General features: G+C 36.1%; 46 protein-coding genes (1 of these 46 cut by a window edge). 33 read left to right on the top strand and 13 right to left on the bottom strand.

Features of this window, described 5'->3' with window-relative positions; genetic code table 11:
- The 3 genes in view from JR347_RS07395 to JR347_RS07385 are tightly spaced (at most 31 nt apart) and all read left to right on the top strand, a layout consistent with a single transcriptional unit that may run on beyond the window.
- Positions 1 to 1,534, top strand: the 3' portion of a protein-coding gene (locus JR347_RS07395) for an OmpA family protein (protein ID WP_205723411.1). It extends 482 nt beyond the left edge of the window; the window shows 1,534 of its 2,016 coding nt (coding positions 483-2,016); the start codon falls outside the window, past its left edge; it ends in the stop codon at positions 1,532 to 1,534.
- Positions 1,531 to 3,714 (top strand): hypothetical protein, encoded by a 2,184-nt coding sequence (locus JR347_RS07390; protein ID WP_205723410.1) that lies wholly within the window; start codon positions 1,531 to 1,533, stop codon positions 3,712 to 3,714. Before JR347_RS07395 ends, JR347_RS07390 begins: the two co-directional genes overlap by 4 nt.
- A 31-nt stretch (positions 3,715 to 3,745) precedes the next feature.
- Complete coding sequence (locus JR347_RS07385; RefSeq protein ID WP_205723409.1) at positions 3,746 to 4,150, top strand: DUF2141 domain-containing protein; 405 nt, start codon at positions 3,746 to 3,748, stop codon at positions 4,148 to 4,150.
- A gap of 104 nt (positions 4,151 to 4,254) precedes the next feature.
- Here the strand turns inward: JR347_RS07385 and JR347_RS07380 are convergent, their stop codons facing one another.
- Genes JR347_RS07380 through JR347_RS07365 form a run of 4 tightly spaced genes read right to left on the bottom strand, consistent with a single transcriptional unit; the run spans position 4,255 to position 6,697 of the window.
- Positions 4,255 to 4,686, bottom strand: coding sequence for a c-type cytochrome (locus JR347_RS07380; RefSeq protein WP_205723408.1), 432 nt, complete (start codon positions 4,684 to 4,686; stop codon positions 4,255 to 4,257).
- On the bottom strand, positions 4,676 to 5,290 hold the full coding sequence (locus tag JR347_RS07375; protein ID WP_205723407.1) for an SCO family protein: 615 nt from the start codon (positions 5,288 to 5,290) through the stop codon (positions 4,676 to 4,678). The genes JR347_RS07380 and JR347_RS07375 overlap by 11 nt, the downstream gene beginning before the upstream one ends.
- On the bottom strand, positions 5,287 to 5,826 hold the full coding sequence (locus JR347_RS07370; RefSeq protein ID WP_205723406.1) for a CopD family protein: 540 nt from the start codon (positions 5,824 to 5,826) through the stop codon (positions 5,287 to 5,289). Before JR347_RS07370 ends, JR347_RS07375 begins: the two co-directional genes overlap by 4 nt.
- A 49-nt stretch (positions 5,827 to 5,875) precedes the next feature.
- Positions 5,876 to 6,697, bottom strand: coding sequence for an MOSC domain-containing protein (locus JR347_RS07365; protein WP_205723405.1), 822 nt, complete (start codon positions 6,695 to 6,697; stop codon positions 5,876 to 5,878).
- A gap of 71 nt (positions 6,698 to 6,768) precedes the next feature.
- Between JR347_RS07365 and JR347_RS07360 the strand changes: the two genes are divergently transcribed.
- The 7 genes from JR347_RS07360 (at position 6,769) to JR347_RS07330 (ending at position 16,985) form a co-directional block, all read left to right on the top strand.
- Positions 6,769 to 7,449: a Crp/Fnr family transcriptional regulator gene (locus JR347_RS07360; protein ID WP_205723404.1), complete on the top strand. Its 681-nt coding sequence runs from the start codon at positions 6,769 to 6,771 to the stop codon at positions 7,447 to 7,449.
- A 90-nt stretch (positions 7,450 to 7,539) separates the two neighbouring features.
- Entirely contained in the window at positions 7,540 to 9,714 is a 2,175-nt protein-coding gene (locus JR347_RS07355) for a B12-binding domain-containing radical SAM protein (RefSeq protein ID WP_205723863.1), read from the top strand.
- 2 nt (positions 9,715 to 9,716) lie between these two features.
- The gene (locus JR347_RS07350) at positions 9,717 to 10,322 is read left to right on the top strand and encodes an alpha-ketoglutarate-dependent dioxygenase AlkB family protein (protein WP_205723403.1); all 606 of its coding nucleotides are present in this window, start codon (positions 9,717 to 9,719) and stop codon (positions 10,320 to 10,322) included.
- The gene (locus JR347_RS07345) at positions 10,323 to 10,898 is read left to right on the top strand and encodes a HutD/Ves family protein (RefSeq protein WP_205723402.1); all 576 of its coding nucleotides are present in this window, start codon (positions 10,323 to 10,325) and stop codon (positions 10,896 to 10,898) included. It begins immediately after the preceding gene.
- 101 nt (positions 10,899 to 10,999) lie between these two features.
- Positions 11,000 to 11,677: a hypothetical protein gene (locus tag JR347_RS07340; RefSeq protein WP_205723401.1), complete on the top strand. Its 678-nt coding sequence runs from the start codon at positions 11,000 to 11,002 to the stop codon at positions 11,675 to 11,677.
- Between the two features lie 52 nt (positions 11,678 to 11,729).
- Positions 11,730 to 12,266: a GNAT family N-acetyltransferase gene (locus JR347_RS07335; RefSeq protein WP_205723400.1), complete on the top strand. Its 537-nt coding sequence runs from the start codon at positions 11,730 to 11,732 to the stop codon at positions 12,264 to 12,266.
- 108 nt (positions 12,267 to 12,374) lie between these two features.
- Entirely contained in the window at positions 12,375 to 16,985 is a 4,611-nt protein-coding gene (locus JR347_RS07330; protein ID WP_205723399.1) for a T9SS type A sorting domain-containing protein, read from the top strand.
- A gap of 120 nt (positions 16,986 to 17,105) precedes the next feature.
- Here JR347_RS07330 and JR347_RS18470 read toward each other — a convergent pair whose 3' ends face one another.
- Positions 17,106 to 17,207, bottom strand: coding sequence for a hypothetical protein (locus JR347_RS18470; RefSeq protein WP_205723398.1), 102 nt, complete (start codon positions 17,205 to 17,207; stop codon positions 17,106 to 17,108).
- Positions 17,208 to 17,270: 63 nt separating this feature from the next.
- On the opposite strand from JR347_RS18470, the gene JR347_RS07320 reads away from it, so the two are divergent.
- The 5 genes from JR347_RS07320 (at position 17,271) to JR347_RS07300 (ending at position 24,213) form a co-directional block, all read left to right on the top strand.
- Positions 17,271 to 17,825: an RNA polymerase sigma-70 factor gene (locus JR347_RS07320; protein WP_205723397.1), complete on the top strand. Its 555-nt coding sequence runs from the start codon at positions 17,271 to 17,273 to the stop codon at positions 17,823 to 17,825.
- 65 nt (positions 17,826 to 17,890) lie between these two features.
- Entirely contained in the window at positions 17,891 to 18,850 is a 960-nt protein-coding gene (locus JR347_RS07315; protein WP_205723396.1) for a FecR family protein, read from the top strand.
- The gene (locus JR347_RS07310; RefSeq protein ID WP_205723395.1) at positions 18,834 to 20,195 is read left to right on the top strand and encodes a carboxypeptidase-like regulatory domain-containing protein; all 1,362 of its coding nucleotides are present in this window, start codon (positions 18,834 to 18,836) and stop codon (positions 20,193 to 20,195) included. The genes JR347_RS07315 and JR347_RS07310 overlap by 17 nt, the downstream gene beginning before the upstream one ends.
- Positions 20,188 to 22,191: a TonB-dependent receptor gene (locus JR347_RS07305; RefSeq protein ID WP_205723394.1), complete on the top strand. Its 2,004-nt coding sequence runs from the start codon at positions 20,188 to 20,190 to the stop codon at positions 22,189 to 22,191. The genes JR347_RS07310 and JR347_RS07305 overlap by 8 nt, the downstream gene beginning before the upstream one ends.
- A 12-nt stretch (positions 22,192 to 22,203) precedes the next feature.
- The gene (locus JR347_RS07300) at positions 22,204 to 24,213 is read left to right on the top strand and encodes a TonB-dependent receptor plug domain-containing protein (protein ID WP_205723393.1); all 2,010 of its coding nucleotides are present in this window, start codon (positions 22,204 to 22,206) and stop codon (positions 24,211 to 24,213) included.
- Positions 24,214 to 24,220: 7 nt separating this feature from the next.
- On the opposite strand, the gene JR347_RS07295 is transcribed toward JR347_RS07300, so the two are convergent.
- Positions 24,221 to 24,913 carry a tellurite resistance TerB family protein gene (locus tag JR347_RS07295; RefSeq protein ID WP_205723392.1) on the bottom strand — a complete coding sequence of 231 codons (693 nt, stop codon included), beginning with the start codon at positions 24,911 to 24,913 and terminating at the stop codon, positions 24,221 to 24,223.
- A 168-nt stretch (positions 24,914 to 25,081) separates the two neighbouring features.
- On the opposite strand from JR347_RS07295, the gene JR347_RS07290 reads away from it, so the two are divergent.
- Together JR347_RS07290 and JR347_RS07285 are read left to right on the top strand one after the other, a co-directional pair.
- A complete protein-coding gene (locus JR347_RS07290) occupies positions 25,082 to 25,585 on the top strand; it encodes an RNA polymerase sigma factor (RefSeq protein WP_205723391.1) in 504 nt (167 codons plus the stop codon).
- Positions 25,575 to 26,138, top strand: coding sequence for a hypothetical protein (locus JR347_RS07285; RefSeq protein ID WP_205723390.1), 564 nt, complete (start codon positions 25,575 to 25,577; stop codon positions 26,136 to 26,138). Before JR347_RS07290 ends, JR347_RS07285 begins: the two co-directional genes overlap by 11 nt.
- Before the next feature lie 3 nt (positions 26,139 to 26,141).
- Here JR347_RS07285 and JR347_RS07280 read toward each other — a convergent pair whose 3' ends face one another.
- Both JR347_RS07280 and JR347_RS07275 read right to left on the bottom strand, forming a co-directional pair.
- The gene (locus JR347_RS07280) at positions 26,142 to 27,764 is read right to left on the bottom strand and encodes a metallopeptidase TldD-related protein (RefSeq protein ID WP_205723389.1); all 1,623 of its coding nucleotides are present in this window, start codon (positions 27,762 to 27,764) and stop codon (positions 26,142 to 26,144) included.
- Between the two features lie 11 nt (positions 27,765 to 27,775).
- Positions 27,776 to 29,446 carry a TldD/PmbA family protein gene (locus tag JR347_RS07275; RefSeq protein WP_205723388.1) on the bottom strand — a complete coding sequence of 557 codons (1,671 nt, stop codon included), beginning with the start codon at positions 29,444 to 29,446 and terminating at the stop codon, positions 27,776 to 27,778.
- Positions 29,447 to 29,525: 79 nt separating this feature from the next.
- Between JR347_RS07275 and JR347_RS07270 the strand changes: the two genes are divergently transcribed.
- Positions 29,526 to 31,421, top strand: a complete 1,896-nt coding sequence (locus tag JR347_RS07270; RefSeq protein ID WP_205723387.1) for a rhomboid family intramembrane serine protease — start codon at positions 29,526 to 29,528, stop codon at positions 31,419 to 31,421.
- Positions 31,422 to 31,424: 3 nt separating this feature from the next.
- Here the strand turns inward: JR347_RS07270 and JR347_RS07265 are convergent, their stop codons facing one another.
- Both JR347_RS07265 and JR347_RS07260 read right to left on the bottom strand, forming a co-directional pair.
- The gene (locus JR347_RS07265; protein ID WP_205723386.1) at positions 31,425 to 32,492 is read right to left on the bottom strand and encodes a 3-oxoacyl-ACP synthase III family protein; all 1,068 of its coding nucleotides are present in this window, start codon (positions 32,490 to 32,492) and stop codon (positions 31,425 to 31,427) included.
- A gap of 97 nt (positions 32,493 to 32,589) precedes the next feature.
- Positions 32,590 to 34,950: an ABC transporter permease gene (locus JR347_RS07260; protein WP_205723385.1), complete on the bottom strand. Its 2,361-nt coding sequence runs from the start codon at positions 34,948 to 34,950 to the stop codon at positions 32,590 to 32,592.
- 319 nt (positions 34,951 to 35,269) lie between these two features.
- Here JR347_RS07260 and gltB point away from each other — a divergent pair, with 319 nt between their 5' ends.
- The 6 genes from gltB (at position 35,270) to JR347_RS07230 (ending at position 45,243) form a co-directional block, all read left to right on the top strand.
- Positions 35,270 to 39,763: a glutamate synthase large subunit gene (gene gltB, locus JR347_RS07255; protein ID WP_205723384.1), complete on the top strand. Its 4,494-nt coding sequence runs from the start codon at positions 35,270 to 35,272 to the stop codon at positions 39,761 to 39,763.
- Positions 39,763 to 41,232 carry a glutamate synthase subunit beta gene (locus JR347_RS07250; RefSeq protein ID WP_205723383.1) on the top strand — a complete coding sequence of 490 codons (1,470 nt, stop codon included), beginning with the start codon at positions 39,763 to 39,765 and terminating at the stop codon, positions 41,230 to 41,232. Before gltB ends, JR347_RS07250 begins: the two co-directional genes overlap by 1 nt.
- Complete coding sequence (locus JR347_RS07245; protein WP_205723382.1) at positions 41,225 to 41,698, top strand: YdeI/OmpD-associated family protein; 474 nt, start codon at positions 41,225 to 41,227, stop codon at positions 41,696 to 41,698. The genes JR347_RS07250 and JR347_RS07245 overlap by 8 nt, the downstream gene beginning before the upstream one ends.
- Positions 41,699 to 41,814: 116 nt before the next feature.
- Positions 41,815 to 42,750, top strand: coding sequence for an ion transporter (locus JR347_RS07240; RefSeq protein ID WP_205723381.1), 936 nt, complete (start codon positions 41,815 to 41,817; stop codon positions 42,748 to 42,750).
- On the top strand, positions 42,743 to 44,314 hold the full coding sequence (locus tag JR347_RS07235) for a hypothetical protein (RefSeq protein WP_205723380.1): 1,572 nt from the start codon (positions 42,743 to 42,745) through the stop codon (positions 44,312 to 44,314). Before JR347_RS07240 ends, JR347_RS07235 begins: the two co-directional genes overlap by 8 nt.
- 14 nt (positions 44,315 to 44,328) lie before the next feature.
- Positions 44,329 to 45,243 (top strand): hypothetical protein, encoded by a 915-nt coding sequence (locus JR347_RS07230; RefSeq protein ID WP_205723379.1) that lies wholly within the window; start codon positions 44,329 to 44,331, stop codon positions 45,241 to 45,243.
- 91 nt (positions 45,244 to 45,334) lie between these two features.
- Here JR347_RS07230 and JR347_RS07225 read toward each other — a convergent pair whose 3' ends face one another.
- The gene (locus JR347_RS07225) at positions 45,335 to 46,183 is read right to left on the bottom strand and encodes a hypothetical protein (protein WP_205723378.1); all 849 of its coding nucleotides are present in this window, start codon (positions 46,181 to 46,183) and stop codon (positions 45,335 to 45,337) included.
- 297 nt (positions 46,184 to 46,480) lie between these two features.
- On the opposite strand from JR347_RS07225, the gene JR347_RS07220 reads away from it, so the two are divergent.
- Together JR347_RS07220 and JR347_RS07215 are read left to right on the top strand one after the other, a co-directional pair.
- Complete coding sequence (locus tag JR347_RS07220; protein WP_205723377.1) at positions 46,481 to 47,773, top strand: ammonium transporter; 1,293 nt, start codon at positions 46,481 to 46,483, stop codon at positions 47,771 to 47,773.
- A gap of 181 nt (positions 47,774 to 47,954) precedes the next feature.
- On the top strand, positions 47,955 to 50,459 hold the full coding sequence (locus tag JR347_RS07215) for a T9SS type A sorting domain-containing protein (protein ID WP_205723376.1): 2,505 nt from the start codon (positions 47,955 to 47,957) through the stop codon (positions 50,457 to 50,459).
- 48 nt (positions 50,460 to 50,507) lie between these two features.
- Here JR347_RS07215 and JR347_RS07210 read toward each other — a convergent pair whose 3' ends face one another.
- Positions 50,508 to 50,810 (bottom strand): phosphoribosylpyrophosphate synthetase, encoded by a 303-nt coding sequence (locus JR347_RS07210; RefSeq protein WP_205723375.1) that lies wholly within the window; start codon positions 50,808 to 50,810, stop codon positions 50,508 to 50,510.
- A 139-nt stretch (positions 50,811 to 50,949) separates the two neighbouring features.
- On the opposite strand from JR347_RS07210, the gene JR347_RS07205 reads away from it, so the two are divergent.
- The 7 genes from JR347_RS07205 (at position 50,950) to JR347_RS07175 (ending at position 55,664) form a co-directional block, all read left to right on the top strand.
- The gene (locus tag JR347_RS07205) at positions 50,950 to 51,390 is read left to right on the top strand and encodes a nuclear transport factor 2 family protein (RefSeq protein ID WP_205723374.1); all 441 of its coding nucleotides are present in this window, start codon (positions 50,950 to 50,952) and stop codon (positions 51,388 to 51,390) included.
- 3 nt (positions 51,391 to 51,393) lie between these two features.
- The gene (locus JR347_RS07200; RefSeq protein ID WP_205723373.1) at positions 51,394 to 52,119 is read left to right on the top strand and encodes a DUF6090 family protein; all 726 of its coding nucleotides are present in this window, start codon (positions 51,394 to 51,396) and stop codon (positions 52,117 to 52,119) included.
- The gene (locus JR347_RS07195; RefSeq protein WP_205723372.1) at positions 52,116 to 52,823 is read left to right on the top strand and encodes a hypothetical protein; all 708 of its coding nucleotides are present in this window, start codon (positions 52,116 to 52,118) and stop codon (positions 52,821 to 52,823) included. Before JR347_RS07200 ends, JR347_RS07195 begins: the two co-directional genes overlap by 4 nt.
- A complete protein-coding gene (locus JR347_RS07190) occupies positions 52,820 to 53,554 on the top strand; it encodes a hypothetical protein (protein WP_205723371.1) in 735 nt (244 codons plus the stop codon). The genes JR347_RS07195 and JR347_RS07190 overlap by 4 nt, the downstream gene beginning before the upstream one ends.
- A gap of 35 nt (positions 53,555 to 53,589) precedes the next feature.
- Positions 53,590 to 54,339: a DUF6090 family protein gene (locus tag JR347_RS07185; protein WP_205723370.1), complete on the top strand. Its 750-nt coding sequence runs from the start codon at positions 53,590 to 53,592 to the stop codon at positions 54,337 to 54,339.
- Between the two features lie 100 nt (positions 54,340 to 54,439).
- Positions 54,440 to 55,189, top strand: a complete 750-nt coding sequence (locus JR347_RS07180; RefSeq protein WP_205723369.1) for a DUF6090 family protein — start codon at positions 54,440 to 54,442, stop codon at positions 55,187 to 55,189.
- Positions 55,190 to 55,259: 70 nt separating this feature from the next.
- The gene (locus JR347_RS07175; RefSeq protein WP_205723368.1) at positions 55,260 to 55,664 is read left to right on the top strand and encodes an endonuclease domain-containing protein; all 405 of its coding nucleotides are present in this window, start codon (positions 55,260 to 55,262) and stop codon (positions 55,662 to 55,664) included.
- A gap of 132 nt (positions 55,665 to 55,796) precedes the next feature.
- On the opposite strand, the gene JR347_RS07170 is transcribed toward JR347_RS07175, so the two are convergent.
- Positions 55,797 to 57,554, bottom strand: a complete 1,758-nt coding sequence (locus JR347_RS07170; RefSeq protein ID WP_205723367.1) for an MASE1 domain-containing protein — start codon at positions 57,552 to 57,554, stop codon at positions 55,797 to 55,799.
- Between the last annotated feature and the right edge of the window lie 117 nt (positions 57,555 to 57,671).

Here is a 57,671-nt window from a genome sequence, read left to right as displayed (position 1 = left end):
GCAAAACATGGAAGGTCCGCAATCTCGAGACCTAAAGAGATATGAAGGCTTTTGTTCTTCAATTTGGAGAGCAGAACGGAATGCAAACGGAGAGTGGGGTACACCTAGAAAATTACCTTACCCAATCAATCTGGATTGTGAAAAAGCACCTAGAATTATGGCTGATGGTAAAACCCTTATCTTTTCATCTAACAGGCCGGGTGGGCAAGGAGATTATGATATGTACCAATCAACTTTTACTCCATTAGGAGAGTGGTCTAGACCGGTGCCATTAACTTATGCCAATTCTGCTGCGAGCGATCAGCTACCAACCATAGCCGCCCAAGGAGATTTGATGTATTTTGTATATAACAATCAGGATATTTATTCAGTGGTCATCCCACCAGACTTACGCCAGTTTGTGAATAACATTATTCAAGGGAAAATTACGGATGCTGACACTGATCAGGGCATAGCAGCTAAAATTATTGTTAGGGATGCGTTAACGTCCAGTATCATTTCCGAAATAGATAATAACCCTGAAGACGGTGCTTATACTGTAGTATTAGCAGCAGGAAAGTACTACAACATCGAGGTGGTAAAAGAAGGTTATTCGAGTTTCATTCAATCTTTTGACTTGAGAAAGGTCACCACTTACCAAGAGAGTGAAGTAAATATTGAGTTATTTCAAAATGCTTTTTTAGATGTGGCTGTTAGTGATGCTGAATTATTTGAAGGGTTGGTGGCTGATGTGCAGGTAAAAAGAGACGGTGCCTCCACCTTCTTTAAAACGGTAAAAACAAGGTTGCCAAATGGCACAACACAAATAGCCTTGCCAATTGGTTCTAACTATGAGTTTTACGTATCCGCACCTAATTTTAAAAGTGAGCTTTTCACGCTTGACTTATCCAACCTGGTGCTTTACCGAAACTTTGAAAAAGAGATCCCACTTGTACCTGAGAAAAAAGAGGTAATGATCAATGTGGCAGACCTTGTGAACAACTCCAGAGTAAAATCAAAAATTATTCTTAGAAATAAAGATAGAGATGAGCGGATTGAAGTAGATGGAAACAACATGGTTTCGCTTCGTGTGGGTGATAGATATGAAATTGAAGCCACCAGTGATCAGGGATATGCCTTTAACTCAACCACATTGGAAGTTGGTAAAAACTCTCAGGGTGTAGACCTGAAACTTTTGAAGCTAGAGCAAAATGCTAAGTTAGAATTGAAGGATATTTTGTTTGAGTCAAACTCTGCAACCCTATCAGACATCTCATATATTGAGTTGGAGCGTGTAATCAAACTGATGAATGAAAACCCAACATTGAGGGTTGAAGTTGCTGCTCATACAGATGACGTAGGTTCCGATTCTTATAACAAAATCTTATCTAACAAGCGTGCCAATAGCGTTGTCACCTTTTTGGAGGAAAACAAGATTGCCGAAAATCGTTTTGAGTATAATGGGTATGGCGAATCTCAACCAAAAGTAGCCAATGACTCTGATGAGAACCGAGCTAAAAACAGACGTGTTGAATTAATAGTAATAGGAATATGAAAAAACTACTCATCTTTTCAGCAGTGCTATTGGTGGCATTCCCATTACTTGGCCAACGATACAAAGACGTACATCCATTATTGGCCAAAGCTTCTGATGAAGAAGCACTATCTATCTTAAAGTCTTATATCATTGAAGATCTGGATCATCCTAATGCTAATTTTAGATTAGCTCTTATTTATGAGAAAAGGTATTTGGAAAGTGACCCGATCACAGAATATGAGCGGGCAATGGCCAACGCTAATGAAGCCAAACTGCGATTTACAAAAGCTGCAGCGGTAGTGGATGATCGGGAGGTAAGTAAAAACGAGGGGTATTATGTTGAATTTGCCACCGGATTTGATAGTAAAGGCCGCCCAATAGTTAGTTATAATACAATTAATCAAAAGATTAGAAATGCATATGATTCAGCGAAACTGTTTACTGAAAAAATGCCCCAGATTTATGAATACTTTACACGGAGTGTAGATTACCATGATCGAGCCATTAAATTGTTTAATGAGATTAATGGACAATTTAATAGCAGAGATAAGTTATTACTGCTGCATAACACCAATCTTCAATTCAAACTGGAAGATTTGATTTCAGATTACGACAGTAGTATTGTGAATCTTGATAAATATTTAGCGGCAGGTAAAGGGTATGATCCTGACCATTTTAATCAATCATATAAGATAAAAGAAATAGATACCTACCGATTGCAAGGTTTGCTTACCAGCCCCAATTTCCTAACGAAGAATATCGAAATATGGAATTACAAAAAATGGGCACAGGAGGTAATTAAGGAAGTTGAAACAGAAGTTCAAACCCTAAGAACACAGCTAAATGCAGCTGAATTAGAGCTGTCAAACAAATTAAAGCCAATGAGCCCTTTGGTGAGCATCCCTGATTACACACCGTATCAATTAGATAATAAACTCATTTTTGAATTAGTTAAATACGATGCTCAGTCATTACCATTGGCATTGCTAAAATACAAACAACATAAGCAGGATTTAATTTATCAATTAGGCCAGGTGAATGATAGAGATACAACAGGTTCCGATCAGGTTTATTTGGTAAACCTTGGCGAATTGATTTATAAATCAAAAGATGCCGATAGTTTAATACAAATAGTGGAATCACGCGTAAATGAAGAGAACTATGAAAAATACGAGAGTTTCTTTCATACTCATTACAAAGGGTTACCGGGCATTAACCAATTTGTTACTGATGAGAAGAAATTAGTTACAGATTCTAAAAATACAGGGGTGAATGAAATGCTATCAACGCTTAATTCATTGTCTGAAAATAATGTAAAGAATGCATCAATATCTTATAAAAGAAGCAATATATCACTCACCCCACAAAAGCTTATTAGCCTTGATTCACTTAACAGTGAGCCATTGACAATTGCCATTGCCGAAAATGCCGATGGCAGCAAATACTTATCGGGTGTTCAAAAACAAAAAGATAATTCAGTATTGGCGTTTTTGTTAAAAACTGATGCGAACAATCGAATTAAATGGTACAAAGAATACGATATGAGCGAAGTTGGCGGAGGCATTAACGAAGTTGGAGGCATGGCGATTACCCCTGAAGGTTGTGCGATAATGATTCGTACAAAAGGTGTAAGTGGAATGTCTAACACGCTGTATTATGTTAATGAAAATGGTGAAGAAATATTTAAAAAGCCGCTCGATTTACCGCTGTACCCTCGAGAAATCAAATACATTGAAGCTACTAATGCTTTTGTAATGGTTTATAAAGGAGCGACCATTAAACAATCAATTAATACCAAAGAAGCAGCACAATTGATTAGCGTGAACATTTTAGGAGATGTACTTTGGTCTCAAACGTTCGAGTATGCAGGAACCATCGTTGATTTGCTAACGCTGGATAAAGGTTTTATGCTCGTTGGTAACTACTCTGAAATTACTGACGAAGAAGGCAAGAATTACCGTACTAGAATTGCAAGTGGACAAACCATCGCTTTTGCAGCTCGTTTTGGTAATAATGGTAAAATGATCTCCGTTCAACCTGTTGAATCAACAGGTAATTACTTCATTAATGATGTGATTAAAGTGAATGATAAGATTATCAACTTACTGGGAAAATCGGGTACTATTGAAACACCTGAAAGCAAAAACGTTCATATAATAGTGAATTACGGGCCTGACATACTGCACTCTGACATTTAAGCTGTATATGTATATCTATCTCCTTATTTCTATGATTTCGCTATCGTTTCTTCAACCCGCTGTAACGGAACAGGCAAGCTTATCCATAACGATTAACAAGGTTGAATCACAAAAGGGAAACTTAATTGTAGCGCTATTCAACAATGAAGAAAGGTTCTTGGAGGAGGACTTTTTAAATCAACAGATTTCAGTAGCCGGCAAAAATGAGTTTACAGTAACTTTCAATAATATTCCTAAAGGCAAGTATGCGGTAAGTATCATTCACGATGAAAATGAAAATGGTGTTTTAGATACGAACTTTGTGGGCATACCTACTGAAAGCTTTGGTTTTTCAAATAACAAAATGGGCCGTTTCGGACCGCCTTCATTTGAAGATTGTGGAATTGAACTAAACGATCATCAGGAAATAGTTATCGACCTGAGGAAGATGTTGTGATTTCACTCAAACCCCTTTAGTAATTTTCTTTTTGTATTCCGATTTACTTTTTTCATTCAGTTGTCCCCCGCCAGCGGGGGATAATTTAAATAATTTCTCAAGAATTACTCGCAGCTTTTCAGCGCACTTTCTACTTCTTTAATAGAAACCATACGATGCTCATTGCCCCAACTATTAGTGATGTAGGTAGTCAGTTCGGCAATTTCGAGGTTAGTGAGTGTGCCAATACCCGGCATTGGTTGGTTGAATGTAACTCCATTGACAATTATCTCGCCTTGCTGTCCGTTTTTCTGAATACAAATTGCCCTATTAATGTCAGCCATTAAATAATCAGACTTAGCTAATGGTGGATATAATTTGGCCAAGCCTTCCCCGTTTAACTGATGGCAGTTAGCACAATGAATTTGATACAACTGCTGCCCTTCCACCAAGTATTGTTCAAACTTCACATTTTGAGAAGCAGAGGCATTTTCAGAGCCCTTCTTTCCGGTGCAACCTGCTACAAGAAATATTAATAAGAATAACTTACTTTTCATATTCTTTTAAAAGTCTGTCAATATCATTCATCAATTTATCAACCGCTTCAGGTTTAGTCCCATCATACAAACCTCTAACTCTCCTTTCTTTATCTATTAATATAAAGGCTCCGCTGTGTAAGTATCCACCAGGTGCTGTTGGATCTTCACTTGCACTAACCATATAACTTGTCTGCCCTACTTTAAAAATATCTTCCTTATTACCCGTTACAAAATGCCATTTATCAGATGTAACACCCAAGCGATCAGCAAATTCTTTTAGAACAGCCACCGTATCATGTTTTGGGTCAATACTGTGCGATAAAATCATTACCTCCGGATTATTCTCAATTTTATCATACACACGCAACATTTGAGTTTTCATTATTGGGCAAATAGTTGGACAAGAGGTGAAGAAAAAATCAGCCACATAAATCTTGTCTTTGAAAGTATCTTGTGTCACCCAATTGCTATCCTGATTTACAAATTTAAAATCAGCTATTTTGTGGTAAATAGTATCACCAGCATCCGTGACCTCGCTCCTACCATAGATTTTCAAGCGGTTCTCCTCCTTTTCACAAGCCAAAAGCGATAAGCCAATTATTGCCACCCAGATATATTTCATTTTTTCTCTCGAATATTTTTAACCAACCTTACGGCTGCCATAATTAAAACACTAAAACAAATAAGCCCAATAATCCCCCAAACAAGGCTTAGGGCACTTTTTAGAACTATAATAAATACTATACCTACTAACAGAATAGTAGCCACTTCGTTCCATATTCTTAGCTGTATTGAGGTGCGTTTATAAATACCTCTTTGTTGATTTTTGAATATCCCATGGCATATAAACTGATATATATAGAGAAGAACTACCAATGCTAATTTGATATGCATAAATCCTTGGGTGAGGTAATCAAATCTATAAACGAATAATAAAAGAGAACCAAAAATCAAGGTTAAAATGGCGGAAGGCCAGGTAATAGCATACCAAAGTAATTTTGCATTCTTCTGATACTCCTTTTCAAGTATGGATTTTTCAGGTTCTGCTTTTTGACTTGCCTCGGTTTGATAAATAAAGATTCTTACAATGTAGAACAAACCCGCAAACCAGGTGACAACAAAAATTAAATGTAATGCCTTTATGTATAGATATGACATGCCGTAAAATTAAACATCAACTTTGGTTAAGCTTTAAACTTCAAGGTTTTTATTCAATACTCTCATAAGGGTCTTGTTTTTTAGAGGTCACCGAGATATCATCACCAACTCGCACCTCTTGCCCCGAAAGTAAAACAGAATTTTCTCCGAAAACCATCTTATCATTTATCTTTTGCTTGAAGAGCGTTTTCAAGGGTTCCTTCCCTATTTCAGCGGTTTCAGGATTCATAGTAGTTACAATACAACGTGTACAAGGCTTAATACATTGAAATGTAGTTTCACCAATGATGATTTCTTTCCATAAAAATTCGTCATAAGGTTGGCCTCCACTAAATATCAAATTAGGTCTAAAACGTTGATAAGTTATATCTTCTTCGATTTTATTATTTAAGTCTGAAACCGAAGATTCACCAACAATTAAATAAGGATATGCATCTGCCAGACTCACGTGATTTTCCTGTTTTACCCAATCAGGTTGTACTCTTCTTGGAGATTCGTCTGGCAAATAAACCAGCCGGCATGACATTTTCAATTGTGATGAAAACCATTTATTTATCGAGTCTGCAGCTACAATCCCATCAACTGAATCATCCCAAATTCTAACTGGCACTTTTTGGCCTTCTGTAATATCAAAAGGCACATTAATCGACTCATCAGATTCCTTGTTTTTAACAACAAAGCCGTCATCAGTTAATTCAACAGTAAAAAACAAGAACTCTTTATGCTGTCTGATGGTTAAGAACTTGTTATTATCATCTACCAACATGAATCTTCTATCGTACTTTAAACCTCTTTCAGTAACTAAAGAGCTTTGAAGTTCAATGCCACCTAAAGATTTAATGGGATAGATAATAATGCGTGATAATTTCATAAACGAAACGAACTTTGATCTTTACTAACTTAACAATATTCAGTAATTTCATTGATTAAACGCCACCAGACATGAATGAAAAATCCAACCTTTGGTTTTTTGAAGAGGTAGACCTATTTAATGTATTATGTCCACATAAAACTGCAGGCCTACAGGATAAGCATGAGTTTACAACATACAAAAAGAATGAGTTTATCTATTTTGCTGATGAGCAGGCAAAATATATTTACATGATTGCCGAAGGGCGTGTTAAAATAGGTCATTACTCTGATGACGGTAAGGAGATTGTGAAAGCCATTTTAGGCGCAGGTGAAATTTTTGGTGAGTTGGCCCTTACTGGTGAAGAGCGCAGAGCCGATTTTGCCCAAGCCATGGATGATAATACCAACGTGTGCCCAGTAAGTATTGATGAAATGCGTGGGCTTATGGCCGATAATAAAGAGCTGAGCTTTAAAATTTACAAGCTTATTGGTTTACGCATCAGAAAGCTCGAAAGAAAAGTGGAGTCGCTTGTATTTAAAGATGCCAGAACAAGAGTAATAGAATTCTTGAAAGATGCGGCAGCGTGGAAGGGCAAAAAAGTAGGCTTCGAAACAATGATCCCTACTAAACTTACTCACAAGGATATCGCTAATCTAACCGGTACTTCAAGGCAAACCGTTACAACCATTCTTAATGAATTAAAGGAGGCCAATCTTATTAATTTCGATAGAAGAAAGATTCTAATTAGGGATTTGGAGCAACTGAAATAATGAAAAACTAATTGTAATAGCTTATCCCAAAAATTGAAATAATTAGGTAATTCAACCGTAGGCGTACGCAGCAATGCATAAATTGCAACTATCTTGAGAAAGCTTCTTTTAATAACTCCACCTTTTACTCAGCTGAATACACCCTATCCGGCAACAGCTTATTTAAAAGGATTTCTAAATACTAAAAATATTGATTCCTATCAGATGGACCTGGGGATTGATGTAATAAATGAGCTTTTCACTAAGAAAAACCTGATTAAGCTATTTGAAATTGCCAGCAAAGCTAACGTTGACTATTCTGATAACTCACAGAGAATCATAGCATTACGGGAAGAATACCTTGCCAAGATTAATGATGTTATCACCTTTTTGCAAGGCAATAATCATTCCTACGCCAGATCAATTTGCACAGAGGGCTATTTGCCACAGGCATCCCGATTTAATCAGTTAGACGATCTTGAATGGGCTTTTGGAAATATGGGTATGCAGGATAAGGCTAAGCACCTGGCTACACTCTTTCTAGAAGATTTATCTGATTTTATTATCGAATGCATTGATGATAATTTCGGTTTTAGCAGATATGCTGAACGGCTGGGAATGAGTGCTAATAGCTTTGATGAATTACATCAAAGCCTACAACGCAAACCAAGTTTTATTGATCAGCTCACATTGGAATTGCTTGAAAAACGCATTAAAGAAACACAACCCAAACTGGTATGTTTTTCTGTTCCTTTCCCGGGTAATTTATACAGTGCGTTCCGTTGTGCCCAATGGATAAAGTCATTTGATTCCAACATTCAAACAGCCATGGGTGGTGGTTTCCCAAATACCGAATTACGCTCTGTTTCTGACTCAAGAGTTTTTGAATACTTCGATTTTATTACGTTAGATGATGGTGAAGTCCCGATTGAATTACTCGTAGAGAATCTGGAAACAGATAGGAATACCGTTGAACTCAAAAGAACTTTTCACTTGAAGGATGGTAAAGTATTTTATAACAACTTATCCTCTAAACCTGATTACAAACAGGTTGATTTGGGCACACCGGATTATTCAGATCTCCATCTAGGCAAGTACATATCATTTATCGAGATCGCTAACCCGATGCACAGCTTGTGGAGTGATGGGCGCTGGAACAAGTTAACTATGGCGCACGGATGCTATTGGGGTAAATGCACCTTTTGCGATATCTCATTAGATTATATAAAACTATATGAGCCTATAGCAGCTAAAATACTTGTTGACAGAATGGAAAATCTTATTACTCAAACAGGTGATACTGGTTTTCACTTTGTTGATGAAGCTGCACCGCCCGCACTTATGCGAGAGTTGGCATTAGAAATAGTAAGAAGGAAAATAACAGTAACCTGGTGGACTAACATTCGTTTTGAAAAAAGCTTCACATACGATTTATGTCAGTTGTTAAAAGCTTCAGGTTGCATAGCCGTTTCAGGAGGGTTAGAAGTAGCTTCAGATAGGTTGCTAAAGCTGATAGATAAAGGTGTGACGGTAGAGCAAGTAGCTAAAGTAACTAGAAATTTTACAGAAGCAGGTATTATGGTGCATGCCTACTTGATGTATGGTTACCCTACTCAAACTGTTCAAGAAACTGTTGACAGTTTGGAAATGGTAAGACAAATGTTTGAGCAAGGAATTATTCAATCTGGGTTTTGGCATCAATTTGCTTTAACTGCACATAGCCCTGTTGGGCTACATCCTGAGTTATATGGAGTTACTCCTGAAAAAGAGGAAATAACATTTGCCCATAACGATGTTCAATTCACTGATTCCACCGGAATAGATCATGACCAATTTAGTTACGGATTGAAAAAGTCCTTATTCAATTACATGCATGGCCTTTGTTTTGAATTTGACTTGCAGGAGTGGTTTGATTTTAACATTCCACAAACGACAATTCCTGAAGATTTTATTCTAAATAGCCTGGAAGAGGAAGAATACCAATCTCCTCAGCCGTCTGCCAAAGTAATTTGGGTTGGTAATACGCCTACAATAGATATTGCCAAGAAAAACAAAAAGGCAAAGCTTATTTTCCATAATAATATAGGTATTACTCAGTTGAGCATCGATAATGAAAAAGTAGATTGGGTTGTTAGTATTCTCAATCAAGCCAAGCCAGAATCAAAAACACCTTTGACGCTAGCAAAGGTTAAAAAGTCTTTTGAGGAGCATTATGATGACTTCGAAATATTTTGGTATTCGAAACCAATCAATACGTTGAGAAAATCAGGGTTGTTAGTCATTTAAGTATGTTATTCGATTTTCCACATGACCCGAAAAAGAATCTATTGCCATTCGATGGTGAAGTTTATTACTATGGTAAAGTGATCAATCAACAAGATGCCGACAACTATTTTAAAGTGCTAATGGAAACGCTTGAATGGCGTAATGATGAAGCTTACATTTTTGGCAAACACTATGTAACTAAACGAAAGTATGGCTGGTATGGAAGCAGGCCTTATGAATACAAATATTCAAATAGTATTAAAAAGGCGCTTCCGTGGACTAAAGAATTAAAAGAGTTAAAAAATCTGACAGAAAAGGTTACTAGTGAATCTTACAACTCATGCCTTACAAATCTGTATCACGATGGTTCGGAGGGTATGGCATATCATAGTGATGGCGAAAAAGATTTAAAGCCAAACGGGGCCATTGCTTCATTAACTTTTGGTGCTGAGCGCAAATTTTTATTTAAGCATATAGAATCAGGTGAAACGGTAACGACCTTTCTAGAACATGGGTCATTGCTAGTAATGAAAGGCACCTGCCAAACCTACTGGAAACACCGGCTACCTCTTACTAAAAAAGTGCATTCACCAAGAGTAAACCTTACTTTTAGAACGATAGTTGAATAAATGCAAATCCAGTTACATAACTCATTCAAAACAACGCAATGGTCGGGCGGCACTACCACGGAGCTTTTCATTTTTCCTGCAAATGCCGACTTCAAGTCTGGAGGTTTTAAATTAAGGCTAAGTACTGCAACTGTTGAAATAGATGAATCTGTATTTACAAAATTGCCAAACGTAAATAGAACACTTGTGGTGTTAGAAGGGCAAATGAAGTTAGAACACACTAATCACCACCAAAAACTTTTAATTCCATTTGAAATGGATCACTTTTCCGGTAATTGGGAAACAATATCTAAAGGTAAGTGTACTGATTTCAATCTGATGACTAAAGGCGATATCAGTAGCAAAGTATCGATCATTCAATTAAAAGCTGGCGAACAAAAATTGCTCAAATTAGATAAAGGAGATCACTTCTTCTATAACTATCATCAACCAGTTAAACTCACTTATAATGAACAACAAACAATTCCGGTTAAATCTCTAACCCAGATTTCACTAGATTCAGATGCCAAAGAAATCTCAATATCTAGCATGACGAATTGCAATATTATTTACGTTTATATAGATAATTTGAATTAACTATATCTAGGTCAAAACAATTGAAGAATTCTTCAAAACCGAAACCAAGAATTTAACCAGATCGGGTATAAGAGTTCAAAACTCATTAATTTTGTTATCTCATGAGAATTAGATTGCAGCAGGAAAAAATAAAAACTTCAGCCAATAAATTGGGCATTTTATTTATGTGCCTGATTATAGTGACTACCATCTCATTCGGGCAGGAACATAGTCAAAGTGGAAATAATATCATTGAATTTAAAGAATCAGATTATCCCAACTATCAAATAGTGGGTGTGTTCAATCCTGCAACAGGGCAAACTGAATGGAAACAAACCGATTATCCGAATTATACAATTGCAGGAGTGTATAACCCCAATACTAAATCAATTGAGTGGAAGCAATCAGAGTGGCCGCGTTACGATATTTCTGGTGTTTATGATCCCATTTCAAAAAGTGTTCAATGGAAACAATCATCATCAAAAAGGTATACTATCAGCGGTGTATATAATCCTGCAATTAATGAAATAGAATGGAAAGAGTCTCTCTGGCCTAATTATACTATCATGGGAGTATATAACGCTGCACTAAAAGTTGTTGAATGGAAACAATCTACTTATCCAAGATATGACGTTCATGGGGTTTATAATCCTGAAACCAAGAAAGTAGAATGGAAAGAAACCAGTTATCCAAACTATGAAATAACGGGTGCTTACGACTCGCAATTGAAAAAAGTAGTATGGAAAGAAGCAGCACAGCCGCATTATAGTATTGCTGCTGTAAAAGTCTCCAACGATTAATTATTTTCATTTGAAAAGCTACAAGCATCTTTCTCAAATACTTTAATTACTTATGGAACAATACCTATTTCAATCATCACGAATAGGTTTTCGCCTTTGGTCAGATAACGACCTTACTCCCCTCGCCCAATTGAATGCTGATCCTGCGGTTATGAAATATTTTCCTTCTACGGTAAATGAATCCGACACCGCTAAGTGGATAAATAAACAAAATGGCGATTATAAAAAGTATGGCTATTGCTACTATGCAGTGGATCTGTTAGATACGCATGAACTTATAGGTTTCATTGGTTTATCATACAAAGAATTAGACACAGACTTTTCTCCATGTACTGATATTGGTTGGAGGCTAGCCACCAAATTTCAAGGCAAAGGATTGGCCACTGAAGGTGCCGAAAGATGTCTTGAATTTGGGTTTGAGAGTCTTAAACTAAAAGAAATTGTTGCAATTGCCCCTGAGGTAAACTTACCTTCTATTAATGTTATGCAAAAGATTGGGATGAAATTTGAATGCCATTTTGAGCATCCTCAATTAAGTGATTACCCTGATTTGAAAAAGTGTGTTTTATATAAATCTAGATATCAATAATTATAAGGCGATTATTCATCATGTAAGAAATATAATAAAATCGACATTTCTTTTTACAAATTAAGGAGGTAAGTTTGCGGCTTGTTAAAATTTCAATAAACAAATCAGATGCAAAAATTACTACTCACCTTATCATTATTGCTGTTGATATCCATTTCTGGTATTTCTCAAAAAGTACCCAAATTGGCTGTCGAGTCTAAAAAACAAAATACTCTTCTCAAGTCTAAATCAGAAAACACTAGCAGAATTGGTCAAAACTGCTTACCAACTATACCTACCAATGTTACTTGGTCTGTTACTTCTAATCAACTAAATTCTGGTGGCTATTCAGACTATGGTGTACCAACTGCTACAAATAACTCAGTAACGATTGAGCAAACTGGTTTTGATGAATTTCTGATATCTGACATTACCGGAGGGTTTTATTCGTATTATGATTTCAATGTTAATCAACCAGTCTATTTAAAAATTCGTGATGATAATTCAGTCTATATCACTAGAAAAAGCGAAGAAAACCAATTTAGTATTGTTAACGGTACTGACGGTAATTGGAATCCAAATACATCTATACTTACTGTTGAATGGGAAGATGATTTTAATTCTATTTATGGAATAGCCACTATCACAGTTATAGATACTGACACTGAAAACCCTTCAAATCTAATTGCTACTTCTCAAGAGGCAAGCGTTCTTCTCACCTGGACTGATAATAGCGAGAATGAAGAATTTTTCAGGGTAGAACGATTTACGAATGACAGTTGGCAATCCATTGGAGGTGTTGCGCCTAACCAGACAACATATACTGATGAAGATGTGCTCCCAAATAATACCTACTTATATAGAGTTGTTGCAATTACTGCTTTGAATAAATATTCTAACACCGTTTGCGCTTCATTAGATCCTGTTGCTGGAGCTGATTTTTATTGGGTTGGCAATAGTGGTAATTGGAGTGATTTCGCTAATCACTGGGCGACATCTTCTGGAGGTAGTGATTTTCATAATCGTGTCCCAAGCATAGATGATAATGTTATTTTTGATAATAATTCATTTACTGAAGCTGGCAAAGTAAGCCTAGACAAAAACATTGCTCAAGCAAATAATTTTACTGTAAATACTTCATTCGGCATTGAATTCGAACCTCAAAGCAACCATTTCCAATTAGATTTAAATGGCAGTCTAGAGTTATCAAATCAAGCTAAAGGAGAAATACCTAATATCAATTTCTGGTCAGAAAGTGACTTTACCATAGAAATAGGTAATAATGCTATCAGCAATTCAAACCTTTCACTATATGGCGCAGGTACAGGTACCTTAATGAATGAACTAACAGTTGCTGGACTAACTGTAAATGATGGTGCTATTCTTATGACTAATTCGAACAGCATTTCAGCTAGAGATATTCAATTCAATTTTGGTTCAACAGTAGATATTTCAAATTCTGAAATAACGGCTGGTACATTTGATAATGCCACTGACAATCTTACAACAACTAACAGTCATCTTATTTTCGATACAGAATTAATTGTAGGTCCAAGTGAATTTGAAACCAACAATATAGAATACAATGAGATAACGGTGCTTAATCATTGCAATTTTAATAATTCATTTAGTGTGAATACCTTAGAAATAGTTGCCGGTTCTCGTTTAGATTTAGAAATTATCACAGTTACAATTCTTAACGATTTAATCGCCAATGGTACCCGAAGTAAAATGATTGAAATTAATTCTTATATACCCTCTTCAGGGTTTTCAAAATCTTCAGGTACTATTACTGTCGAATATGTTGAAATTAACAACAATACAGCTTCCGGAGGCGCATCCTTTATAGCCAATAATTCCATAGGGAGAAGCCTTTCTACGGGTTGGATTTTTAATGAACCAACTGTAAACAATTTATTCTGGGTTGGCAACAGTGGAAACTGGTCTGAGGTCGCTAATTGGGCAACCACATCTGGTGGAACTACTTCACCGAATGAAATACCTGGAAAATTTGACAATGTATTTTTTGATGAAAATTCATTTGACAATGACGGACAAACGGTTGTATTAGATTTACCATACAATTACTGCAATTCTATGAATTGGTCTGATGTAACTCATCAAGCTAATTTAGAAGCTAAGGAAAAACCTAATAATTTAGTAATTCAAGAAAACCTGCTATTCTCTGATCTGGTTACTAAAGAATTAGTAAATATTATTATCGAAGATAGAATTGATTCTGAAATTGTCCCCGGAGCCTTATCTTTTGGTGAATCTTCTATTTTAGAACTTTCTGGTAATGTAATTCTTAATGATTCCATAACGGTTAAAACAATTTTAGCAGATGCAAATATTGTAGCTGAAGATGCAGCTATTAACTGCGAGGAAATCACAAATCTTTCTGATAATATCAATTTCACAGGTTCAGATATTTATACTAATTCATGGGTTGGCTACAGCATCAATGTGCTTGAGACAAACCTTAATAGTATCACTTTCAAAGAATCTGGTACTTTAATAGCTGCCTCAGGAACTGCATTTAACAAGATTATTGTAGAAGAGAGCTTAGTAATAAATAACGACTTGACTATTCAAGATCTAATTTTAGAACCAGGTTCTACGCTTGCACTAAACGGTCTTTCTACTTACACCCTTCAGAATTTAACTGCTAATGGTACCGCTGATAATATGATTACCATTACCAATGCAGGTGGTAGTGGTGATAATGAGGCATACATATCTGTTGCTTCGGGTAATATTGATGTTGAGTTTGTCAACTTAAAAAATAATCATGCCATTGGTGGCGCCACATTTACTGCTGCTAATTCAGTTGATATGGGTAATGTACAAGGCTGGAATGGAACTTTACTCCAACCTAATGAAATTACTGTTGACTATATTGATGATATATTTACGACTACCAGCTCTGTTACCTTAACAGGAACAAGTAATTCAGGTGAAGAATTGGATTTTCAAATTGAAAAAGGTCCTGGTTCTTTATCAGGCAATGAATACACTCCTTCAGATTCTGGACTGGTAAAAATAGTAGTTCGTGATAATGGTAATAGCAACTTTGCAGCTGCAGAACCTGTTGAATTTTATTTCAATGTCCTAGATCCTAATCACCCTGATTTGCCAGTAAATTATAAGTCTGCGAGTATAATATTGGGACAAACTGCTTTTGACGAAAATTCTGATCTAGTGGATAACGTACATACGGGTATCACTTATCAATCTGCTGTCAGCATTAATGGAGTACTAGCCATTTCTTCCAGCGTGAAAGACACTAATACAGGTATTAACCACGGTGGCAGAGTTTTAATATGGAACTCAATACCTACAGAAAGTGGTACACCTGCTGATGTAGTAATAGGAAGAGAGAATTTCAGTCAAGTTGAAGGCGGAACAAGTCCATCTATAATGAGGAATAGTAGAGGCCTCGCGTTTAGCAATGACGGAACAAAGCTCATTGTTAGTGATGAGCAGCGAGTTTTAATTTGGAATTCAATTCCTACTGTAAATGGTCAAGCTGCTGACGTAGTTTTAGGCGAACCAGATTTCTATACAAGAAGCATTACTACTGAAATTTCAAGTAGAAAATTCAGTTTCGTTCAGGATATTGAAGTTTCAAAGGATGGAAAACTACTAATAATTGATAATGGAAGAGTATTAATATATAATTCAATACCAACAACAAATTACGCACCGGCTGACTATGTAATATTTCAGGATAATTTCTACACTGCCACATATGAACTTGGCCCTAATCGATCTTCCAATATTGTAAGACAATTAGCCATAACGGATAATGGTGAGTTGTTAGTATCTGATGCTAACAACAACAGAGTATTGGTATTTAATGAAATACCAACGAGTAATGGTGCATCTGCCGATTATGTACTTGGACAAGAAGACTTTTTTAGTGATGGATTAAATAGAGAAATAATAACAGGAGTTGAAGGTACTGGACTTGCCATAAGCAATGATGGTATTTTAGCTGTTGGTAACTCACAACTGACTATTTCATTGTATAATCTTGAAAATGGTTTTGAGAACTTATCACCTGAGGTTGTATTAGGTAGTCCTGAATTTAAATCTTCACATAGACAACCGAATACATCTAGATATATCAATCAAAATGAAGGCCTAACTTTCGATCCTTCTGGTAACATGATCTTCACAAATAGATTTCAATATGGTGCCAGAATTTTTAGGTTGAAAAAATCAGACCAAACTATATCATTTGATGAAATAGAAGATCAGGAAATGCCAGAAGATGGTATGTTATCGCTTAATGCTTCTTCATCTGTAGGGTTAGATGTTAATTTCGAAACTAGTTCTTCAATAGCTGAAATTAATGATAATGTAATTACAATTAGTGAAGCTGGTATAATTGAAGTAAAGGCTTATAATAGAGGAACAGTACAATTCCTACCTGCAGAGGTACTACAAAGTTTTGAAATATTTGAAGCAGAAGAGATTACAAGCCTTGATGATGACTTGAGAATGGAAGTAACTGCTTATCCAGTACCCACAAATGAGACACTTCATTTAAATATCCAAAAGTCTTTCAAAAATGGGGAATTAGAAATATATAACTTTTCCGGAAGACTTATTTTTAAAACACAATTAGAATCTTCACTTACTACACATAATGTTGTGGAACTAAGTAAAGGTCTTTATATACTTAAAGTTAACCTTGATGGAGAAACACATGAGGTTAAAATAATTAAGAATTAATACACAAGAAACCCTAGGCAGGGCTGCCTAGGGTTTCTATTAATCAATCAAACCACTCATGTATTTTGAAATACAACATTAAAACACCATTGCTTTAAAATGGTTTACAAAAAGGTTTAATTATTTTAATCTGCCTAAGTGAGTAAGCTGTAATTTATCAGAATACTTTAATCCATAACCGATAATCCAATCAATAAAGATAAGGCTGTCTAGAAAAATCAATCCTATGCCTAGAAATTGACATGTATCAAGATTTAATTAAATTTTATTACTTTCTTAGTAGATATGACTCAAAACTTTACTTGGTCAAAAATTAAAGAGGGAGACGAGCAGGCATTTAAAAGTTTATATGATGCCTTATTTAACAAACTAATATTTCGTGCAACTTATTTTTTGGAAAGTAAAGAAGAGGCCGAAGATGTCATTCAGAATGTATTTCTAAAACTATGGAAATCCAGAGAAAACCTTGAAATAACAGGATCCATTGAGGCATATTTAAATAATGCGGTAAAAAACAGTTGCTTAAACAAGCTTGAAAGAAAGAAAACCCGGTTAAGTTATATTAACTATTTAAGCAACACTGTTGAGCCAAACACACAACAATTCACAGACCCATTTTTCATAGAAAAACTAAACACCAGTATTGATTCCCTTCCGGAGAAATGTAAAGAAGTGTTCATAAAAAGTAGGTTTAAGGGCAGGAAAAATAAGGAGATTGCACAGGAACTGAATATTTCTATCAAAACCGTTGAGAACCAAATGGGTAAAGCCCTATCTATATTAAGAGATGCTCTCATTGACTACTTGCCTGTCATTATTATGAGTGCCTTTTTAAAATAATTCACAATTAACATAGGGGTATTTGTTTGATAAGCTGTCTATGATATATAGACACCTAAATAACTATGCCTAATTACGAATTAATTGGAAAATACCTATCAAATGATTGCTCGCAAGAGGAGCGAACATTTATTGAACAATGGATTAATGAATCTGAAGAAAATGCAGCTGAATTTCAAAGAATAAAATCCATTTGGATTGCTGCTGCATCAAAAGACAGTTCAAGCAAAGCGCGAGTTTGGTATGCCATTCAGTCTGAAATGAATGAGCCAAGAACATTCCAATTGAAACAAATCTGGAAAGTTGCCGCCTCCATACTTTTAATCGCAACTATAGGATTGTCCTATTTATACTTTAATTCTGATAAGACAGACTCATTTTTAAATGATTCAACAACTGTAGTTCATTCGAAGTCAGCCAAAAAGGAGATAATACTTCCTGATGGTTCTCTAATCACATTGAACAAAAATTCATCTATTGAATACACTAGCAATTTTCAATCTTCAAGAAACATCAAATTAACTGGTGAGGCCTTTTTTGATGTAGTAAGAGATGAAAACAACCCATTCATTATTACCACCGAATCTTTGAAAGTGAAAGTGTTGGGGACATCCTTTGATGTGAATGCAAGATCAGGTAAAAAAGCATCGGTTCATGTAAAAAGCGGAATAGTTGAAGTGTCTAACCTTTCGAAATCAGGTAGTATAAAAATTGAAAAAAATGAGCAAGTAGTTGCTGTAAATGATGAGTTAGTGAAGGACAAAATGAGAAATGAGAATGCTTATGCATGGAATACAGGTATTATAACTTTTAATAATGATCAACTCAGTGATGTAATTAATACTCTGGAAGAAACCTATGAAGTAGAAATTGAGTTGGCTAATTCATACTTAGCCCAATGCACTTTAACTGCCAAGTTTGAAAATAAAACTATCGATGAAATAATTAGTCTTTTAAAGAAAACGTATCATCTCAGTATTTCAAATCAGAATAGTAAAATTATTATAAATGGAAGTTCTTGTTAAAATGAAAATTACAATTATCGTTCTAGTGGTTTTAATACCTCTATTTTCCTTTTCTCAAGAAGACATCCACACGTTGGAAAACATTGTACTCACTGAAGCCATAGAAGAAATTAGTAAAAATTACAAAGTGGATTTTTCCTACAACCCTGAAATACTACCAACCAATAAAATTGCAAGCATTCAAATTGGTGGTAAGTCACTTGAAATAGTGTTGAATCAACTACTTAATCCATATAGGTTAAAATACAAGATTGAAAATAATACGGTAATAATATATGCCGAACAAAGGAAAGTTACTAAGACCTACAGATTCATTAAGGGACGTGTGATTGATAAAAATACCAAAGAGCCAATACCTGGAGTAAATGTCTTTATATCTAATACTTTCAATGGAGCATCTACTGATGTTAATGGTGAATTTCATTTCCAGGCATTAGTTGAGGATAATTTTGAGTTAGTGGCCTCACACATTAGCTATCACCCTTATATATTTTATCTCAAATCAATTTCCAACCTGAATAAAATAGAGATTGAGTTGAAAGAAAATGTAAGCGAATTAAACGAAGTAGTGATTAATTTTTCGAATAAAGAGTGGGAGGATCAACTTAAAATATTCAAGAGGGAATTTATAGGCACTACTCGTAATTCTGCGAAATGTGAAATACTAAACCCGGAAGTAATCAATTTTGACTTTGATGAGGAAAAAAATATACTCACTGCGTCCGCAAATGAATTGATTATCGTTGAGAACGAATCTTTAGGATATAAGGTAAGTCATTTGCTCGTACTTTTTGAGTACAAAAACGATCAGGTAAAGTACGTAACCAAACCCAAATATGATTATTTAGAGCATAAAAATAGAATACAAGAGAGAAGGTGGGAGAAAAGGAGAGATGAAGCATACAAAGGTTCATTAGATCATTTCATTAATTCATTAGTTAATAAGAATCTTAAAAAAGATGGTTTTGAAATCTCTCTAGTTAATTCATTGGAGCCTGATAGGCTCAGACTTCCCTTGTGGAAAAAAACACTTTTGGACGATCGAGACAGTATAAAGCTTCTTGAATTTGACCAATACCTCGAAGTAAGGTATAAAGAACTAGAGGAAAGTAGCTATCGCAATTATATAGATAAAGAGTTTAGGCATCTTGTGAAATCCAGTTATCAAAGGGAAACTACAAATACTCGACCTCAAACCTCAATTTTAGAAATAAATTCTCCTAAAGGATATGCTGTAATTAAAGATGGCAAACTAGACGATCCTACATCATTAATTCAACATGGTTATTGGGGCTGGAAAAGGACAGCCGATATCTTACCACTAAACTACGAGCCTAATGATTAAGCGAATACTTGTTCTGTTCCAGCTTATTTTAACACTAGCATCAGCTGCTAGTAGCCAAGATGTTAACGCTTATATTGACAATTTAATTGACTCGATTGAAGAGTACAATAGTGAATATTATGAAAATATCTATGCTCACACCAATAAAGAGATTTATCAACCCGGGGAATCTTTCTGGTTCAAGGCGTATGTAACAGGCGTATCTAATAGTGCTTCGACATCATCCACTTTATACGTTCAGTTATTTGATTCTTTAAAAAACTTAATTCATGTAAAAAGATATAAGATCGAACAGGGCATATCGGCTGGAACTTTTGAAACAAAATCCGATTTGAATGCAGGAGCGTATTATCTTGTGTTTTCCACCTTAAAATCTAAAAAGACCAAAAATTCATTTATTAAGCCTTTGGCTATCAACAATTTTAATTCACCAAGAAATATTAGGTTTGATAATTTCGACAAGCCTATAACACCACAAAATCTGGCAATAGAATCGAAAAACGACTCATTAATAATTAATTATCAAACCACAAGCGATCCATTTTATAGTATAATTCTGCAGGTAAATGGAGAGTTATTATGGGCAAGTAGTTTCATCGGTACACGTAAAATATCAATTCCACATATCATTTTACCAAAAGGTGTAGCTACGATATTCTGCTTCGATAGAAATAATCAGTTGTTGGAAAGCCTTTCACATCCAATAAAGTTAAATGATATAACCGGTGTATTTTCTGAGGAAGAAGTTGATATAGTTGAAAATCAGGTAACCCACAAAGTCACTTTAACAGACAAAAACGGTAACCCATTAAGAGGTAATTTATCTGCAGCAGTATACATTAAGGAATTGAATCCATATCGTAATGAAAAAACTGATATAGCAAGTTATTCATACAATAGAAATGAAATCTATCTCAACTTAACAGGTGACAACCTTGAGTCAGAAAGCGTTGAAGACAAATATATCATTTCGGGTAAAGTTGAATCGCGTCCTAGAAAAATAGAAAATATAAAAGTAACAGCCGTTGACATAAATGCAGGAAAATTTTACGAATCAGAAATTGAGGATAATGGAATATTTTCAATTGAAATTGATAGCACAGATTATGATTCTGAATTTGTAGTAGGCGCTAATTATAAAGGAAAACCTATGGATATAGTACTCTATGATACAGTGAAGTATAGTTTTTTTCCTCCTCAATTTAATTACCAAACTTCTAAAGAACCTATTCTAGCTGATGAGAATGATAATTCTGAAAAACAGTTAAATGAAATTAAAGATTATCTCGATCATCTGGTTCTTCCAGAAATAGTAGTGTCTTCATCCCGAGTAACAACAGAAAAGAAAGATACTGTAAACAACACTAAGCTTTTTAGTTATTTTAATAATGTGAAAGTGGAGGAGATCACTAAAGACAGAATTAATGTTGTTGGTGGTGACGACTTACTCTCGCTTCTAAGAAACTATACAACTTTCGCTCTAGTAAAAGAATTGCCTAATTCTAGAGAAGTATATTTTAGCAAGTCTTTTATTAGTCTTTTATATCCTCCCCCTGTGCTATTTGTCGTAAATGGTTACCCAAGAGGAACAAACCTTTTACTCTTGAATGACATAAATTTAAATTACATAAAGAGCGTAAGGATAATTAAAAACTTAAGTGCTGTTATTCAATTTGGTTCAGAAGCTGCAGGAGGTGTGATACTGATCGATACAGAAGATTTTATTACTGACATTCAATTAACTTATAATGATAATATTGAAAGTAAAGTAGAAATTACAAGTTACTATTCTGAAAATGAACCATTTACGCCTTCCGGAAATTTAGAGTCTTGCATTTTTTGGGAAGACAACATTATACCTAATGAAAAAGGTGATTTTACTTTAAGTTTTAAAAAACCAGACATTAAAGGGACTCTTATCCTGAAAATTGAGGGCATTGATTCTAACTCCACTTTTGTCTCTTTTGAAAAAGAATTAAACCTACAGGGTTTATAAATATAGTCTGGAATGATAAAGAAAAGAGCATTGACTAGTCTGATTTTGTTGATTCAATTTTCAGTGATTTATTATGAAGTTCAAGGCCAATCAAGCTCAAATCAAAGGAACATACTAGACTCTCTCATCAACAATATTGAAAATTATAATCAGAGCTATTATGAGAAAATCTATGTTCAAACGAATAAAGAAACATATCTAACAGGTGGAAATTTATGGTTCAAGGCATACTTAACAGGAGTTAATAATAAGCCAAGTAATTCCAATACACTATACGCTCAACTTTATGATTCCGCTCAAAATCTAATTAAAATAAATAGGTACGCGGTCAAAAGTGGGTTAAGTTCTGGAACATTCTCCATTGATTCAACAGTTGTTCCTGGTACTTACAATCTTGTATTCTCAACAAATAAATCTTTAAATTCCGATTCTTTTTTTTCAAAAACTATTGAAGTAGAAAGCCTTCAATCAACTAACAAAAGATCTAAAAATCGAAATAAACCCATGGATGTAGAGTACATATCAACATCCAAATATTTTTCAATTCAATCGAATAATGAGGGTGCAGTGATAACCTCTGGGGATACTTTAAATAAACTCACAAACCTAATAGTGTTAGTAAATGGCGAAATAATTTGGGCAGCAACCGATAAAAAGCATCTAGTAGAATTAAAATTTAATGATTTTAATCAAGGCACTGCCCAAGTAATTTTATTTAATGAAAAAGGTTTATCAATAGATGAACACGTGTTTCCAATTAACCTCAAAAAAACTTCTATAAGGCTATCGCCCATAGAAGAGAGTGCTTTAGGTAATTCTAAATTATTTGCTATTGAACTAATTGATGAAGAAGGTAAACGGGTTAAAGGAAATGTCTCTGTTTCTGCTTACATAAAGGAGCTAAATCCGAAATACAACTCCAGCTCAAACATTATTGAGTACATGACTAGTTCAACTATCCAACCATACCATAAAAATAAAAACATCCTATTTACTGAAGATGAAGAATACATTGTTAGTGGGAAGGTAATAACCCCTGGCAATAAAACTCTGAAATATAAAGCTTGGGCCTTAGATCTGGAAACTTCCGAAATTATTGAGATTAATAACATCGACAATAATACCTTTTATACTAGGATTGACCCAAAGTATAAAGATCATGATTTTATTGTGAGTGCATCAAGAAAAAAAGGTAAGCCGCTTGAAGTAGTATTGTTTGACACAGTAAAATATCGAATGCCCAAAGACTTACTTTGGAATAAAAAAGTATATAGAAGCAATAATGAAGATAAAATTCAACCTGTTGATTTTTATTTCGATGACCAACTCGATTATCAACTTTTAGAAGGTGTGACAGTTGAGGATTCTAAAATTGAACAAAAATCTATTAATGAAAGGCCGCTTTTCACATACTTCAATAATGTTAAAGTGCAAACTGTTAAGGGTGAAGATTTGAGCAGTGTAGGTGCTGATCCATTTGTTGACTTATTAAGACAATTTTTGAATATCAGCCTTTATAACCCTACCAATGGAAATATACTGTTAGACAGGGCATATTACAGCGGTTCCCCTGTTCTTTTTGTATTAAATGGAATGCCAATGGGCTTTAATGTCAACAGTTTAAATATTGTTAGGGCTGAGAATGTTAAAGAGATTCAGGTTATTAAAAATTTAGGTGCAGTAACACAGTTTGGCATTAGAGCCAAAGGAGGTGTTGTTCTAGTAACTACCAAAGAAGTTGTGCCAGAAATAATTAAACCTATTGAAACTAAGGAAATGAATTACACAGCTATCGCCTCATTTTATAAAAATGAAATACCTTTCACACCCAATAAAGCCATAGAATCTTGTGTCTATTGGAATAGTAATATCGAAATCGAGGAGAATAAAGTCGCGCAATTTAATATAGAGCCTTTAACAATTCCCGGCACTTTAGTAATACAAATCGAAGGCATAGACCAAAACAGAAACTTTGTTTCTCTCACTAAAGAAATACCCTACTCTAGCCTGGTAAGTAATTAAAATTCTGCTACTCGTCTACTTCACGAATTCCGTCAAGCTCAATTTTACCTTGAAAGGAAAGCTTAATAATCATATCCAACTCTGTCTGAGTAAAACCAAGACGCTCAGCCACAGTTTTGCAAAGTTGATACTCATCTGCGGTAAATTCCCCATCGGCAATAGCCAGACTTAACATTTGAATTAATTGCGTTTCCCTGTCCTCTTCTAGTTCGGGAATAACATGTACAAACTCGCTACCCATTGCCAGCATTTCTGCAAGTCGAGCTTTGTCCACTCCGGCATTTTCAGCGGCCTCCTCAATTACAGCCATTTCAGAATCATCAATTTTACCATCGGCACTTGCCAAAGCAATCAGGTTCTTTAAATTGGATTCATTCATGCAGAAATTCAATGCCTGTCCAAGCCCATCATACCCTAGCTTTTCTGCTATTCTAAGGCACAAATCATATTCATCCTGTGAGAAATACCCATCTGCTGTGGACATTTTAATCATGCTGATTAATTGCTTTTCCCTTTCAGCATTATCTTCAGGTAACGTAAGCACAATGTTATCGGCATCGGCAATCCATTTATCTAGTTGCTCTATTGGTACACCCAATTCTTTTGCGGCATTTCGCAAATTATGTAATTCTGATTCTTCGAAAACTCCATCGGAGTAAGCAAGAACCACCAAATTCTTTAAATGATTAGTACTATCCATTTTTCGCCAACTTATAATAAATAAAATTGATACCTTTCTTTAGTATTTGCAAATTATTGCCAGTCTATTTACTGACTATCAACGAATTATAATTTTTTTATTCATTATTTGTAATAATATGCCCGCATCAGGTTACTACTGTATCAAAGACTTAAAAGAAAAAACCTTTTGAATCAACAGGAAACTTTTAATTCGTGGATAAAAGATTACCGGGCTTTATTATTTAAGGTGGTGCGCGCTTACACTTTAAATAATGACGATGCCAACGACCTGTTCCAAGAAATTGCTATTCAGGTTTGGAAGAGCATCCCGAATTTCAGAGGTGAGTCTGCAGTGAGTACCTGGCTGTACAGAATAGCTTTTAACACGGCCATCAGATGGTCTAAAAAAGAGAAAAGGAATTCTAATGGTAAGCAGGATATTGACAAGTCGGCTCATTTATTGGAATACAAGCCCGATAATCATGACGAACGATTGGACTGGCTTTACTATCAAATAGCACAGATGAATGAGATTGATAAATCCCTTGCTTTGCTCTTACTTGATGGTTACAGCTACAAAGAAATGGCTGAAATGGTTGGTATTTCTGAATCAAACGTGGGAGTCAAAATCTATCGAATTAAAAATCACCTGGTCGAAAGGTCAAAAACTTATGAGAATCATGGAGTTTGATGAATTAAAAAAAGTTTGGGACGAACAAAACAAGAAGACTATGTACACGATAGACGAAAGCGCGTTGCATTCTATTATTACGAGTAAGAAGAAAGGCGCCATACATAAAGCCAAGTTCATGGAGTATATATTGGTTGGTACTAACCTGCTAGCTGGATCAGCCATTATTATTGCCCACTTTGTAAAAGGAAAAGATCTTATTCTCGATTTGGTTATGGCAGTATTCATGTTGGCAACGGCTGCAATAATCCTCTACTTCAGAAGCCAGAGGTTATCAGGAAAAGATAAATTTGACCGAAGCATTCAGGGCGATTTAGAGCATGGCTTGTCCGATGCCCGTTATGTGGTGAGAATGTCGAAAACCATGCAATACTATTTTGTGGTAATTGCCACGTTAACCGTATTTACGAAAGGTTTCGAAAACCTAAGCTTTACGCTCATACTTATTGGAGTTTTTGCCTTTGTACTTTACGCCAGTACATGGGAACACAAATGGTATGTGAATAAGTATAACGAACTGAAAAAGTTAAAGAAAACGTTGCATGACGAATAGCCTTTAGTTGATAGAATGCAAGGGGCTCTCTACCAAAGCCGGTTTTTTCTTAGGTTTCGGTATTCTTGCCGGCTCAATTTCAACGTCATCAATTAACACGGCCTTTGGTGCAATGTAAGAGTTCAGGTTTGTCTCGTTTGTTACAGTTTCTTCCTGGCTGGCAGCAACTATTTTTCTAAGTGACTTTTTATCAAAATCCATTAATCTGGCGTTACGATAATATTCGGTTTCACCATTTGGCAATACTTTTTTTACATGAAAGAACTGATCATTAAAAAATTTAGTAATTATTAATCCATAAGTCAGATCTTCATCATTAATCTTTTTCAACATAAGCTGTTGCAAATCATCGGTACCTTCTACAGTATTATCAATTTCAATATGAAGAACTCCCTGACTACTTGAAGTTCCATTTGGTTGAAACTCTTTACCGGTATAGTTTCTACTTACCATTAAATCGTTTACTACGCCTTTTTTTACAAGCACAATTTCATCGTCAGGCTTAACTCCTTCATTATCAATTGAATAAGATCCTAATAATTGCATGTCTTTGTATTCTGTTAATGATGGCTTAAGTGTGAGCGACAGACTTTTAGAAAATTCTTGCTTGCCAATTTTTCTTTCTAAAGATGTAGATGCACTGTAGCCATAAAAATTGTCTTCCTCCTCTAAAGGCTTAGGCACAAACTGAGGTATAATAGAACTAAATAAAGCCGGCACGGCTGATTCCATAAAAATCACTGGCCCTTCGTAACTATCTTCAAAAACTGGAGCATCTTTTAAAGTCAATACAAGCTCACTCATTTCCTTTACTTCCGAGCTAAAGTCTGTATCGGTAAATAATTGCTTAGGAGATTTAGACAAGTATTTTTTCTGATCATAAAAATATTCACCTTCTTCATTTTGATAGGCGCATGACATAACTAAAGTAACAATGGTCTGTTCTTCATAAACATCTGTGCCCTCGGTATTTATAAAATAGTTTTTCCCTTCATACAGATTAAGTACAACGCTAGAAACACTTATTTCGGGGTATTTGAGAAACTCGCGTGAAATGGATAAAATCTGAGATTCGAGCTCCGATTTTTCTATGGTTATTCGATCTGATTTGGTGGTAATCTTAACGGCCTCTTGTTTACCAAATTTTAAATGAGGCACCTCACTAATTTTCTTTTTCTTATCCTTTAAGTCTTGTTTATGAGCTACAAATACTTCGCCTGCCGTTTTAAAAATTTTATCTGTTACAGACCATAGCGATCTTCTTATTCCATGATAATCATTATCCACAGGCAATAACATATCATCAGCTGAATAATGCGGCTCTACGTTATCGGCAGAAAAACTTTCATCATTAAATTCATAATCGCCTACCAAAACTCTCGCGTTAATATTCCTCTGCTTGAATTGGTTCGAATTAATCAATCCTCCAAAAGAAGCACTAACAATGGTATTGGTATAGTCATTCACATCATAGGCAATGTAAAATGGAGCACCATATTCCTTGTGGTCGAGTTCTTTGATACTTCTTGCCAACTCATCTTGCATGGCAAGTTTTAGACTGTCAACCTGCTGAGAATATGAAGATACTGTGATGCTTGTAAGTACGATTAAAATGAAATATTTCATTGTCCTATTTTTCAGTTCTTCTTATTTAATAATGGGCTGGCAAGAATTGGCTCCTCGGCCTTTATATCAACAATTGGCTTCTTCTGTGTTTCAATTCTTCGAACCAATATAGCAGGAGCCACTGCACTTACAGGTATATTGCCTGATTCAGCACCACATATGCCATTAAATACATCAATGGATTTTCCTGCTTGCATAATCTCGGCAAACATGGCCAGTGGTGTGCCTATTAAATCTACCCCTTTTACCAACTCATCAGGTCGGCCATCGGCATAAACGCGATATACCAATGTAGGCATAATGTTAAATGCGTTGGTAGCGTAACGAGATGTTTGTGTAAACCCGCCCGTTACGTCTTCAAAGTAATACCCATAAGGTTTATTTTGTTTTTTGCACTCTTCTATCAGTTGCTTTCTAAGCTTGTCATCTGATATGTTACTGGTTGTTTCAATTATTAAATTCGATTGCCTTGCTACCGGGTCTGCTCCAATTTGTGACCTGCCATGCCCGTTAGAATTCGAGAATTGTTCAATGGGCGAACGTGACATTAAAAAGTTCTGTAATTTCCCATTTTTAACAATCTCCACCCTCCGCGATTCAATGCCCTGATCATCTACTTTATAGTTACCCGACAGTTCTATCCCTTCCACGTTTTTAAGCGTTGGGTCTGAATAAATACTTATAAAATCAGGTAGAATTTGTGAGCCTACTTTTTCTTTAAATGTCTGACCGTCTTGCTCACTTTTTAAGCGGTGTCCTTCAATTCTGTGCCCGAATATTTCGTGAAAGAATACGGCAGATACTCTCGGATGCAAAATAGCTGGCCCTGTATATGGTTCTGCAAATGGTGCCTCTTTTAATTTTTGCAGGTTTTCTACGAGACTTTTTGTTTCTGCCATCAAAGTATCAAAAGATGGTAATCCTTTTTCGTTCGAAGCTGTATAAGAATTATACAATGAAGCAATTTCACCATCTTCATTCACTACTTCTCCGCTAACAAAAACTTGAATGAAATTGAAATTTTGAACTACTGAGGCGCCTTCGGAGGAAACAAAATATTTTCGGGAAAATGACCCGCTAATGGTAACTGTACCTGAAATTATTTTTGAATCTCCTAAAAATTGTGCTGACAGTTTCTTAGCTGTATTTTTCCAATAAGATTCGTCTAGGCTGCCTAAGGCAGGAGGTTCATAATATTTAGTTGGCTTCTCTTTACTGAAGTCATCAATTTCATTCTTTATATCTGAGTTCTTTACTTCCTGAAAGCGCTCTTTTGCATTGTTATATGCGAAGTCGGTCACTCTCCAAAGAACTTGCTTTATTGCTTTTGAATTATTGTTGATTGGCAGGTACTGTGCCTGATTTGCGCCAAAATAGCCTCCACCATAATAGTTAGCTAACTCTCTGGTATTATCTAATTTATAATTTCCAACTCTTAAAGTTGGTTGTAATACCCTCATTCTTGCATTAGACTCATCCATCAAACTGCCAAAACTACTTGTAATGGTTAATGCAGTTTCATCCTCTACGCGGTAATCCATGTAGTAAACAGGTACCTCTGCTTTTGATAATACTTTAAACTCGCGCTCTAACTCTTCTTCTAAAATAGTTAGCAAAGTATCTTGTGAAAAAACTGAAGTTCCACAAAATATTAAAAGTACCGATAGTAAAATTTTATTCATCTCTACGCCCATTTCTAACTATATAATCCGCAAATATATGATTAGTCAATTATTGTAACGAATTTGTAAGTTTAAGTGGATGAAAACAGGCAAACATTTTCCTCTGGCCACCTATGTATTGATATTTTTGAATGTATCAATTTTCTTAGTTCAACTCTGGAAAAATATTGACCTCAACGACCCAATTTCTGCACTCAATTGGGGTGTTAATTTTACTCCATTCACCTTAGATGGCCAATATTGGCGATTATTCTCGTCAACATTTATTCACTACAATATCTTTCATTTAGGGTTTAACCTGTTTGCATTGTATTCTATTGGTAGAAACGTTGAGCTTCAAGTTGGTAGTCTATTATTTAGTATTGTTTATCTCACCTGCGGAATTCTGGCCAGCTCTGCCAGTTCGTACTATAATTTGTTTGTGTTTAGCATGGGTGCCAGCGGAGCCATTTTTGGATTATATGGTTTTGAACTGATCCTTTCATTAAAATCTAACTGGCAAGATAAAAAACTCATCAGAACATCAATAGTTAGCTTTATAATCTACCTGATAGTGATCACTTTTATTGGCTCTAAATTATTTTTCGATAATGCGGCTCACATAGGCGGTGCCATTTCAGGCATTGTCTTAGGTGTACTATTTTTAGTACTTCACGAAATACATTTTCCAAAAATTGCAGGTATCACCTTTGCAGCATCATTTCTTGTGTTTCTAATAATCCCCAACTTGCCTGATTACCAGGTAAAATATTTTAAAGCTTTTCAGCATTTTATTAACATCGATGATAAAACAGTAGACACGTACAATGAATCTTTTTCTGACGACTATAAGTTTGCTGAAAGCCTAAAAAAGTTAGACACTAAATGGGATAGTCTAGTTTATCATTTCGATTCCCTTCAAAACATGCCACCATCCATTGAAGAGGATATTGATTTAATTAGAAGATTACAATCATTTAGAAAAAATGAAATAAGATATTTTATCACAGGTATTGAACGTGAGTCTTACATCTATCATGACAGCATTGGAATTGTAAGGCAAAATTTAAGAAATGCCGGAAAGTTCAATCATCCATTGAGGTTAGAAGGCAAAGAACCAAAAGAAGACCAACCCTCAGGCAATGAAAAAGAACCTGTAACCGTCTATTACGATGAAAACTGGAAGCCTAGTTCTGTAATAAATGCCGACTATTACCGAGTAGGAATACAAGACAGTCTGGGTCGTTGGGATGGCTGGGTGTATGACTATTATATTTCAGGTGAAATTCAAATGAAAGGCATGTATAAAAAAGACGCAAGAGAAGGCATTTTTCTCTTTTACAGCAAAGAAAATACGTACGAAGCTGCTGGCAGGATGAAAGACAATTACAACATAGGTAAGTGGGAGTATTTTCACCCTAACGGAAAAATGGCAAGGGAAATGAGGTTTAATGATAGAGCTTATCTTTTAAATGCATGGGACGAGTTCGGTATTCAGCGAGTGAATGAAGGCAATGGACATTTGAGAGAATGGCATGAGAATGGAATTACAAAATACTATGAAAAGTATAAAGATGGATTGTTAGATAGTATTAGCTATGGCAATCATGAATCGGGCAAATTGCACTATAAAGAGTATTATGTAAATGGGTACTTGAAAGAAGGAATAAGCTATTCTGAGGACGGCTCAACCTACACATATGATATTTCCACATTCATACCTCACCCGTTAAAAGGTGATACATTCTTTAATAATTACGTGAACAACTTTTTTGAGGAAGAAGAAACCAAAGGCTATGATACGAGCATAGAACTTCTGTTTAATGTGGATGATAATTACCGACCGTACAATGTACGCGTATTGGGTACGGATGACAGCAAACTTATTAGTGCTGGTAAAAAACTAATACTCAATGGGCCGGACTGGGTACCGGCCAAAGCACATGGGCAGGAAATAATATATCCTGACAAACGAATTACTATAAACGTACCTTAAAATTTAGACCTTATAGCACACTGCATTTATATTCATCCCAGCCCCAACAGAAGCAAGAATGATCACATCTCCTTTACTCAACTGATGACCTTCCATTTCACCTTTTCTCACCAAATCCAGTAAAGTAGGTACAGTAGCCACAGAGCTATTACCCAATTTATGAATACTCATTGGCATGATGCCTTCGGGTAAATCGCGCTGACCAAAGAGCCTATAAAAACGTTTAATGATACCCTCATCCAGCTTTTCATTAGCTTGATGGATAAACACTTTCTTTACTTCTTCAATTCCCACTCCGGCCTCATCTAAACAATGCTTCATAGCGGCAGGTACATGAGTAATGGCATATTCATACACCTTTCTGCCCAACATTTTTATATAACGTACACGCGGGTCTGATTCTGGGAAATTTGATTTGCCCATGTACAAATAATCCACTTCTTCCTCGCAATGTGCCAGAGTACTGTGCGATAAAATTCCTGACCCATCCTGCTCCACCTTCTCAACAATGCAGGCTCCTGCTCCATCTGAAAATATCATGCTATCTCTATCATAAGGATCGAGCACCCTCGATAAAGTTTCGGTGCCTATAACAAGGCATTTCTTTGCTACGCCTGCTTTTATATAAGTATCCGCTTGTATTACGCCTTGCACCCAACCAGGGCAACCAAATAAAATATCATAAGGAATGCATTTGGGGTTTTTAATGCCAAGCTCGTGTTTTACTCTGGATGCCAGCGAAGGCATAGCATCTGTCTGATTAGAATGCTTATTTACATCACCAAAATTATGAGCTACGATAATCTGATCTATCGATTCCGGATCTATGCCTGATTCAGCGATAGCTGCTTTGGCAGCGATGGCCCCAATGCACGAGGCGTTCATGTCTTCATTGGCATATCTTCGCTCTTCAATTCCCGTAATCTGCTGAAACTTTTCAATAACCTCCAATGGGTCTTTATCAATTTTTTCCTGATTATGTAGGTAAAAATCGTTACACGTAAAATCTCTGTTTGTCTTTGTTATTTGAGGTATGTAAGAACCTGTTCCTGTAATTTTTGTAGTGTGCATAACAAACGCTTGTTAGGTAAAAAGTGCAATTCCAACTTAGAAATAAACAACGAATATACTCTAACAAGCGGAGTTACCACCATAGATTCTGAATTTATTATGAATCAATTCTTAAATTATCGCTAGGATTGGTCAATGCTGCTTTTAACGAACTATAGCCAACACTTAGAACTGTAAAAATAAGTATTACAGCCACTGCCAAAATTAGCACCCAGGTTTGAATTTGCACTCTATAGGCAAAGCCACTTAACCAACCATCCATTAATAGATAAGCCGCAGGTAAACCTAGTACTGCTGCAAGTATTACCAGTTTTAGAAATATCTTAAACTGTATTGAAACCAGCTCATTAACAGATGCTCCAAGTACTTTTCTAATACTAATTTCTTTAAGCTTGGTTTCCGCTAAAAAAGCTGCCAACCCATACAAACCAAGGCATGCGATAAAAATCGAAAAACCTGAGAAGTAAGCCACCATTTTAGCTGTTTTCTGTTCAGAAGAATACAAACGATCAAATCGATCTTCCAAAAAGAAATAGTCGAACTCTTCATCGGCATTAACTTTCTTCCACTGAGTTTCTATAACTGCTAATGTTTGGTCTAAATCTTTAGTGGCAACTCTTACTGCCAGCTTATTATACCAACTTGGGTGTTTGTACAACATTAATGGCCTCACAGCTGTGTGCAACGATTCAAAATGAAAGTCTTTTACCACAGCTACAACTCGCAAAGGTTCTTCCAAATGGCCAATTTCAATCTCAGCACCAATGGGGTTTGTCAACATATAATGCCTCACAAATGCCTCATTAACCACTACCTCTTTTTCATCTAACTCTGATACTTTACCTTCAGCAATTTTAATATCGAGTGATTTGATAAATTCATCATCAATGGCCATTAGATTGATTAATTCAGGGTCAATGTCGGCCCCTTTAGGTTTAGTTCTCCAAGAGTTTAAAGATTCGAAAGGTAAATCGCTGGTGGAGCTAACTGATGTAACCGTTGGCAATTGACGCAACGCATTTTGCATGGGTTCTCTATTTTCTCTGGTTGCACTATTTTTCAATTGCAAAGCAACCACACCTTCTATGTCGGCTCCCAAATCTTTTGATTGGATATAATTTAGCTGCTGATAGATTATTGTTGCGCCTGCTATTAACACAATAGCAATGGCAAATTGCAACACTACCAACACTTGTCTAAAACCACCTGCCAATTTAGAATCGCCTTGCGCAGATTGCCCTTTCAATATTTTGATTGGCTCGAAAGAAGATAGAATAAAGGCTGGAAAAGATCCTGCAACAATTCCAACTGTTAGCACAATAACAACCAAAGCAGGGAGAGATAAAAACAGATCAATCAACCCAATGGATTTACCCGTAAAATCATTGAAGAAGGGCAAAATGGTAGCTATGAGAAACACTGCTAAAATGAGTGATAAAAATGTTATAAGAAGCGACTCTCCTAAAAATTGCTTGACGAGTGAGCTTCTATGAATACCCAGCACTTTCTTTACGCCCACCTCTTTAGCTCGCCACATAGATCTAGCAGTGGAAAGATTAATGAAGTTAAAGCAGGCTATCAATAAGATTAAAACTGCCACAGCACCTAAAATGCTCAGTAGTTCAAAATCTCCGTTTTGCTCCAACTCACTGGATAAGTTTGAATGTAAGTGGATGTCTTCAACATTTTGACTGAAAAAACGAACATTAAAATGTTTTAATGCATCTACAGGACCATGCGTAAGTGCCATTTGATTCACAGCTTCGTCAAACTCATCAACCTTAACACCTTCATTTAGCTTCACATAGTTGTAGACCCAAATATTGCCCCAATGCTCAAACATGCTCTCACTGTAAACCTGTCTGGATGTTTCCATTGACAACAAATAGTTAAAATGAAAATGGGCTTTTTCAGGAAAATCTCGCACCACTCCCGTAACCTGGTATTCCAAGTCATTTACTTTAATTAGTTTTCCTGTTGGATCCTGATCTCCAAAAATCTTGGAGCTCGACTCTTCGGTAAGAACAATTTTATTAGCGCCATCCAGCGCACCTTTTCTATCACCATGGATAAACTCGACACCAAATAAGTCAAAGAACTGGTTGTCAGCAAAATGGGCATTCTTTGCACGGTAAATCTTTTCTTCATTTTCAACTTTCACTTCAATACGCTGAGAAAATTGTGTTAGCTCTTTAATCTGAGATAGGTTTTCCTTCATTAAAACCCCCAACTGATAATTATTAGCTGCGTGGTATGACTTATCGCCACCTTGCCCAAATTCTCTTACTACTCTATAGATTCTATCTGAATCAGAATAAAACTTATCGTAGGAAAGCTCATCCTTTACATAGAGATAGATGGTGAGGCATGCGGCCAGTCCTATTGCTAAACCTGCAATATTTATGGATGCATACACTTTTCTTTTAATCAGGTTTCTGAGGGCTATTTTGAAAAACATGGGTAAATTGGTTGGTTCTGAATTGTTTGACTCGCATATCCTAAATAGGTTACACTCTGCAAAGACCACCCCGTATTTGAATAGTTGCTTAATCCACAATGAATTATTCAGATTCTACTATATGCAAACGTTATCGATTATCAATTGATCATCACTTTATGATTTTCATTAAAATTTATTTAAAGAATTGACTATTAAATTATGATCATGACATCATAATCAAAAATTCATTAAATAAATATTGATTATATTTAATATACTCCAATCAATGACGGCATACCTATTCATTGATTTAAGTTCTCAGAACTGACTACTAACTATGAAAGGACTTTATACCCCCGAACTTGAGCATGATTCATGCGGCATTGGCTGTATTGCTAATATTGATGGTCACGCTTCTGCTGACATTATACAAGATGCCCTTACAATGCTTGAAAACATGGAGCACCGTGGTGGTACTGGTAGCGATCCTGATTCTGGGGATGGCGCAGGAATACTCATGCAAGTTCCGCATAATTACTTAGCTAAAAAGGTATCTGATTTGGGGTTTCAGCTTCCAAATTTTGGCCACTATGGTATAGGAATGATTTTCTTCCCTAGGATTAAGTCTGTACGTGAAGCATGTAAAGCGTTAATGACCGAAATAGCCAAAGAAATGGGTTTTAGTATTATTGGCTATCGGACTGTGCCTGTAGACCATACCATTCCAGGCTCAGAATCTCGAAGGGTAGAACCCATTATTGAGCAGGTATTTTTAGCGCATCAATCAGCCAAAGAAGAAGAATTGGAGAGGAAACTTCTTCTCTTTAGAAATTATGCAACACATAAAATCAACTCAGAAGTAATAGGAAGTAATGGCGAATTTTATCTTCCGAGCCTCTCTTACAAAGTAATCATTTACAAAGGTCAGCTTCGTACAGATCAACTGAGATCCTATTACCTGGACTTGCAAAGCAAAGATTTAACAAGCGCCTTAGCTGTTGTTCATTCACGTTTTTCAACAAACACTTTCCCTAATTGGAAGCTTGCTCAACCATTCCGGTACATCGCACATAATGGCGAAATAAATACAATAAAAGGGAATGTAACTAAGATGAAGTCTAAGGAGGCCATTATGAAATCTGAGTATTACTCAGACGAAGAGTTTCAAAAATTGCTTCCTATAACAGATCCGCAGAATTCTGACTCTGCCAATCTCGATGCGTTGGTGGAAATGCTCACCATCAATGGGAGAAGCTTGCCCCATGTAATGATGATGTTAGTACCCGAAGCCTGGCAGGATAATAAGCTAATGAATAAACAGCGAAAGGCTTTTTATAAATATCATGCCTCAATGATGGAGCCCTGGGATGGTCCTGCGGCATTAATTTTCTCAGATGGTAATATGGTAGGCGCAACCCTAGACCGTAATGGCCTGCGACCTTCGAGATATTGCATCACAAAAGATAGTCGGTTAATCATTTCATCTGAAGCCGGAGCATTGCCCATTGATTTTTCCAATGTGGAGAAGAATGGCCGCATACAGCCGGGTAAAATGCTAATCGCTGATTTAAGAAAAGGCGAGGTTAGGTATGATAATGAAATCAAGAAAGAAATAACCAATCAGCAGCCTTATGATGATTGGATCAAAAAACATCGTGTAAAGCTTCGATTAATTAAGGCAAATGAATCAAAAGATTTAAATCTGGATCAGCAAAAACTGACAACACTGCAACAGGCATATGGCTATACGGCCGAAGATTTAAAATTGATACTCAAGCCAATGGCCGAAAAAGCTACGGAACCTGTTGGGTCTATGGGTGCCGATACTCCATTGGCAGTATTGTCCAACCAAAGTCAGCATATATCAAATTACTTTAAGCAGCTCTTTGCTCAGGTAAGCAACCCACCCATCGACCCGATTAGGGAAAGAATGGTTATGTCGTTATTTACCAGGGTAGGTAAAAGTTTAAATCTATTAGCCGAAACTCCCGAGCACACCAAACAAGTGCACATTTCGCAGCCAGTACTTCTAAACTCAGATATTGAAAAGTTCAAGCAATTCGGGAAAATGGGTTTAGATTATGCTGTACTAAATTCCACATTTAATGCAGATGGACTTCCTGGGCGTTTAGAACAAGGCTTGGATGAATTATGTCTTATGGCGACTAAGGCGGTGAAGGAAGGGAAAAGCATATTAATAATTTCTGATAAAGCAATTAATGAAGATAGAGCCCCAATCCCATCACTTGTTGCCATAGGTGCAGTACATCATCATTTAGTTGCAAACAATTTACGTACTGAAGTTGGCCTGATTGTAGAGGCAGGAGACGTTTGGGAAACACATCACTTCGCAACAATTATTGGTTATGGAGCCAGTGGAATCAATCCGTACCTTGCACTAGAAACTATCCGTCATCTTCATTTAAATAATGAACTAGAGAGCACAATTACCTTGCAAGAATCTCTCAGCAATTACCAACAGGCTATTGGTTATGGATTACTTAAAATTCTATCCAAGATTGGCATCAGTACACTGCAATCGTATCAGTCGGCTCAAATTTTTGAAGCACTGGGTATTAGCAGAAGAGTGGTTGATCGGTGTTTCAAGGGTACAATCACAAGAATAGAAGGGTTGGATTTTGATGGTTTGGCGCGTGAAGCATTGGCAAAACATCAGGCCGCATTTAAGACTAATAGAAAAAGATTAGAAGTAGGTGGTGTTTATCAATGGCGACAAAGGGGTGAAAAACACTTATTTAACCCTGATACCATTCACTTATTACAGCATTCTACAAGAACTAAGAATTACGGTTTATATAAAAAATATGCAAACCTGATTAATGATCAGACAAAAGACTCATTGACATTACGCGGGTTATTGGAATTTAGAAATCGTGCTCCAATTCCTATCGAAGAAGTTGAGCCAGTAGAAAATATTTTCAAGCGTTTTGCAACAGGAGCTATGTCTTTTGGTTCCATTTCGCATGAAGCGCACAGCACGTTAGCCATTGCCATGAATCGCATAGGCGCAAAAAGTAACAGCGGTGAGGGCGGTGAAGATGAAATCCGCTTTGAGCGTAAAGAAAATGGCGACTGGGAGCGCTCTGCAATTAAACAGGTAGCCTCTGGTCGTTTCGGTGTTACCAGCAATTACTTAACCAATGCTGATGAAATTCAGATAAAAATAGCACAAGGTGCTAAACCTGGCGAAGGCGGTCAACTTCCCGGCCATAAAGTAGATGATTGGATAGGCAGAGTACGGCACGCTACCCCAGGAGTAGGTTTAATATCACCTCCACCCCATCATGATATTTATTCCATTGAAGATTTAGCCCAACTGATTTATGATTTAAAAAATGCTAACCAGCAAGCTAGAATAAATGTAAAACTAGTTTCTGAAGCGGGTGTTGGCACAGTGGCTGCCGGTGTTTCAAAAGCCAATGCAGATGTTGTACTTATCTCCGGAGCTGATGGTGGAACAGGAGCTTCTCCTATCAGTTCGATAAGACATGCAGGTTTACCCTGGGAATTAGGGTTAGCTGAAGCACATCAAACATTGGTTAAAAACAATCTAAGAAACCGCATTACAGTTCAGACCGATGGGCAGATAAGGACAGGCCGAGACCTGGCCATTGCCACATTGTTAGGGGCAGAAGAATGGGGAATTTCAACAGCTGCATTGGTGGTAGAAGGTTGTATTATGATGCGCAAATGTCATTTGAATACATGCCCCGTTGGCATTGCCACTCAAAATGAAGAACTACGAAAACTTTTTACGGGCAATCCGGATCATGTGGTGAATTTCTTCACCTTTTTAGCGAATGATTTAAGGGAAATTATGGCATCGTTAGGATTTAGAACCATTAATGAAATGGTAGGTAAAACCGAGGTGTTGAAAATCAGAAATAATATTGAACACTGGAAGCTTAAAGACCTTGACCTATCTCCAATCTTATACAAAGAATATACGCCTGATAGTATAGGTACCTTCAAGCAAATAGAACAAGACCATGAATTGGATAATGTGCTAGACAGACAGTTGATAGCTTCCGCTAAAGAAGCCATCCACAATCAGGGAAATGCAACTGGCACTTTTCCCATAAAAAACACAGACAGAACAGTTGGCGCCATGCTTTCCAATGAAATAAGCAAAGTACATGGCAGCAAAGGCCTTAATGATAACGCTATTAATTTCAAATTTGAGGGCTCAGCAGGGCAAACTTTCGGTGGTTTCTTAACCAAAGGAGTTTCTTTCAAATTGGAAGGCGAAGCAAATGACTATTTCGGCAAAGGTTTATCAGGCGGACAATTAACGATCTACCCAAGCCTGAAATCTACTTTTGAAGCCGCACAAAATATTATAATTGGTAACGTAGCATTCTACGGTGCTACTAGCGGCAAAGCATTTATTAATGGTTCTGCTGGTGAGCGATTTGCTGTGAGAAATTCGGGTGCCGAATTGGTAGTAGAAGGTGTTGGTGACCATGCGTGCGAGTACATGACGGGCGGAAGAGTGATTATCCTAGGTAAAACAGGTAAAAACTTTGCTGCTGGCATGAGCGGTGGCATTGCCTATGTTTTTGATGACTCTAAATCATTTAAAAAGAAATGCAACATGGGCATGGTAGGTATTGATGCTTTGGATGTTGAGGACGAATCATACCTAAAAGAAATGCTTGAGAAGCATATTAATGAGACTGATAGTAAAGTTGCGAAGGAAGCCCTGTCTGATTGGAATAATATCAAACATTCAGTGGTGAAAGTTATTCCGCATGAATACAAAGCTATTTTGGAAAAGAGTAAGAAAGTTCAAACCTCAAAAGTGGCATAATGGGAAAAGTTGATGGTTTTTTAAAATACGATCGTGAGCTGCCAAAATCGAGGCCGGCAGATAAGCGGACAGATGATTTTAAGGAGATTTATGAAGAGTTTCCAGAACAAAAAACGAGGGAGCAGGCTGCACGATGCATGGATTGTGGCATACCTTTTTGTCACAAGGGCTGTCCACTCGGTAACATCATACCTGAATTTAACGATGCTGTTTATCGTGAACATTGGGATGAAGCCATTGAATTACTTCTATCCACCAATAACTTTCCTGAATTCACAGGTAGAATTTGCCCGGCACCTTGCGAAGCCAGCTGTGTTTTGGGAATAAATAAGCCTCCTGTTGCTATAGAACATATCGAAAAAACTATCGCTGAAAAGGCGTATGATAAAGGCTATATTACTCCCAACCCACCACTGAACAGAACGGGTAAAACTGTAGCTGTTATAGGTTCAGGACCAGCAGGACTAGCGGCAGCCGATCAGCTAAACAAAGCGGGGCATACCGTTACTGTTTTTGAGCGCGATGATAGAATTGGAGGATTATTGCGCTATGGCATCCCGGATTTTAAGCTTGAAAAGTGGGTAGTGGAAAGAAGAGTTAAGTTATTGGAAGAAGAAGGAATCATCTTTATCACTAACTGCGAGATAGGCAAAGATAAATTGGCCGCTGAAGTAATGGAAGATTTTGATGTGATTGTGATCTGCACGGGGAGCACCATTCCAAGAGATCTCAACATTCCTGGTAGAAATGCCAAGGGCGTCCATTTTGCCATGGAGTTTTTAACACAACAAAACAAAAAGGTATCTGGCGACACAATCAACCCTAAAGACATTATATCTGCTAAAGATCGGCATGTTGTAGTGATTGGAGGTGGTGATACCGGCTCAGACTGTATTGGGACTTCACACCGACAAGGGGCTAAATCTGTTGTGCAACTAGAACTAATGCCAAAGCCTTTAAATCAAAGAACGGATAAAGACCCTTGGCCATTGTGGCCTATGACCTTACGTACTTCCAGTAGCCACGAAGAAGGGGGTGAAAGAAAGTGGTCTGTACTTACAAAAGAGTTTGTGACTGATGAACATGGCCAGGTAAAGGAGTTAAAACTAGTACCATTGGAATGGATTGAAGATAAAAATGGCAAAAAGTCATTTGAAGAACGCACAGATCAAGAATATACCATTAAGTGCGATTTAGCGCTATTGGCCGTTGGTTTTACGGCACCCGAAAAAGGTGTGTTAGACCAATTCAACGTTAAAGTAGCCCCAAGTGGGATTATCAGATCGAACAACTATAAAACAAATAGAACCAAAATTTTTACTGCCGGTGATGCCCGCAGAGGACAATCACTAGTGGTTTGGGCAATTTCTGAAGGTAGGGAAGCCGCCTATTATGTCGATGAATTTTTAATGGGAAGCAGTAATTTAGAGCGTAAAAGTAATAGTATTACAGCTCTGGAAAATGCCTAAAATTGATAAAGACTACCTATTAAAAAAATTCCCCGGAAAAGGCGGCTGGACATACGCTGAGATTCCTGAAATACCCATGGACCCAAAATCTCCTTTTGGTTGGGTAAGAGTAAATGTAAGTATCGATGGTTTTGAGATGAAGAAGTACAAGCTCATGCCCATGGGCAACGGTCAATTGTTTCTACCAGTAAAAGCTGAAATTAGAAAGAAGATAAAAAAGGAGGCCGGTGATACTGTTCATGTCATAATGGAAATTGACCAATCATCATTAGAGACACCTCAGGAAATTCTTGACTGTTTTGCCAATGAGCCAAAATCATCATTCGATTTCTACAATTCGCTCACTCAAGATGAACAAAAAGTCTATCTCGATTGGATTTATGACGCTAAAACTGAAGAAAAAAGAGCCAAACGTATAATTGAGATGATGGATAAGTTGGCTGAGGGGCGAAAATTCTATCAATAGTACCTTTCAAGTTTTTATTAGTTCAGGTGAAGAGTAGAAAAATCACCGAAAATGGGTATTTCATTCAATACCCGAAATGCCTATATTTATCGGTTTATGGCTTTTAAATAAACCTCATGAGACGTCAAATCAGACAGTTAGTCGAGAGTGTTGAATTTCAGAACACCGTTGTTTTTGTAATCATATTTTGCTCCATTGTATTAGGTATCGAAACCTTCTTTTATAAAAAGCTCGTATTGTTCGAAGCTGTCGACTTAATATTTACTTTGTTCTTTGTGGTCGAAATAATACTGCGCCTGTTAGCAGCAAAGAGCTTGTCCTCTTTTTTTCACATTTGTACGATAAGAATAAAGAAAAAACAGAAAAGAAATCGAACCGTTAATAAGCTGCAATTTCTATTTGAAGAAAAAGGATTTTGGAATGTGTTTGACACAACTATCGTTGTATTGAGTGTGATAGGTCTGATGTCACATTGGGTAGAACATCCGGAGTTTCTTGTGGTAAGCAGACTCTTCCGAGTATCAAGAATATTTCGTCTCCTTGAAATTAGTAGTGAACTGCGCAACGTTGAAAAGAAAATCATCACCATCATTCCAACAGTGTTTTCCTTTGCTCTACTATTAGGCATACTTATATATATTTATTCAATCATTGGTATATACCTTTTCGGCCATCATGCTTTTGAAAAGGCTGACTTCTCAGACCTTCCGGCAGCTGCTCTTACATTATTTCAGTTAATGACTTTAGACGGTTGGTCGGAGATTATGAACGATGTTGCCGCACTGGAATATGACAATTGGTTCTACAAGGGGTATTTTATAAGCTTTGTAATTCTCACCGCCATTATCAGTTTCAATGTATTCGTTGCCGTACTAACCACTCAAGTGCACGACCGCATGCAGGAAGAAGCCAAGAATGCTGAAAAAAAACTTAGAAACACCATAGAGTCTGATATAGAAGAGGCAGAGGAAGAGGTTTTAAAAAGTATGGAAATGATGTTAAGCGAAATAAGAGACCTCAAAGCAGAAGTAAAATCTTTAAAAAATGGATAAACTCAAACCATATAAGCCTTCAGGAAAATATGGGGTTTTTACAGTTCCAATTCTTTTGGCATGTGTAGCTTTTGTATACCCTATATTGGCCATCATCTACGCCAGTTTCATTTTCTATATGCCATGGCAGTTAATCAATGTAGGTCTATTTATTGGTATGCTCTATCTCTTTCCCAAGATTATCGCTCTTGTGATTCAATTGGCTAAAATTAGGAATACTAATTTGGGACTTTTTACTGGTTTAGGTTTAACACTATGGTTCTACTATTTACATTGGGCGGTTTGGGTGCGTACAGTAATAATTGAAGCGACTAAATTAACCGGCAGTGGAGACTTTGAACTTATCTCCAGCATACTACCCGCACCATTTGAGTTGGTTTTTCACCCTGGTGTTTTATGGGATTCAATAGTGCTAATAAATGATAATGGAATTTGGGGCTTTGAAGAACTCGCTGTATCCGGCTTCTTTCTTTGGATAGTCTGGCTTATAGAACTTTTAGGCTTTATGTTGATGGGCATGGGTACATGGTTAGATTCAGTAGAAACCCCATTTTCAGAAGAAAGCGACCTATGGCATGCGCCTGTTAAATCCACCCCATTAACAATAATAGATCCAACCCCTTTCAAAAATGCCATAATGGAAAATAATCCAGCCTTGTTAGCTGAAGCAAGTGCTATTGAAAAGGGGCGTGACGATTACAGCATTATTACACTTTATACCTGCCCACGTGGCACTGAATATTTATCACTTTCTAGAGTATTTGCTCGCACAGGAGCTAGAGGAGCCATAAGTTATGAATCTAAAGTTATGGTGTCACCAGTTGCCATAAAGGAAGATTTTGCCAAAGCTGTGAGAATCTACTTTAAAGAACGAAAAGAAAAATTAAAGGAGCTGCGAAAGCCAAATCTGGGCAAAGTTAAAGCTCAAATATTGCAGGATAAATCAGTCCAACCATTGCCTAAAAAAGAGATTAAGGAAACATTAAATGAAGAAACCCAAATCAGAGAAACCGAGGCTGAAATTTCAAACCCAGCTATTGCCATTGGAGTTAATGCAAAGACATCATCCAGCCGACTGCTAGGTGCAATTGTTACGTTAGGCATTGGTGCTTTCCTAATTTATATTAGTACTCAATGGGGCGATACTCACGTAGAAGGCTTGATTTTTGGTTCATTACTTTCAATTATTGGAGTTGTTCAACTTGCCAGTTCGGCATTTTCAGCTTCAGCACCAAAGCACGCATATGCCATGAAAATCAGCCCATCAAATATAACTTTAGGCAATAGTATTACTGGTGATGCAGATTTAATCATAATTCCAACTAATAAATTAAGAAATGTTACTTCCTATGTAGGTGAAGGGGGTAGCAGATCCATCACCTTAATACTTTGGGAAAAGCTCATAAATAATGAGGATTTTATTGATTTAGACATAGCTATGGCTAAAGGTGATTGGTTGGAAATAAAAGATCTTTTAAACTCTTTGGTAGGCAAACCAGTTCAGTATCGACAAGCTATTCTTAAAGAATTTTTAGATAAAAAGCCTTCAATGAGATATTTATAACGTAATACACAAAGTTGATTAAACTATTTAAAAACTTTTTATTAGCCTCTGCGCCTATACTTATTATTCTATTTTCAATAAGAAATAACGGTACTACAAGCAGTGAATATTGGAGTCATTTTGAAGAAATTGAAGGCAAATTAATTGGACCCTACACCTTAATACAGAAGAAACCTAGATATTTAATTAATGACACACTCCAGTATTACCAACTAACATTATACGATTATTTAAAAGACTCAATAACAAAATATAACCTCAAAGAGGATATCACTGAACTATTACAGCAGCAAAATATTTTTGAGTTGATGATTAAGCCTGGTCTAATCATTGATTCTACAAAATATGTTGATAGCGTTCAATGGATTAAACTAAATAATAAAATACAACCGCCAATCCTTTTGATGGATACTGCCCTTCAATCAGAATCATATAATTTCCCTTTTCAACTGTCACAGGACAGTATATTAATACTTCAACATTATTTCATGATTGAAGGTTACCCTCAACGTTTTGCTCTTTCTACATTTGATAGATCTGGAAAGGTTACTGATTTAATGGAGATGTTGTCTATATATAGATCAAGAACACGACTGTCTCAAACCTTTTATGAATGGGATGAATATCAACTATATTATAACTATCTAGATAGACTTTTCGAAAATGACTCAGAACTAACAATTACCAAGTACAAAGGTGACTGTGCAAATTGTAGAGTTTATATGATTGAAGATAGCTGGGGTTATGATATTTTTTATGATGAAGAAGCTTTTGAAGTTCTGAGATATAAAGAGAAAAGATTTGGATTTGATATAACAAAGCCCGATTTACGATTTATATTATGGTATGATAACTCGTTTGTTTATATACTTCTAATAATAGAGCTGATCATATTACTCATATTTGTAAGAGCATTTTTTAAAAATTAAGGCAACCTTGCATACGTGTTGTTACTACTATCTTTTTTAACCTATAAGTTATAATTAGAATTAAAATATAGATAAATCTAGCCTCCGGCTACTATTTATCATAATGATCAATCATTACGAGTCTTTTTATTCTATTTCCTATTCCTGCAAAAAAAGTAATTACTAAGCCAATAATAAATGTACCTGCAATGATTAGATGGATAATAGAATCATGCCATGTCATATATTCTTCAAATTCTGTCAGCATTTCAAAGCCCGCAGTGTTTCTGAATAGTTCATCACCATCTGCCGTATTTATTATGTAGGCACTCATGGTTACCCTTTTACTTTTTTGCGCCAGTAAATGGTCGGATCTGGGAATATATATAGTCAATAAATCGCCTTTATTTACATTAAGTGTTTTATTACACTGCTCTACATACTTTTTAAACTCTGAATACTCTGTATCTCTTAATTTTCCATCAAGTCGTGCTCCCAATGTGCTGGGACTTAAACTATAGTAATAATCCTTACACTTAAATAAGTACTGGGGATCGAAGAACACCTCATATTCCACAGTTAGCTTCACAGAATCCTGATAACTGTATAAGGTTGTATCCCACTTCTTTCTTTTGGATTTTGTAAGCTCAAAATACTTATCCCACACTTCTTTTGAAAAAGTTGATAATGTATCCGGCAGTTTTAAAGTAGCTCGGTATTGATTAACTAATGAGTCAATTTCCTTGTCAAATATTCGACCAGAATCATGTAGTTTACTTTTGGTTACCAAATAGGTTTTATTATTAAGTAATAATTTTTGGCTTACGTCAGGCACAAAATAGAAACCTTGAAATTCTCCTGTCTCTTCGATAAAATATTCATCAAAATCCATTTTATCCTGAACAGTCCAAATAATCAAAACGACTATGAAAGTGACTAATAGTCCAAAAAAATTTCTCATCAAGCTTATTTTAATTGTTTCTATCTAGCCATTTTGTCAACACTTCTTTTGGTATATTACCTGAGCTACCGATGTAGCTTGCACTAGCATTGATATTGGAGTTGTTTGTAATTCAATTTTACACATTACATCTAACCTAGATAAAATGAACCATTATGCAAATACCCTAAATCGGGTATTCTCTTGTTGTAGTTCATATACTATACAATCGTTTGCGTTAATTTTAACCCATACTATCTTTATTTTAATGACTTTTTTTCGTAAAATGGTAATTATTTTAACCACTACTTATCAATTATGACTAAAAATTCAGGAAGTAAGGCTTTTTTTATAGTCCTTGCAGGGTTAGTACTGCTTTCTTTGGTGTTTAATGCAGAATATGAAGCCATTGGAAGCACCGAAACGCTAGATACGGGAGATATGGCATGGATGATAGTTTCCAGTGCTTTTGTTTTACTAATGACTCCTGGCTTGGCGTTCTTCTATGGCGGAATGGTGAATAAAAAGAACGTTATCTCCACTATGCTTCAAAGCTTTGTTGCACTAGGGGTTATCAGCATCCTGTGGGTAATTGTAGGTTTTAGCTTAGCCTTTGGAGATAGTATTGGCGGTATTATTGGGAACCCTCTTACGTATTTTAATTTTAAAGGCGTAACCGTTTCTCCTAATCCGGATTTTTCAGAGACAATTCCCTTTCTGCTCTTTGCTTTATTTCAGTTAAAGTTCGCAATCATCACACCGGCTCTTATCACTGGTAGTTTTGCTGAAAGAATCAGGTTCAGAAGCTACATTTTATTCATGATCTTGTTTTCACTATTCATATATGCTCCATTAGCACACATGACATGGCACCCGGATGGGTTATTCAGAAACTGGGGTGTTTTAGATTTTGCTGGCGGCACAGTAGTTCATATGTCAGCAGGCTTTGCAGCTTTGGCAGGTTCCATATTCTTAGGAAATAGAAGAGTGAGGCTAGAAGAACCCGCCAACATACCATATGTAATTTTAGGAACTAGTCTTTTATGGTTTGGGTGGTTTGGCTTTAATGCAGGTTCTGCTTTGGGTGCCAATATTGATGCTGTTATTGCATTTGCTAACACCAACCTTGCCTCCGCTGCCAGTATGATTACCTGGATATTCCTTGATCGATTTAGAAACAAGAAAATGTCTGCCCTCAATGCATGCATTGGCGCCATAGTAGGTCTTGTTGCCATCACGCCTGCTGCAGGGTTTGTTACACTAAGTCAAAGTATATTTATCGGATTTACCGCAGCCATTGTATCTAATTTTGCAATTAGCTTAAACAAAAGATCTGGGATTGATGATACACTCGATGTATTTCCTAGCCACGGTGTTGGAGGAATCGTTGGAATGATATTAACAGGGGTACTAGCTAATGACGTTGGTTTGATACATGGAGAGACAACTACTTTCTTTTATCATTTACTGGCATTAGGAATAGTTACAGTATTCACATTTGGAGGAAGTCTTTTGCTATACAAAATAACTGATTTCTTAATTCCTGTTCGCGTAACGATGAACCAGGAAATTAGAGGATTAGACAACTCTCAACATGGAGAGGCCGCTTAAATTTTAGACCAAAACCAATTGATAAATAGAAAAAGAAAGCTAACGGCTTTCTTTTTGGTTAATAGAGATAGAACAAAAATAAACATGTAAGTATTTATGGATTTTTTATCAAATATTAAATTCATAAGTAATATTACAGTAGTTATAAAAGTCTAATTTTGCCGTTAAAACTAAAAATGGCATGAATAAACTGTTCATTACAGCGGCAATTCTTTTTGTTTCACACTATCTTCAAGCACAATGTAATCTTAGTGCTTCTTTCATATCCCCAGAATTAACAAATGATGATTTAGAAGGCATCATTTTTACAGATGAAAGCACAGGATTCATTGTTGGTCAAGGATATAATATATATAAATCTATAGATGAAGGCCTATCTTGGGACACATTAACCTTGTCTAATCAAGATATTAATACAATCTATGGGCTTGAATCGAATATTTTGAAGGACAGTCTATATGCCTTCGGGTCAAAGATAGTTTTTACTAAAGACCAATTTGAAACCATCAGCATTATAGATGCTCCCGCTACCGTTACATTATTCAAAGTGAAGAACAACTCAGAATTATTTATTCAATCAAATAATTCTAAAAAATATCTAAGTTCTGATTTTGGTAGCACTTGGAACGAGATACCTAATCTTGATAACATTTATTTTGGCGATGTAAGTTTTATAAATAATTCAGAAGGCTTTGCAACAGCCTCAAATTTAATTTACAAAACTACAGATGGTGGATTAACATGGACATCAATCTATGATGCAGGATTCTCTTTGTCGGAAATCTCAATTAGTAATCAAACAATAATTGCCACAGGTTACTCAAGTATCGTTACTTCTACCGATCTGGGAGTGAACTGGAGCACTAAATCATTGGAGTTAACTGGATTTTCATATGATCTAAAAATAATAGACGATAAAGTATATCTATTAAATTACAATCAAGATAATAACTATTCAATTAATCTATTAGTATCTAGTGACATTGGTACGACTTGGAGTAAAATGAATTCATTTGACAATGGCTTTAACCAATGGGCTAACAAATTTCAAATAATAAACGACCAATTGTTTCTAGTTGGGAGATTTGGGCTGATAGCTAAAGTAGATATTAATAGTTTCGAAAATACCGTTATTTCCGGAGGATTTGCACCCTTCATAAGCTCCATTACAGTATCACCCAGTGGGGAAATAAAAGCTGCCGGGCACAATGGGTTATTAATTGATATTAATAACGATATAAAAACAATTTCTTACTTAGAAGAGCCGCATCAAATAAGAGATTTGAAGTACTTGAATAATGACACCATTTATGCAATGACTGATAAGAAATTTTTAAGAAGCTACGATGCATCAGAAACATGGACAACAGCACTAGATGTGTCTGTAGACGAATATTTTCTAGAATTTAGCAGCAAAGGTGATAATATTCTTGCTGTCACAAATAAATTTCTTTATCAGTCTGATGATGCTGGAATTACTTGGAACACAATTAATCCATTAGAATCTTTAGAAGGTTCATTCACACTTAGAAGCTGTGAATTTGTAAACTCAGCTAATTGGCTTTTAGGTATTTCTGGAGATGAAGGTGCCTTACTTCAATCAACTAACAATGGGAGTACCTGGTCTAAAATTTTAAGTGCGGAGCTATCTTATGCCTCCTTTACAGAAATCGATTTTGTATCTGACCAAATTGGTTATGCAGCGGGAGAATATGATGTGTTTTACAAAACTGTGGATGGTGGAGCAACATGGTCTACAATCAATTTTTCAACAACCAACGTTATAGACAATATCTATTTCGAATCTGAAAATAAGGGTTACGTTCTTATGAGTGATAGAATTTCTCAAACTATTAATGGAGGTGAAAGTTGGAGCACGATATATAGAGGAAACTTTTCAAGCTATTTTGAAGACTTAATAGTTGTTGATGAATTAATATATATAGTTGGACGAGGCGGAACCATTCTAAAATTATCAGAAGAAGTTACAGCGCAAGAATTTGATATTAATGACACATATTGTCTTGATGAAACTTTATTTTCTCAAGTAAGTGTTGAAAGTGGATTTAGCTACAGTTGGAGTTTAGACAATCAGACAGTAGCTAATTCAGGAATGGTAGAAGTAACTTTCGATTCCCCAGGGTTCTACAACCTTAGTCTTACTAAAGCTAGCAACTGCGGTAACTCTAGTACAACGACCAAGACATTCGAAGTACTGAATGTAACAAAGCCTGAAACTCCTGAAATTATTTATGAAGATAATCTACTGAAAACGACTGGCGATAATATAGAGTGGTATTTTAATAATGAATTAATCATTGATTACACTCAGAATACTCTAGAGCCTGTAGAATATGGAGAATACTTTACAATCGATAGTAACCAGTGTGGTTCATCATCATCTGATATTTTCAATTATACAACCATTCTATCAAACGATAATGAATTTGCAGTAAGCGTAAATGTTTACCCGAACCCAGCTTCCGAAAAATTATATTTGGATACACGGAAAATCAAAAAAAATGATCTTGAACTTCAGATTTTAAATCAAATGGGTCAACTGATATACTCCTCAAAAATTACCGCAGAAATTAAGGAGATAAATACCCTTGAGTTCGCTAATGGAGTATACTTCCTATTGATATCAGGATCTAATAGTGTTCTAAAGTTTGTAATTAACAAATGAATCAAAACCAATTGACTATAAAAAAGAAGGAGCCCTAGTGCTCCTTTCTTATTTAGTTGCCTTATCGAGAAAGTTTTGTAAGTCGGCATCTGCCGATGCACCATAACTGTCTATGACAGTTCCTTTTTTACCATCTTTTGTTTTTAAAGAGTACAGGATGGATGCATCTGAAGGATTAGATTCTCCTTCAAACCGGTATTGACCTACTACTTCTACCTCTTCTGGCTTATACGGTTTACTTTGACCTATAACTTTTAAGGTATGATTTCGATACTCGAAATCCTCTTTAAATCCTTCAGCTCTCAGGTCGTTGAGTGTTTCTACAAGTGTTTTTAAGTGGTGTTTTGACATATGTATAAATTACGAAAATTAAGCCTGATTGTCAAATGACTAATACTTGTCACATTAACCCCAAATAATTCAACAAATCAAATGATACAATACGACCAATAAATTCTGTATATTAAGCGATTAAACTCCCATCTTTTACATGAAAAAACTTCTATACTTTTCAATTTTCAGTATTTGTTTATTTCAAACTTCATTTGGCCAGACTGATGATAAAGTTGTACTAACCAATTTAGTGAATGAATTTCTTAGCAAGGTAGATTCTAAAGAAATGCATGACAGATTTTGGGCCGAAGATTTAATTTACACCAGCAGCTCAGGCAAAAGGTTTGGCAAGGAAACCATCATGTCAGGTTTCAGTTCTTCTGAAGAAGACAGCAACTCAGAACCCGGCCCCTCCTACTCAGCCGAGGATATTCAAGTAAATCTACTTTCTAATGAGGTAGCGATTGTAGCATTTAAATTAGTGAGCCTAACCTCCGATGGGTCAATTTCTCAATATTTAAACAGTGGTACATTTCAAAAGAAAAAGGGCCTTTGGAAAGTGGTTAACTGGCAGGCTACTAAGATACCGGGTGAGTAAAAAATGAAACGCATCCTCTCCACCCTCTCCCAAAAATGGCCTGAATATCTGCTGGAAATACTCGTGCTAATTATTGGTATCTACGGGGCTTTTGCATTGGATGAATGGAAAGAAGAAAGGAATGATTCCGAGACTCAAACAGAAATATTAATTGAAATCAGAAATAATTTAATTGAAGATTTGGATGCCATTCAGGACGACCTTATGCATATGGACACTGTAAGGTATGGAGCTCTACAGATTATTGAATACCTGAAAAATAATGACAATCCCACTGAGAAATTTAAAAAAGATATTGCTAAAATGTTAGTCACGCCTCACTTTGATCCAAATGTTTCTGGCTATAAACTACTTGTGTCTAAGGGAGTGGCCATAATACACAATGATAGTCTGAGACAATTAATTACCAAGCTCTTTGAATCTACCTATTCATATTACAATAGATATGAGGAGGAGCGCATTCAATTTCGTCTTCTTCATATCTCGCCAGGATTAATGAAGTACTCTTTCGCAGATTCTTCCATTATTAATTACAACAATTTTATTGATTATGGTGAATTTGAGATTTACCAATCAGATTATGAGTCGATGAAAAAAGATGAGCAGTTCAAAAAACTTATATATGCCATAATATACTCAAACGAAGGTGTAAGATGGCGAGCCAAAATCCTCGAAAAAGCCATCAAAAAAATGATTGCTCAAATCACTGAAGAACTTAACCAAGAATGAAACGCATCTTCACCACACTCTCTCAAAAATGGCCAGAATATCTGCTAGAAATACTAGTATTAATTATTGGTATATATGGAGCGTTTACTCTTGAAAACTGGAATGACAATAGAAAAGCTAAAGCTGATGAATTTGCTTTATTTAAGAATATCATTGAAGATCTAAAGTTAGATTCCCTGCAAGCAGAAACGTGTCGCGCCCAACTCAAAAACCAGCTCATCACAGCTGATAAAATGATAGAAGATATTGAAGATAAAGACAGTATTTATAATCATGAAAATGCAGGATTTATTAGGTGGATAACAGTGTTTTCACCGCGTACACAGCGTAATCATTCAGAATCGATTAGTAGTATTAAAAACACAAAAGCAAGAAAAGCTATACAAGAATATTTTTATGATGAAGATGGGGTTATAAGTGTTACTAAAGAATACGAAACAATAGTAATTGATCGAGTTCGATCGTATTTGGCGGACAATAATGCTTATGAATTAAAGAATGTTCGCAAAATGTTTGTTGGTGAAAATCAAAGGGAGATATTAATTAATCCCGCTAAAGTAGCTCACATCTTAAATGACACTCAATTTCAACAGATACTTTTTGAAAGACGATTTAAAACTGAACAGTTACTTCTTTTTATTGAAGATCAGATACAGAAAAATCACACACTTTCATTAATTCTTACTGAAGAAATAAATAAATGAAACGCCTCCTCACTACCCTATCACAAAAATGGCCTGAATATCTGCTAGAAATTCTAGTGCTCATTATAGGTATCTATGGCGCCTTTGCACTTGAAAATTGGAATGAACAAAGAAAAGAGAATGAATTAGAAGAGCGTATTCTGCTTTCGCTAAAAGATGAAACAAATAATAATTTTAATGTTTTAGCAAGTTGTAAAGACATAATAAAAAAGAGAATTGCATTTACAGATTCTTTGAAATTATACATTGGCCCATCTTATGCGAACATTGAAAAAATAAAATTTGTTGAATTCGTTGGTCAAGCCATCGGCTCAGCTGAGCGTTGTACATTGCCGGTAGATGTGCTAGAAGAATTAAAAGCCTCAGGAAATCTCAATCTCATTAATGACATTAGAATAAGGAGACAAATAAGCAATTTATCAGCGGCACTCAATGTATTGAAACAGACCGAAGATGATTGGCATTATGATCTGGCCAATATTGCGATACCGTACACGAATTCCAGAATTTCCTGGGAAGATATCGACCATTTTTTCTTTCCTAATGACACAAATTTTAATGACTCTAAATTTATCTATGATCATAATCTAATCTTGCAAGAGCTAGAGTTTAGCAATATTATTAATACCATGCGTTGGCGCATGGATCAGACCATTATTAGGATGAATGAAGTTGAAGAATCATCACAAGATTTAATGATATTGTTGAATGAAGCATTAAATGAAAATTAATGCTCTTCCTCTTCCGAAATATTAGACGAAAGCTTATGAGTAATAATAAAATTACTACCTATCTGATCTATGCCATAGGAGAAATTGCCTTGGTAGTTCTAGGTATTTTAATTGCAGTAAGTATCGATGATTGGAACAAAGATAGACAGGATAGAATGGCCGAGAGAGAACTTCTTGAGCAACTTTCCAGAGAATTCAAAAGTAACTTAGACCAATTAGATGAAAAAATATTGGTACGTAATAATATGATCAATGCCTCGATAAAGCTTCTATCCTATTGCGACAACCCTTCCATCGTCAAGATAGATAGCATGCCATCGTTGCTTGCAACAACTGTAAATGCCCCTACCTTTGACCCTATCATTAATGATCTGATTAGTGCCGGAAAATTAAATTTACTAAGCAATAGTCAACTAAAAGAGCGACTTTCATCATGGACATCTGACGTTGTGCAGGTCAAGGAGGATGAACAAAGTTGGAGAAAGATATTGACTGAGCAATACACTCCATTTCTAGTTAAATATACTTCATTAAGGTCTATTCTTAATAAGTATTGGGAGTTGGAAGATATTCGAATAGTTCTTCTGGATAAGGATAACCAAATAGATTTTCAACTAAACGAATCTCAAAACCCTGTTGATTTTAAACCCCTTCTCCTGATTGAGGACTTTCCGGATTATTTGGCAGACTGTGCAACTTGGAATAAAATAGCCAACTTACAATCGGAGACTTTGAGGAAACGTATTGTAGAAATATTAGAATTGATCCATGAAGAAATAATTTAATGCTCGTCATTATCCGAAATATCAAACGTGCACAATTCCACTCTAGGGAGGGAAATTTATAATTATGCTCTTCCTACTCCGAAATATTAGACGAAAGCTTATGAGCGACAACAAAGTAACTACCTATCTGATCTATGCCATAGGAGAAATTGCCTTGGTAGTTCTAGGTATTTTAATTGCAGTAAGTATCGATGATTGGAACAAAGATAGACAGGATAGAATGGCCGAGAGAGAACTTCTTGAGCAACTTTCCAGAGAATTCAAGAGTAACTTAGACCAATTAGATGAAAAAATATTGGTGCGTAATAATATGATCAATGCCTCGATAAAGCTTCTATCCTATTGCGACAACCCTTCCATCATCAAGATAGATAGCATGCCATCGTTGCTTGCAACAACTGTAAATGCCCCTACCTTTGACCCTATCATTAATGATCTGATTAGTGCCGGAAAATTAAATTTACTAAGCAATAGCCAACTAAAAGAGCGACTTTCATCATGGACATCAGACGTTGTGCAGGTCAAGGAGGATGAACAAAGTTGGAGAAAGATATTGACTGAGCAATACACTCCATTTCTAGTTAAATATACTTCATTAAGGTCTATTCTTAATAAGTTTTGGGAGTTGGAAGATGTTCGAATAGTTCTTCTGGATAAGGATAACCAAATAGATTTTCAACTAAACGAATCTCAAAACCCTGTTGATTTTAAACCCCTTCTCCTGATTGAGGACTTTCCGGATTATTTGGCAGACTGTGCAACTTGGAATAAAATAGCCAACTTACAATCGGAGACTTTGAGGAAACGTATTGTAGAAATATTAGAATTGATCCATGAAGAAATAATTTAATGCTCGTCATTATCCGAAATATCAGACGTGTACAATTCCCCTCTCGGGAGGGGATTAAGGGGTGGGTAAAATGAAAAACAAAATCATTCCATATAATCCCCAATTAGTACCTCTGGCAAAAAGGCTCAGAAGGAATATGACTCTCAGTGAAGTGCTTCTTTGGCAAGAAATTAAAAACAAACAACTTGGTGTAAAATTCAGCAGACAAATTCCGATCGATAATTATATTGTGGACTTCTATTGCAAGGAACATCTGTTAGCTATTGAGGTCGATGGTGCTAGTCATACCTATGATGATGCACCCCAAAGGGATACTGAGAGGCAAAATAAACTAGAAGCACTTGGTGTAAAGTTCATCCGATTCGATGATTTAGATATTAAAAAAAACTTAAATTGGGTAATGAATGAACTCTATCATTGGATAAATAACAACGTAATACCCACCCCTAACCCCTCCCAGGAGGGGAATTTATAATGATGCTTTTCCACCTCCGAAATATCAGTCGAGCACAATTCCCCTCTCAGGAGGGGACAAAGGGGTGGGTAAAAGTAGGTCAATCAACCCACTTTAGTTAGTAGATTTAGGCATTTGTAGAGAATGTGCTATTCAACTGAGTGCTACATTTTCTTTCTCTTCTTTCGCTATTTTTTTTACAAAGTGACACTTCGGTATACTCACATTTATCGTTGTTCCTTTTCCTACTTCAGAATTAACTTTCAATTCTCCGCCTAGTTTGTCTACCGTTTCTTTTACAATATACAATCCTAAGCCGGAGCCCGCTCCATCATCAGTAGCTCTGTAAAACATATTGCATACTTTATCCAGATGCTCGGCAGGTATGCCTCTGCCATTATCTTTCACCTCAATTTTGGCCAGCTCATTTTCTACTTTAACCGTTACATCCACCACAGGCGATTTCCCATTTCTGTATCGGATGGCATTAGAAATCAGGTTGTTCAGTATCACCTTTATACGCCAAGGATCCGATGTAAATGTTCGATCACCCTTAATGGTAATATTCTTTTTTACAGGTTTTCCATCAGCGGAAGCATATTTAAAATGATCAAAGGTTTCTTCTATGATCTGATTAAAGTCTACCACATCATTTTTTACTTCCGACCGGGCGTTCTGCGATTGATCTAAAATTTCTTTTATAAAATTATCCAGCTGCTCAGCACTGCCATTAATCATATCGAAGTACATGTCCTTCATCACAATATCATCTTCCTTCTTGGCAAGATTAACGATGCCCAACATGGAGGCAATTGGAGCCCTTAAATCGTGTGATACACTATAGACAAAATTGTCAAGCTCCACATTCCGCTTGACCAGTTCATCATTCGTATTCTGCAATTTCTCCTCGGCCTTTCTTCTGGTATCTATCTGGCTATTCAATGCTTTTGTTCTAATCTTCACCATTTCTTCCAGGTTCTCATTAAACTTTAATAGCTTCTCCTGAGCCTCGGCACGTTCTTTTACTGTTGCTGATAGAACAATCGTAATCACACTTACTACACCAACAAAAATTTGTAGCAAGAGCATAGAACTGTAACTATCGCCCAAAATAAAAGGCCCTAACTGTAATGACGAAAAGTAAATGGCGAGAATAGAAACTACCACTACGGCCGTCATTGAAACGGTAAGAGGAAACCGAAATGCAAGCCACAATAAAAACGGAATTACAATAAATGGCAAAGCTCTATTAATAGCCATGTCCGGCACTTGTAAGAGCATGTATAATCCAGCACCGCCAATGATGGCAACAACAAGCTCCAACCATTTCTCCCGAGATGCTTTCCACTTAAATTTCTGAAACACAGAAAGAATAAAAGGTGTAAAAATTAAAATGGCTACGGTTTTACCAACTCCCAGAGATAACCAGGTAATGGAAAATTCCTCAATACCAATAACTCCATTCAATAATAAGCTCGATGCGGAAACCACCGATCCTAACCCAGCTATCAACACAGCTACAAATAAGAAACGAAAAGCATTTTGTGTATGATTAAATGGAAATGGGGTTTTTATCCAATTGTTGATCAAATAGTATCCTAGCACAGCTTCTAACGTATTACCTATTGCTATAAAGCTGGAAATTGAAATAATTGTCTGGGCAGGTAAGTCGGGTAAATTCCAAAATGCCATCACATTGGCAATGAGGGCGCCAATTGTAATTCCGGGCCAACATTTTCTACCCATTAGTACCAAGAGGGCAAAGGCCACACCAGAAGGTGGCCACACCGGTAATATGCTGGAATTATCAAAGGCTAAAAAATATCCTAAAACTGCAGTTAAATAATAAATGGCTGCAACTATGACAATCTTAAAGTCGAGGTGATACCTCTTTAGTAGGTTTAAAGACATGGGTATAGACACTTGTTCCAATCTAAAGATTGAAATTATTTAGCATAACCGCCTGCACGAATAACTGAAGTACGTTATCTTTCGGTGAAGCGCATTTTTAATGGTTGAACTACACAA

Source organism: Fulvivirga lutea (assembly GCF_017068455.1).
GTDB classification, from domain to species: domain Bacteria; phylum Bacteroidota; class Bacteroidia; order Cytophagales; family Cyclobacteriaceae; genus Fulvivirga; species Fulvivirga lutea.
Note: the sequence above shows the minus strand (reverse complement) of the source record. Positions and strands in the feature narration are given on the sequence as shown.

What these genes read in the sequence shown, in the direction of transcription:
- JR347_RS07380 (WP_205723408.1), bottom strand. Translation starts at nt 4,686, where the DNA reads ATGAAAAGTAAGTTATTCTTATTAATATTTCTTGTAGCAGGTTGCACC.
- JR347_RS07205 (WP_205723374.1), top strand. Translation starts at nt 50,950, where the DNA reads ATGAAAAAACTTCTATACTTTTCAATTTTCAGTATTTGTTTATTTCAA.
- JR347_RS07215 (WP_205723376.1), top strand. Translation starts at nt 47,955, where the DNA reads ATGAATAAACTGTTCATTACAGCGGCAATTCTTTTTGTTTCACACTAT.
- JR347_RS07220 (WP_205723377.1), top strand. Translation starts at nt 46,481, where the DNA reads ATGACTAAAAATTCAGGAAGTAAGGCTTTTTTTATAGTCCTTGCAGGG.
- JR347_RS07195 (WP_205723372.1), top strand. Translation starts at nt 52,116, where the DNA reads ATGAAACGCATCTTCACCACACTCTCTCAAAAATGGCCAGAATATCTG.
- JR347_RS07375 (WP_205723407.1), bottom strand. Translation starts at nt 5,290, where the DNA reads ATGAAATATATCTGGGTGGCAATAATTGGCTTATCGCTTTTGGCTTGT.
- JR347_RS07210 (WP_205723375.1), bottom strand. Translation starts at nt 50,810, where the DNA reads ATGTCAAAACACCACTTAAAAACACTTGTAGAAACACTCAACGACCTG.
- JR347_RS07260 (WP_205723385.1), bottom strand. Translation starts at nt 34,950, where the DNA reads ATGTTTTTCAAAATAGCCCTCAGAAACCTGATTAAAAGAAAAGTGTAT.
- JR347_RS07270 (WP_205723387.1), top strand. Translation starts at nt 29,526, where the DNA reads ATGAAAACAGGCAAACATTTTCCTCTGGCCACCTATGTATTGATATTT.
- JR347_RS07365 (WP_205723405.1), bottom strand. Translation starts at nt 6,697, where the DNA reads ATGAAATTATCACGCATTATTATCTATCCCATTAAATCTTTAGGTGGC.
- JR347_RS07345 (WP_205723402.1), top strand. Translation starts at nt 10,323, where the DNA reads ATGCAAATCCAGTTACATAACTCATTCAAAACAACGCAATGGTCGGGC.
- JR347_RS07280 (WP_205723389.1), bottom strand. Translation starts at nt 27,764, where the DNA reads ATGAAATATTTCATTTTAATCGTACTTACAAGCATCACAGTATCTTCA.
- JR347_RS07200 (WP_205723373.1), top strand. Translation starts at nt 51,394, where the DNA reads ATGAAACGCATCCTCTCCACCCTCTCCCAAAAATGGCCTGAATATCTG.
- JR347_RS07275 (WP_205723388.1), bottom strand. Translation starts at nt 29,446, where the DNA reads ATGAATAAAATTTTACTATCGGTACTTTTAATATTTTGTGGAACTTCA.
- JR347_RS07360 (WP_205723404.1), top strand. Translation starts at nt 6,769, where the DNA reads ATGAATGAAAAATCCAACCTTTGGTTTTTTGAAGAGGTAGACCTATTT.
- JR347_RS07240 (WP_205723381.1), top strand. Translation starts at nt 41,815, where the DNA reads ATGAGACGTCAAATCAGACAGTTAGTCGAGAGTGTTGAATTTCAGAAC.
- JR347_RS07225 (WP_205723378.1), bottom strand. Translation starts at nt 46,183, where the DNA reads ATGAGAAATTTTTTTGGACTATTAGTCACTTTCATAGTCGTTTTGATT.
- JR347_RS07170 (WP_205723367.1), bottom strand. Translation starts at nt 57,554, where the DNA reads ATGTCTTTAAACCTACTAAAGAGGTATCACCTCGACTTTAAGATTGTC.
- JR347_RS07370 (WP_205723406.1), bottom strand. Translation starts at nt 5,826, where the DNA reads ATGTCATATCTATACATAAAGGCATTACATTTAATTTTTGTTGTCACC.
- JR347_RS07175 (WP_205723368.1), top strand. Translation starts at nt 55,260, where the DNA reads ATGAAAAACAAAATCATTCCATATAATCCCCAATTAGTACCTCTGGCA.
- JR347_RS07320 (WP_205723397.1), top strand. Translation starts at nt 17,271, where the DNA reads ATGACTCAAAACTTTACTTGGTCAAAAATTAAAGAGGGAGACGAGCAG.
- JR347_RS07310 (WP_205723395.1), top strand. Translation starts at nt 18,834, where the DNA reads ATGGAAGTTCTTGTTAAAATGAAAATTACAATTATCGTTCTAGTGGTT.
- JR347_RS07250 (WP_205723383.1), top strand. Translation starts at nt 39,763, where the DNA reads ATGGGAAAAGTTGATGGTTTTTTAAAATACGATCGTGAGCTGCCAAAA.
- JR347_RS07190 (WP_205723371.1), top strand. Translation starts at nt 52,820, where the DNA reads ATGAAACGCCTCCTCACTACCCTATCACAAAAATGGCCTGAATATCTG.
- JR347_RS07385 (WP_205723409.1), top strand. Translation starts at nt 3,746, where the DNA reads ATGATTTCGCTATCGTTTCTTCAACCCGCTGTAACGGAACAGGCAAGC.
- JR347_RS07350 (WP_205723403.1), top strand. Translation starts at nt 9,717, where the DNA reads ATGTTATTCGATTTTCCACATGACCCGAAAAAGAATCTATTGCCATTC.
- JR347_RS07265 (WP_205723386.1), bottom strand. Translation starts at nt 32,492, where the DNA reads ATGCACACTACAAAAATTACAGGAACAGGTTCTTACATACCTCAAATA.
- JR347_RS07335 (WP_205723400.1), top strand. Translation starts at nt 11,730, where the DNA reads ATGGAACAATACCTATTTCAATCATCACGAATAGGTTTTCGCCTTTGG.
- JR347_RS07285 (WP_205723390.1), top strand. Translation starts at nt 25,575, where the DNA reads ATGGAGTTTGATGAATTAAAAAAAGTTTGGGACGAACAAAACAAGAAG.
- JR347_RS07235 (WP_205723380.1), top strand. Translation starts at nt 42,743, where the DNA reads ATGGATAAACTCAAACCATATAAGCCTTCAGGAAAATATGGGGTTTTT.
- JR347_RS07300 (WP_205723393.1), top strand. Translation starts at nt 22,204, where the DNA reads ATGATAAAGAAAAGAGCATTGACTAGTCTGATTTTGTTGATTCAATTT.
- JR347_RS07315 (WP_205723396.1), top strand. Translation starts at nt 17,891, where the DNA reads ATGCCTAATTACGAATTAATTGGAAAATACCTATCAAATGATTGCTCG.
- JR347_RS07185 (WP_205723370.1), top strand. Translation starts at nt 53,590, where the DNA reads ATGAGTAATAATAAAATTACTACCTATCTGATCTATGCCATAGGAGAA.
- JR347_RS07305 (WP_205723394.1), top strand. Translation starts at nt 20,188, where the DNA reads ATGATTAAGCGAATACTTGTTCTGTTCCAGCTTATTTTAACACTAGCA.
- JR347_RS07295 (WP_205723392.1), bottom strand. Translation starts at nt 24,913, where the DNA reads ATGGATAGTACTAATCATTTAAAGAATTTGGTGGTTCTTGCTTACTCC.
- JR347_RS07340 (WP_205723401.1), top strand. Translation starts at nt 11,000, where the DNA reads ATGAGAATTAGATTGCAGCAGGAAAAAATAAAAACTTCAGCCAATAAA.
- gltB (WP_205723384.1), top strand. Translation starts at nt 35,270, where the DNA reads ATGAAAGGACTTTATACCCCCGAACTTGAGCATGATTCATGCGGCATT.
- JR347_RS07390 (WP_205723410.1), top strand. Translation starts at nt 1,531, where the DNA reads ATGAAAAAACTACTCATCTTTTCAGCAGTGCTATTGGTGGCATTCCCA.
- JR347_RS07330 (WP_205723399.1), top strand. Translation starts at nt 12,375, where the DNA reads ATGCAAAAATTACTACTCACCTTATCATTATTGCTGTTGATATCCATT.
- JR347_RS07180 (WP_205723369.1), top strand. Translation starts at nt 54,440, where the DNA reads ATGAGCGACAACAAAGTAACTACCTATCTGATCTATGCCATAGGAGAA.
- JR347_RS07245 (WP_205723382.1), top strand. Translation starts at nt 41,225, where the DNA reads ATGCCTAAAATTGATAAAGACTACCTATTAAAAAAATTCCCCGGAAAA.